We start from the raw sequence: 57,671 nt of genomic DNA on the forward strand, positions 1-57,671 counted from the left end.
GACCACTGCTTTGTCCTAAAACCTCAAAATTATTAAAAAGACAAATGAGATAACATACTAAAGCTAGCTTAATAGACGTTCTGATCATATACTTATCAATCTGATACCATAACAATAAATACTTACACGATTTATATAAATCAAATCGTTAATTGTAACCCATGTTATGTACCTAATATCAATTTTTAATCACGCCTGTAATAATTAATATAGTACTCTTATTCTATAAGTTATATTTAACTGACTATAAGTATATTAAAATTTTAACTGCTTACAAATTTCAATTATCATATGTGATTTTTAACACAAAATTTTAACTATTTAAATATTACATTTCCCTACTTATTGCAATCGTACATGTAANACTATTTAAATATTACATTTCCCTACTTATTGCAATCGTACATGTAAGAAAAAAATAAGGCTGGCGAAAATATATCGCCAGCCTTTCTAGTTGTTCCACAAAGTATTTTTTTGAGTGAATACAACCTCAAAAAAGGTAGTATTTAAAGACTACAATACCAACCAGCTAATGCTCTTACCTCCTACTCCCGTTGTTGGTGTTTTCACCAAAAACCAAAGCAACATAAGACCAATCCTGACAATTTAAGAACTAATTATTACCTTGAAAAAATGTATCAAGAATTAAAAGATGAGCACAACCACCTCCATTTGCTGTGGAAAATAAACCCAGAGCACTCTTTAGAAAATGTACAAAGGGATTTTATGAAATACACAGGCCAGATGATAAAATTCGACCTGCAAAAAAATCACACACAGTTATTGGAACATTTCCAGGTAAATTTGAAAGACAGAATCTACCAGTTCTGGCAACGCAATTCATTAAACAAATTGCTAAAATCAAGAAAGGTTATTGAGCAAAAACTGGATTACATACATAACAACCCGGTTAGAGGCAAATGGATGTTAGCGGATAACCCTCTGAAATATCACTTTTCTTCTGTCAGATTCTATAAGGAAGATAACCGAGAATTCAATTTTTTAACACATTATATGCAACATTTTGAATAGCTTGTTGGTGAAAACACCAACAAGGTGAGAGTGCTGTCTATACTATAATTGACAGCTCTTTTTTATTAAATCATAGGCTCTCGCTTCCATGCTGCAAACACAAGTCTAAAACAGACTTGCGCTAGATGTTTTTTTCAGTCGATGGCTCAATGCCCTATTCCCTCTCTCCGATCCGCGCTATCTTCTCAAGGCAAATTTCTTCAGTCAATTGCTTTAGCTCCTCCACCCTGGCCGCTAAATACTCTAAATCTCTTTTCGTGATGTGGTACTCCTTCATTTTATAGCGGGCATCTATATATGCTCTTTTCAGCAACTCAAACAACCGCTTGCTTTCGTTTGTGGACTTCGGGAATACATCAAATCTTTTATCACACATCTCCGCTTTTATACCCAGAGTTTCCAGATTATGGTCTTTGGGACGGTAGTCGGTAAATACCAGCAAGATGGTGGTGTAGTAGCGTTCAACAACTTGATGGAGTAAGAATGCTGCCTGATGCAGTTTATTTCGACTTAAATCAAAATTGAAAGTTTCATAGAAATCATTCGCACTTTCAAACCACTGGTCATAGTACTCCTGTGCCTTCTCCTGATATTGCTTTGCAGTGAGCTTTTTGGGTGAGGTCAGTTTGTGCTTGCCTGAGTCGTAGAGTACTATGCCTTCTTCTTTAATATCTTTAAAAAAGTAGTTACCGATACTTAGCGCCTGGTTGAAGTGCTTTATACCATGAAATATCATGCTTACCGGGGTAGATACCTCTCCGGTTTCTATGAGCTGGCTTTTTACCTGCTCTTCTATCTTAGCTTTGAATGAGAAGTTTTCATGCCTGAGCACTACCAGCAAATCAAAATCGCTCCGGTATTCGTAAATAGTGTCATTTTCTATGTAGCTATCCTCAACCCAATCCCCTTTGGCATAGCTTCCAAAGAGTATCAGCATCTCTACTTTGTCTATACCCGAAATAAGCTCAGTAAGCTTTTTTAATTCCTCTCTCTTGTTCTCCGGGATATTTTCTACCGTATTGCTCAAATGTCTGGATTTATTTAAGTCTGAAAGTTAATAATTATTATAGTTCTTTTTTGCTGTTTTTTGTGGCTTTGGGTAATGAGGTTATGCTGAAAGGCTGTGGGGGAAATGGAGCAATATTAATGTTCCTGCTATAAAGCTTGGGAACAGTTTGATTAGTTAGGCCCCACTTTACAACCAGTGCCAAGGCATTATTTTCTATTTTAAATTACTCCAAACCACTTCATTATTCTTTAAGGTGAATCTAGGTAGGAAGTTGAAAATAGAGACAACATCAAATTCAGGTTCCAGAACAATCCACCATTCGAGATTTTCTTTCTTCAAATCAATAGCAAACAGGTGATTTTCGTTTTTGGCTCGTATTATTAAATGGCAGTGGTTACTCATCACAACCCACACATATATTTCAAGGCCTTTTACCTTTTGACAATGCTTTAAACTGGCCAACAAAATACCTACATACTCAGGACGTGTAAATACATCTACCCACTGATGCACTGTAAATGTCACATAATGTACAGCCCCCTGATCTCGAACTACATATGCATATCCCATACTGCTAATTTAGCGTGCCACGTTGAAAACCCTACTAATCATTTTTTTATTATGTATGTGTGTCGCGTTGCAAACGCTACGATAAGGCTTCGACATTACAAATGTCGAAGAGCTAGGAGAGCTAGGGTGACAGTCACACCTTACCTATAAGAGATCCTGAATCTCCGCTGCGTTCAGGATGACGCTGTAATTTTAGAATGGGCATAAAACAAAAAAACCGATCATTTCTGATTGGTTTTTGTAGCCCCGACAGGAATCGAACCTGTATCTAAAGTTTAGGAAACTTCTATTCTATCCATTGAACTACGGGGCCATGGTTTTGGGGATGCAAATATAGATAAAAATCGAAAACACAAATAATATTTCCTGATCTTATACGTCTTTATTGTGCTCTTGACCAAGATAAAACTCGTCCTTCAGATAATTTGGAAATATCTGATAATGCCGCTTCTTTACTTTTTTAAAGATGAGTTCTCTTAGTCCATTAATATTTATCTTTTCTTGAGCAGATACAAAAACCTTTTCATCATCTTCCTCCATGTGCATGGAGTGCATTTTTTCTACCGGTTCCTCATCTTCATTTTCCAGCAAGTCAATTTTGTTAAACACATAAATCGTTGGCTTGTCAGATGCGCCTATATCTCGAAGCGTTTCTTTCACTACTCTGATGTGATCCTCATAAGCTGGATGCGAAACATCCACCACATGCAACAAAATATCCGCCTCACGCACCTCTGCCAAGGTAGACTTAAAAGATTCTATTAGGTGATGAGGCAGTTTTCTTATAAAACCAACTGTATCAGAAAGCAAGAACGGTATAGCTTGGATCACCACTTTTCGTACGGTTGAATCCACCGTAGCAAAGAGCTTATCTTCTGCCTTTACATCACTCTTAGAAAGCAATCGCATCAGAGTCGATTTGCCCACATTGGTATACCCCACCAACGCCACTCTCACAATATTGCTACGAGACTTGCGCTGTACAGCATTTTGTTTCTCAATCTTCTCCAATTTTTTCTTAAGTACCGATATCTGGTTTCTTATCATCCTTCTATCCGTTTCAATCTCCTTTTCACCGGCACCACCACGGGTTCCCGTACCACCACGCTGTCGTTCCAGGTGAGTCCACATTCTGGTCAATCTGGGCATCAGGTATTGATACCTGGCCAACTCCACCTGGGTTTTGGCCTGGGCAGTCTGAGCTCGGTTTAGAAAAATATCAAGGATTAGCAAACTTCGGTCATAAATCTGGCACTTCAGATCCTTCTCCAGGTTCCTCAATTGGGATGGAGAAAGGTCATCATCAAAAATTACCAAATCTATGTTATTGGCAACTACAAAAGCATGAACCTCCTCCAGTTTACCCTTACCAATAAAGGTACGCTTATCCGGTTGCTCCAGCTTTTGTGTAAAAATTTTTTCAGTAGTTATATCAGCAGTCAGAGCCAGAAAAGCCAGTTCGTCAAGGTGTTCCTCCACAACCCTGTCATCCTCGCCTTTTTTGGCTACACTTACCAGTACGCCTTTATTGCTTTTATCGTTCATAAAGCTTATATTAATATATATTCAGAACTTTTCATATTTAATCCAATGTCTATCCGGCAAAAACATAATGTAAAGTTCATATGACAACATGCCAAATTTATGGTTACATTTGTATGTTTATGCAGAATAAATATTTGAAAAATAATGATAACTAAGCAAAGCTATGAAATACCAGTAGCATTACTTATTATCAGAGGCAAGAATAATAGTTGGCAGTTATGAAAGTGGCAATAGTTTTAAACACTTCCTGGAATGTATATAATTTCAGAATGGGCTTAATTAAGGCCCTCCGTGAAAATAACCATGAGGTGATCGTTATAGCTCCTGAAGATGAATATTCCAAAAGAATAATAGATACAGGTTGTGACTTCCATAAAGTCAAAATGGATAGTCGCGGGGCCAATCCTATTAAAGATTTCGCTCTGATATTTGAACTTTACGGCATCTATAAAAAGACCAGACCAGATGTTATCCTGCATTACACCATTAAACCGAATATTTATGGCACCTTGGCAGCCAGTCTGTTAAAAATCCCTACAATAAACAATGTATGCGGCTTAGGAACAGTTTTTTTACAGAAAGGAATGGTTTCTAAAATAGCCCTTTTTATGTATAAAGTAGCTTTCCGCTTCCCCAAAAAGGTATTCTTTCAAAACAACCATGATTATGAACTTTTCATCAGGGAAAGATTGGTAAGAAAGCGCATAAGTGATATTCTTCCCGGTTCAGGGATCGATGTTTCGCATTTCCCGGCATTGCCATTCAAAAGGAATAAGCGTTTTACATTCCTGCTTATCTCCAGGCTCATCCATGACAAAGGTGTAATTGAATACATAGATGCCATCAAGCAGCTTAAATCTCAGGGAGTTGATGCTCAATTTCAGATTTTAGGAGCCAAAGACCCCAAGCACAAGAGAGGCATTAAGTTGGAGATTATTGACGAATGGATCAATAGCAATATTATTGAGTACCTCGGCACCACTGATGATGTAAGGCAATTCATCAATAAAGCTGATTGTGTTGTTTTACCATCTTACCGTGAAGGCACACCCAGAACGCTGCTTGAAGCCGCCAGTTCTGCCAAACCAATTGTAGCTACCGATGTTCCTGGCTGTAATAATGTGGTACAGGACAACTTCAATGGCTTCTTATGCAGGCTAAAGAGTTCCGAAGACCTCGCTGAAAAAATGCTGGCTATGATGAGCCTTGATGATCAGAAGATAGAACTCTTTGGCAAAAACAGCCGCACAAAAGTAGAAAAAGAGTTCAGCGAGGATATTGTTATCTCCCGTTACCTTGATTCATTAAAAGAATTAAACATATAAAAACTTTATTTCGTTAGCTGAGAGTCTTACTTTAGCGCTAAAAAGAAATTTCTATATGACTATCAAGGAGACTGGTTTTCAAGGACTGGTTGAAATCTTCCCTAGAGTATTCGAAGACGACCGTGGATTTTTTTTCGAAGTTTACAACAAACAGGTCTTTAAAGAGCACGGAATAAATTACGATTTTGTTCAGGATAACCAATCTTTTTCTCAAAAAGGTGTAATAAGAGGTTTGCACATGCAGTTACCTCCATTTGCCCAAGCTAAATTCGTGAAAGTGATTACGGGGAAAGTAATGGACGTAGTAGTAGATATGAGGCCTGAATCTGACACTTATGGGAAGATCTATTATTGTACGCTGGACAGCAAACTCAATAATAGCCTTATAATTCCTGAAGGGTTTGCTCATGGCTTTGTTGCATTGGAAGATTCTGTATTTAGTTATAAATGCAGCAACCTTTACAATAAAGATTCAGAAACTGGTATATTGTACAATGATGAAACTTTAAACATCGATTGGGGTATAGAAAACCCTATAGTATCTGAGAAGGATCTTCAACTGCCTACTTTCAAGGAATTTGTAGCCAGAAATGAAACCGTTCATTAAGTACCTAAGCCCAATTGAGTCTACTTCATAAGTGCTCAAAACTGTTCATTAACTTGCAAACTTTGAAAAATAATTATCTATATCTCGTAATCGTATGCCTGTTCTTCTCCGCCTGTAGTTCATACAAGCAAAACATCATGTTTAAAAAGGGGGATAGCTCGAATATATCAAAAATAGAACAGGAAAAGCAGCAGGCAGAAAGTAACTACATTATCAATATCAATGACTACCTGGAGTTGCAAGTATTCACAAAAAGTGGTGAAAAACTAATAGACCCGGAGTTTGCCCTTTCTACAGGAGAAGCACGGCTCAATGAGCAAAACGCAAGACCAAAACTCAATTACCTGGTAAAACAGGATGGTTTCGTAAAGTTACCTATGATCGGTGAGGCCAAATTACAGGGAATGACGATCAAGGAGGCTGAAGAAATACTGCAAGAGAAATATGCAACTTTTTATAAGGATCCATTTGTTAGTCTCAGGTACCTCAATAAGCGGGTGATCGTATTGGGAGCAATCGGGGGGCATGTTATTCCTCTGGAGAATGAAAATATAAAGGTAACTGAAGTACTGGCACTCTCGGAAGGGATAGACAATAACTCTAAGGTGCAAAATATCAGATTACTCAGGGGCGATGAGGCTTATTTCATTGACCTAAGCACTATAGAAGGCTACAGACAATCAAATATGATTGTAAGGTCAGGAGATATAATTTATGTAGAGCCCATAAGACGGCCATTCACTGAATTTATGAGGGAAAATGGCCCTGTAATATCAGTTTTAAGCAGTATGGCATCGCTTATTGCTGTTTTAATAAGTATACAATAGGTTGGAAAACAAGACTTTAAATCACTCTGAAATCAATAAACCCACGGAGGGAGTAGACTTCGAGAAGGCACTAACCGTGCTCAGAAAAAGTATACCCTGGGTTCTGATTATTTTTATAATAACAAACCTCGGTTCCTACCTCTACATAAGATGGACCAAACCACTTTATGAGTCCGAGTCGGAGCTCAAACTCGATGTAAAGTCTGATGCCACAGAGTTAGGACTCACTGGCCTTACCGAAAACAAGAACCTGAATATTATATCAGGGGAAATAGAGCTTCTCAAGTCAAAGCTATTTTTCAACAAAGTGATCGAAACTGTAGACCTTAGCATTAGCTACTACACTGCCGGCAAGGTCTTAAACGATGAAAAATTTGAAACATCACCTTTCATTGTCGATTATACGCTAAAGAACCCTTCCCTGCTAGATCGTCAGATCTTTATTACTATTCTCAGCAACAGTGAATATTCCATCAGTTTTTCTGATAATGCCAACTCCAAAGCTCAAACCCACAAGTTTGGAGAACCAGTTACTACCCCTGACATGGAGTTTATCATATACCTGACTGAGTATTTTGCACCTCAGGGTGATAGAAATTTCTTCTTTATCATCAATAGTGAGAGGTCACAGATAAATTACTTAAGCAGAAATTTGACTGTTGAACCCCTTAATCTGAATGCAAACACAATACGCATTGCCTTCAAAGACCATAACCCGCTAAAGGCGCGAGATCTTGTAAATGCCATTGACACCCTCTACCTGAACTATACTGAGGAAGAGAAAAATCTGGAGAATAAGCAGAAAATTGAATGGCTCAATAGTGAATTGAAACAAATTGAGCACCAACTTGAAGGCTATGAAGATTATTTTGAAAATTTCACCATAAAAAACAGGACCAACGATCTGGATGAAGACCTTCGAAAAACCATCATTGCCATCAATGCGATTGACTCCCAGAGGTATGAGCTAACAAAAAAGATTAAAGCCACCGAACAAATACAAAATGAAATAAAAATAGGGGGACTCGACACTTTGAAATATTCGCTAGGAGTATACCCTAAGTTCATATCAGATATGCTTACTGAGCTAACCGAGCTCCTTAATGAAAGAGAACATCTGAAACTTTCATACAACGAGTCTACTTACGCCTTTAAAAAGAAGGATCAGGAAATAGGAAACCTCATAAATAACCTTCAGACCCAACTTAAAACTTTAACAGAAAGGTATACATCTGAAATTCAAGACTTAATGATCAGGAAACGAAAACTGGAAAGCAGTTTTATAGAGTTGCCTGGAAAAAGTACTGAATACAATAAAAATCAAAGGTTCTTTAAACTGTATGAGGAGTTTTACCTTTCTCTTATGCAAAGCAAGGCTCAATTTCAGATTGCAGAGGCTGGCACTACTACTGATTTTAAAATACTGTCATCAGCAACCCTTCCTCAGGAGCCTATCTCTCCCAAGATAATTATAATATATGGCATAGGATTAGTTGCAGGTTTTTTTATGAGTCTTGTTTTTGTGAGCATACGCTACCTGCTGCACAACAAAATAAGTGCTATTCACGAAATCGAAAGATTGTCCAACGCACCTATTCTGGGCTCAATTCCCAGCACTTCAGACAAAATTGGAATGACCCAGTTGGTCATAGATAAAAAGCCAAAATCAGCAGTAAGTGAAGCCCTGAGATCTATACGTACTAACATTGAGTTTATGGTACCTGGAGGAAAAGACCGTGTCATTTCCATCACTTCTACCATTGGCGGTGAGGGGAAAACATTTGTTGCGGTAAACCTTGGCGCCATAATCGCTCTTTCCAAAAAGAAAGTACTCTTACTGGATCTGGACATGAGAAAACCAAGAGTACACCTGGCATTCCAGGATAAATACATAGGAAAAGGCATCAGCACTATACTGATCAACAAACACAGCGTAGAAGAATGTATACAAAAAACAGCGGTAGAAAATCTTGATTATATACCTGCCGGCCCTACTCCTCCAAACCCTTCCGAATTGTTATTAAACGGCGAGTATGACAGTCTCATCAATAAGCTGAAGCATGACTATGACATCATCATACTGGACACTCCGCCCGTCGGGCTGGTAACCGACGGAATTTTGGCCATGAAAAAGGCTAATCTCGCAATTTATGTTGTACGGGCGCACTACTCAAGAAAAATATTCTTAAACACGCTAAATAGGCTCATCAGTGTAAATCAATTCAAAAATATTGCTGTTATTTTAAATGCTACGTCTAATATTGGGGCAAACAGCTATGGTTATGGTTATTATGAAGAAAAACCTGAAACCGGTAATAATTTTATAAAAAGACTATTAGGCAAACGTGTTTAATTTTTTCAAAAAGAAATCAACAAAACCTGTTGACCGCTTACGTACCGATGTTCACTCGCACCTTCTTCCCAACCTTGATGATGGTGTAGAAAGCTATGAAGAAGCACTGAAGATCGTAAAAGGGTTTAGTGAGCTGGGTTATCAAAAGCTCATCACCACGCCTCATATCATGAGTGACTTTTATAATAACAGTGAAGATGACATCAAGCTTAAAATCATTGAACTAAACTCGTTGATCAACCAACAAGGGCTAAACATAGAAGTGGTACCTGGTGCTGAATACTATCTGGATGAAAAGCTTCTTGAAAACATAAGAGACAACAACAAAGAGTTCCTCACTTTTGGAGACAATTACCTCCTTTTCGAGACCTCATTTATGAATGAACCCTTTTATCTCAAGGAGTTTGTTTTTGAAGCCAAATCCAGGGGAATCAATCCAATAATGGCACATCCTGAAAGATATACTTATATTCACGGTAATTTTGATATTGCTACTGATCTTATGGATAGAGGTGTACTTTTTCAAATTAATATCAATTCCTTTGTTGGTTACTACTCTAAAGAAGTAAAGAAGACAGCAGAAAAGCTGGTAGATGCCGGGTATGTTCATCTGTTGGGTAGCGACTGCCATAATATGAAGCACTTTAACGTTCTGCAAAAGTCAAGAACTGAAAAATATTATTATAAAGCCTTACAATTACCTTTAATCAACTATACACTCTAATATGATCTTGGTTACCGGAGCTAATGGATTTCTGGGCAGTTACATTTGCAGGAAATTGCTAAAAGAGCAATTTCCTTTTATTGCCATGGTCCGTCCATCCAGTGATCTTAGTCTGCTGGAGGATATATTAGAAAATATAACTATACATGAAGGTGATATTCTCGACACAGAAAGCTTCACTACTGTATTAGAAGAGGTGGATGATATTATTCATTGCGCAGCGATCGTATCATACAATGCGAAAGACCGACAAAAAATGAATGAGGTCAATATAGCTGGTACGCGTAACATAGTTAACCTGGCACTGACAAACCCAAACAAGTACTTTATCCATGTTAGCTCTGTTGCTGCATTGGGGCGGAATAAACATTCTGGCCGGGTAGATGAAAATAACAAATGGGAAAACTCTAAATGGAACACCAGCTATGGGGAATCCAAGTACCTGGCTGAGTTGGAAGTATGGAGGGCAATTATGGAAGGACTTAATGCTGTCATCATTAATCCATCAGTAATTTTAGGACCGGGGAACTGGGATAAAAGCAGTGCGAAGCTATTCAAATATGTATGGAATGAGAAACCCTTTTACACATCTGGCGTATTGAACTATGTAGATGTTCGTGATGTTGCAGATATTGTATTTAAGCTATTGAACAAAAGGGTTTCCGGAGAGCGGTATATTATTAATGCAGACAACATCCCAATTAAGGATTTTTTCGAAAAGATAGCGTCCGCATTTAATAAAAAAGCTCCTCGAATAAAGGCCAATGGCTTTTTATTGAAACTTGCTCGTATGTCACAAAGTATCAAGTCATTATTTACGGGTTCTTCTCCAACTATAACGCGTGAAACAGCCCGGGTAGGTGATAGCAAAATTTACTTTGATAATAGTAAGATCAAGAGCGAACTAAATCATAACTTTGTTACTCTTTCAAATACTATTAACTGGACTTGTGAGTTCTACTTAAAGAAAAACCTTACTAAAAATTAAGTAGCTTTCTTATTTAACTTTAGGGTTAAATTAACTAAATTGTTTAAACTGTTGAGGTGATTGAATGGCTGAGAATTTTAAGAGAAAAGAAGAAAACGAACTGATTAAGAGGTTCGAAGATCACATAAAAAATAAGGCAAGTTACTTTTTTGAACTTGATAGTTTCGAGCAGATTATTGGCTTTTATATTGACCGAGGACAGTATAAGCGTGCTCTGAATGCTACCAACATGGCTATGGAACAATACCCATTCTCCATAGAGCTAATTGTAACAAAAGCCCAGATACTTAGTAACCTTGAGGAATATGAAGAAGCTCTAAAGCTTCTTCAAAAAGCCGAATCTTTTCAACCCAATGACTCCGAAATACACTTACTAAAAGGATCCATTTATTCTCTTCAGGCTAATTACCTGGCTGCCATCGATACTTACATTACTACGCTTCCGTTTGCAGAAGAAAAAGATGAAGTCTACTATAGCATAGGCCTGGCTTACCAAAGCATGGAAGACTATGACAAGGCCATTGAATCCTACAAAAACGCCATTGCTGAGAATATTTTTCACGATGGCGCCTTGTACGAATTGGCATACTGCCTCGACATTACCGGCGAACTTGAAAGCAGCATTTCTTATTACAATCAGTTTATTGATGCGGACCCTTACTCACAAGCCGCATGGTATAACCTCGGAATCGTTTACAATAAGCTAGGTCGCTATGAAGAAGCTATTAAAGCCTATGATTACGCCACAGTAATTGAAGAAAATTTTTCATCCGCATACTTTAATATGGGCAACACTTATGCCCAACTAGAGCAATATTCTGAAGCTCTAAATGCATACAAAAAAACCATAGATATTGAAGGTCCCAGCCCTGAAGTCTATTGCCAGATGGCGTCAGTCTATGAAAGAATGCAACAGTATGAATTAGGCCTCAAATATTTCCAAAAAGCCACTAAGCTCGACAACTTGTATGACGAGGCATGGTATGGGGCCGGCAAGTGCCTGAACATGCAGCAAAAATGGTATCAGTCTCTCCATTTCTACAACAAAGCTTTAAAACTGGACCATGAAAATCCTGACTATTGGAAAGCTGTTGCAGAAACAGAATATAAGATTGGCAACATAGTTTCTAGTATAGATGCTTATGAAGAGGCCAGTATGCTTACCCCAGAAGATAAGGAAATCTGGTTAAACTGGTCATACATATATTATGAACAAGGAGAATACGAAAAAGCTATAGACCTGATTATAAGCGGATTAACAGACAATCCTGACGACGCCGACTTCTTCTACAGACTTACCGTTTACCTCATTAGTGCAGGCAAATACAAAGAAGCCTTTAATTATTTAGAAAATGCATTAATTTTGGACTTCGATAAACATGAAGTCCTGTTTGAGTTTTTTCCACAGCTTGAAACTCAGAAGGCTCTATACAAAATTATTGATCAATTTAGAAAAGAAAATTCCTAATGAATTATACTTTAAACAACATTCCTGAGCGAACTACAAAGCCCAGGCAATATGGCTTTACTATGGCTATGGACAAAGGTCTCAGCATTCGTGAAGTTGAAGATTTTTTAAGCATTTGTGAAGGTCACGTTGACATCGTCAAGCTAGGCTGGGCTACTTCCTACGTTACGCCCAACTTAAAAGACAAAATAAAAGTATATCATGATGCAGGTATTCCGGTTTATTTCGGAGGTACCTTATTCGAATCATTTATAGTCAGAGGTCAGTTTGACGACTATAGAAAAGTATTAGATAAGTATAACCTACAGTATGCAGAGGTTTCTGATGGGTCAATTGAAATGGACCATGACAAGAAATGTGACTTTATTAGCAAATTATCCCAACAGGTAACAGTTTTATCTGAAGTAGGTTCAAAAGACGAAGAAAAGATTATACCTCCGTATCAATGGATAAAACTAATGCAGGCTGAACTTGACGCAGGTGCCTGGAAGGTAATTGGTGAAGCGCGTGAAGGCGGTAACGTTGGCCTCTTCCGTTCTACGGGAGAAGTAAGATCAGGTCTTGTTCAAGAGATCTTAACCAAGATTCCTTTCGAAAAAATTATTTGGGAAGCTCCTCAAAAAGCACAGCAAGTTTGGTTTATCAAGCTTTTGGGGGCTAACGTTAATTTGGGTAATATCGCTCCCAATGAAGTTATTCCTCTGGAAACAATACGCTTAGGATTAAGAGGCGATACTTTTAATCATTTTCTTTCGTTAAACGAAAAAAGCTGAGCGTACTAAATGAATAAACTGAAAGAAACCCTGCTCACCTACCTAAAAGGGGTGGGCATGGGTGGCGCCGATGTTGTACCAGGCGTATCCGGAGGAACAATTGCTTTCATCACCGGCATATATGAACAACTGCTAGATTCAATTAAAGCTTTCGATCTGGAAGCATTCAAGCTGCTGCTCACTTTTCAGGTTATTCCATTTTGGACAAAGGTTAATGGAAGATTCCTGCTACCACTGTTCTTAGGAATCATCACGAGCTTTCTTACCCTTGCCAAACTTATCATTTACTTATTGGCAAATCATCCTATACCATTGTGGTCATTCTTTTTTGGCCTCATTATTATTTCAGCTATTCTGGTACTCAGAGCCATCAATCGATGGACCATCGGAGTTACCTTGGCCATACTGGCGGGCATTGCCATTGCCTATTTTATAACGGTAACCAGCCCAGCCGAAACACCTAACGAACCTTGGTTTGTGTTTATATCCGGGGCTATTGCCGTTTGCGCCATGATATTACCCGGTATTTCCGGCTCATTTATACTACTCATACTTGGTAAGTATGAATATATGATGACTGCACTAAGCACCCTGGACATATTAACTGTGGCTATTTTTGCCCTTGGTTGTGTAGTTGGACTATTGTCATTTGTACGGGTTATTTCATGGCTGCTTAAAAACTACCACAACCTGGCCATTGGCCTTCTTTCAGGCTTCATGATTGGTAGTTTAAATAAAGTATGGCCCTGGAAAATTCCGATTAAGTTTAGAGTCAACAGCCATGGGGAGCAAGTAGCATATATCACAAGAAATGTTTTCCCTGCTGAGTACTACGAAAGATTAGGGGAGTTCCCTCAAGTTTTAGTAGCCATTTTGTTTATGGCACTCGGAATCTTTATTGTTGTTGCAATTGAAAAAATAGCCAATTACAAGTCAAAATCACCAAGATAAATGAGCGTATATGGTTTAATAGGGAAAAAACTTGCTCACTCCTTCTCAAAAAAATACTTTACAGAAAAATTTGAGACGGAGAAGCTTAGCTCTTGTAGCTATGAACTATTTGAACTGCCCACTATAGATAAGCTTACACAATTGGTACGCACATTACCAGGCTTGGCTGGTCTCAATGTAACTATTCCCTATAAGGAAGAAGTTATACCAATGTTAGATGAAGTTCACGACAAAGCTCGTGAAATAGGAGCAGTAAATGTAATAAAAGTATGTAATGGCAAATTAACCGGATACAACTCTGATTACTTTGGTTTCAAGAAATCCTTAATTAATTGGCTAGACGAACCTGGCAAAATAAGGGCCCTAATCCTAGGTACAGGAGGAGCTTCCAAAGCTGTAATTGCGGCACTGAAGGACTTATCCATATCATATCAGTTAGTATCACGCAATCCGGAAAAAGGAAATCTAAGTTATGTCTCACTAAAGAAGACTCCTGAAATTATTAAGAGTCATCACCTTATTATAAATACCACTCCTCTGGGAATGTATCCCCAAATGGATTCTGCACCAGACCTGGATTATTCTCTCATTTCAGATAAGCATTACCTTTATGACCTGGTCTACAATCCCGAGATCACTCGATTCCTTGAGACAGGACTTAATTCCGGAGCAAAGGTCAAAAACGGCTCTGAAATGCTACATTTACAAGCTGAAAAGTCATGGAAAATCTGGAACCAGAGATAAGTTCTTGTAAGTTTTTACCTTAAAAAGTCATTACCAGCACCAGTAATAGTATACAAAAAATAAAGTCACCTCTTTCATCCCCTTCAATTTACACACCCTATTATACCAATACACTAAAAACCAAAACCTTATCAATTAAACGATATCCAACCCAGATCTTTTTTTATCATTTACATGATAAAAGTCACGAAGTAATGTATTGAATTAAACCCCAATGGAGAAATCACTATTTAGACACTATCTTTGGGGGATTTATAGAAGCTAAAACTAATAAAGAATGAAAGAACTACTTAAATTAACTAAAAACGGATCTAAAGTACCGTACTTGACTTTTTCTCTTGCAGAGAATAAAACCTTAATGTTTAACTGGAATGGTTTTTTGGATGTGGAGAATATCATTAAGTCTCACGAACAATCTCTAGACCTGATCAAAAAACATAATGTAACAAAACTTGTTGAAGATGTTAGAAAATTTTCAGGGCCATTTTCAAAAGCTAATGATTGGTTCATTAAAACATATGCTCCAGCAGTCGTCAAAATGGGAGTTACTAAAACTGCAGTAATATTAAATGATAACGTGTTTACTCAATTGTCAGTAAATGACCTAAAGGAGAACCCTGAGTTTAAAGCAATAGGTCTTTTATATAAGGTATTTAATTCAGAAGAAGACGCTAATGAGTGGCTTCATGAAACTTCAACGCAATCCGTTTAACAAAAACTTCTCGTTCTCTCTGTGACATTTAGGTGTTTAAACGTGTTTCACAGAGAGAACTTATAATTCCTCCAAAAAACTTACATTTCATATTTAGCTGATATTATGACATTTATCACATGCTATATACTTTAAGCTCATTATATCCAGAAAAATGAAATATTAATATTTTTTAAAATAACAAATTATTACCTATGTAGTTGAATACTAATTATTTCGTTTCAGTTGTACTGCTATCTTTCTAAATTTCTTCAAAAAAACTATGATAGGTGCAAATGTAAACGGTATAAAAGTCGAAGATCTCTTCCAATGTTACGACAAGTACAACTTCCTTTATCAGGAGAAAAAGGAGAAAATGCGGTATCTCTACCCAATGATCAAAGCCAACTGGAGCATAGCTATGGATATGCCTTGGGAAAATTTTCTGTTATTAACCTATAACCGTCCTGAAAAAGATTTGTTCGCTTCAGTTTCTGCATGGAGAAGTACTTTCAGAAGTTACCTCATCCAGCATATGGTTTCTAACCATGCAGAAAACACCAGGCTTATTTTACTCCACTTTCTAGAATTACTCAAAGAAGACATAGTGGAGAATAATGCCATTCAGGTGTATTACCAACCTAAAACTAAGTTTGCTCATAATATGTTTTCACACCTGGAAAGCGTAGCAGGTCCTTCGCATAGCCACCTGCGCACATACAGGTTCCTCAGCTACCCACTCAAGCCAATACACCTAAACTCCTCCTCCATATATGCAGAAGAGCTAAACTCAAATAATAAGGAGGACATCCTGCAGTTTGTGACCCAAGAACGTGGTCAGTTCTACACATGGGTTCAAGACCTTGATTCTGATGACTTTAATCTTTCAGAGCTGGATGCTAATTATAAAAAATATGGGTTATCAAGGACCAGAAAGGTTGTTGCCTATAAGGACAGTAAAAATAATATTCTTGGTATAACCTTAATCAATAAGGCTTCTGCAGGCTTGAATTTCAGCTTATTGGAAAATTCAACAGAAATCATTCTTAACTCAAAGCAGCCTATATGGGTGATCAATGAAGTACTAAACAATATACTCTACCATTTGCCCAGTGATTATATTAAATCTGACATTAACCAGATTCCTCTACTGATAGACCCTCAATACGAAGATTTGGTTAATGCCTATGGTGGAACTACCATGAGAACGTACAACTACTTTACGTGTGACAGCACCGTTCAAGACAAATGGAGCCTCTACCTCGTGAACGAGCTAAAATCAGTTCACGAACATTTGCTAGTTAAAAATGAACAATCCAAGGTTTCCTAATCAAAAGCAGGTTACCCCATAAACCAACATATATATGAATACTACTAATGTAAAACAATCAAAATATTTTATGGATGATCCGCGTGAAGCTGGGCGGTTAGACGCCAAAGTGAATACGGATGAATTCATTGAAAACTTTATTTTACCATACTTAAAAGAAGAAACAACCGCAAAAATGGTGGACATAGGATGTGGCGCTGGTGCCATAACCTCTGCTCTAGCCAAAAAATTTACAAATGCGTCCATTAAAGGTGTGGACCTGAGCGCAGACCGGCTTGCTAACGCTCGCGAAAAATGCGCTTATATTGGCAATGCAGAATTCGTTCAGGGAAGCATTTATGAAATCCCTCTTAAAGACAATTCAGCAGACTTTCTATATACCAGATTTTTGCTGGAATACCTGAAAGACCCTGTAAGTGGTATTAAAGAAATGCATCGCGTTTGTAAGAAAAATGGTCTTGTGATGCTGCAGGACCTTGACGGTCAACTGCTATTTCATTACCCTGAAACGATAGAAAACCTTGACAAGGTACTGAATGGACTATCGAAAACCGGCTTCGATCCGATGATTGGAAGAAAACTTCTGCACTACGGGCTCCTTGCAGGCTTTGAGTTAGAGCACATCGACATTCGCCCATATCATTTCATTGTGGGAAAAATCGACGAAAAGAATGACCACCTATGGGACTTAAAAATGGAAATTGCCTTACCCAAATTTGAAGACATACTGGGAAGTATGGAAAAGGCTAAAAAATTCAAAGATGATTTCATGGCATTTTTGAGAGATCCACAAACCATGATGTATTCCAACTTATGCACCATTTATTTAAAAAAATAACCCGCTAACCTCCATTACAATACGCCCGGCACTCTCAGTACCGGGCGTATTTTTTATTATCCAATCTACTATATTCAAACTCCCGCCTTTTCTCCGAACCCTTATACTTTTCTATTCGTTAATCTCTAGATTTGGATAGCATCACACAAACTTATTATGAAATTTGAGATAAGCAGTGAATATTCTCCCACTGGAGATCAACCAAAAGCAATTAACGAATTAACTGTTGGTATTGAGTCTGGTGAAAGATTCCAGACCCTATTAGGGGCAACCGGTACGGGTAAAACGTTTACAATGGCCAATGTAATTGCCAATGTAAACAAGCCTACTATAGTACTATGCCACAACAAAACCCTGGCAGCTCAATTATATGGTGAATTCAAAAGGTTTTTCCCTAATAATGCCGTAGAGTATTTTATTTCATACTATGATTATTACCAGCCGGAGGCATTTATTCCGTCATCAAATCTTTATATTGAAAAGGACCTTTCCATCAATGAAGAAATTGAAAAATTGCGCCTGAGTGCTACCTCTTCTTTGCTCACGGGGCGACGTGACATAATTGTAATAGCCTCTGTTTCATGTATTTATGGTATAGGTAATCCAGAAGAATTTGGAAGAAACGTCATCACACTAAAAGTAGGCGAAGCTATTGCCAGAAACAAGCTACTTTTTTCACTGGTAGATATCCTGTATAGCAGGACCGAGGCTGAGTTTAAAAGAGGTAACTTCAGGGTAAAAGGAGATACTGTAGATATATTCATTGCTTACGGAGATTTTGCTTACCGTATAATATTCTGGGGCGACGAAATCGAATCAATCCAAAGAATAGATCCAGAATCAGGAAAGACAATTTCTGAAGAATCCGTCATATCCATCTTCCCCGCCAACCTTTTCGTAACAGGTAAAGACCTGCTGCACAGCGCTATCCATGAAATTCAGGACGACTTGGTAGCCCAGGTAAATCACTTTGAGACAGAACGTAGACACCTGGAAGCCAAACGCGTAAAAGAACGTACCGAATTTGACATTGAAATGATGCGCGAACTAGGCTATTGTTCCGGTATTGAAAATTACTCACGCTACTTTGACCGCAGGGAACCCGGTGCCAGACCATTCTGCCTTCTTGATTATTTTCCTGATGACTACTTGATGATTATTGATGAAAGCCACGTAACAGTACCCCAGGTACGCGCTATGTGGGGTGGCGACCGTTCACGAAAAGTAAATCTAGTCGATTTTGGTTTCAGGCTACCTGCAGCCCTAGACAACAGGCCATTGACATTCAACGAATTTGAAGCCATGCTCAACCAGGTAGTTTATGTCAGCGCAACACCGTCAGAGTATGAACTAAGGAAATCAGAAGGGGTTGTTGTGGAGCAGATCATCAGGCCTACCGGCCTACTTGATCCCATCATAGACGTTAGGCCAAGCCTTAATCAAATAGACGATTTACTGGAAGAAATTGACGAAAGGGTAAAGAAGGAGGAGCGGATATTGGTGACAACGCTCACCAAGCGAATGGCAGAAGAATTGACAAAATTTCTAGAGCGTGCCGGGGTTAAGTGTCGATACATCCATAGCGAAGTTGATACATTAGACAGAGTCGAAATTCTAAGAGAGCTCCGACTGGGAGTATTTGACGTTCTCGTTGGGGTAAACCTACTGAGAGAAGGGCTTGACCTGCCTGAGGTATCCCTCGTGGCCATACTGGATGCTGACAAAGAAGGCTTCCTGCGTAATCAACGTTCATTGATCCAGACGATAGGCAGAGCCGCTCGAAATGCAAATGGTATGGTGATCATGTATGCTGATAGCGTTACAGAGTCCATGAGAGCCTCTATCGATGAAACCAACAGAAGAAGGAGCATACAAATGGCCTATAATAAGAAGCATGGTATCACTCCTACGACCATACTGCGCTCAAAAGAGTCAATACTCCAACAAACAGGCGTAGCGGATAACAAAAAAAGCGGTAAAAAGTACTATACAGGGGAAGAGCCAGCATCAGTTGCAGCAGACCCAGTTGTTGCCTATATGGGTAAAAATGACCTGGAGAAGTTGATTAATAAAACTCAAAAGGCTATGGAAAAGGCTGCCAAGGAACTTAATTTCATGGAAGCAGCAAAGTTACGTGATGAAATGATCGAACTCAAAAAACTATTCGAGGAAAAGCAAGAGTAACATAAATGAATTCTTTACATTACAAAACTGAAAGCAGCGGATTATCGTTATTACAAAAACATTTTTAGCAAATACATATGAGTAAGCGACAGTTCTTTTTCGGTATTTTTCTTTCGTCGGTGTTTGGCGCATTGATTTCCAGTGTCATCATATTCACCTACTTATCTGGCAACAATATAAACTACCAATCATACAAATCCATTACAGAACGACAGCAAAGAGTATCTAAAGCAAGCCTGACCTCTGACAGCGCCATTATCGTACCCGAAGGACTCAATTTCATTCATGCAGCTAATAAAGTAGTTCCCGGGGTTGTACATATCAGAGCCCTGTATGCTTCCGGTCAGTACAGTATTAACCCTCTTGAAGGAGTATTCAGAGGCCCATCCCAATCTTCTGGTTCTGGTGTAATTATTTCAGACGATGGCTACTTAGCCACTAATAACCATGTGATCGAAAATGCCAGCCAAATAGAGGTTGTACTTAATGATAACAGGACCTATGCCGCAAAAGTGATTGGCACTGACCCAACTACAGACCTTGCTCTACTAAAAATTAGTGAAACAGGATTGAACTATGTAGAGTACGGAAATTCAGACCATATACTTCCCGGAGAATGGGTGCTTGCAATTGGAAACCCCTTTGATTTGAATTCAACAGTTACCGCTGGCATTGTTAGTGCTAAAGCACGCAATATTGGTATTCTTCGGGATAAGAATAACCTACAGATAGAATCATTTATACAAACTGATGCAGCGGTCAACCCAGGTAACAGTGGCGGTGCATTAGTCAACCTCAACGGAGAATTGATAGGTATAAACACAGCTATTGCTACACCTACCGGAAGCTATTCGGGTTACTCCTTTGCGGTACCCGTAACCCTTGTAAAGAAAGTAATGGACGATCTTCTAGAATATGGAACCGTGCAAAGAGGACTTCTGGGTATCCGAATTGGAGATATGAATTCGGCTATAGCAGATGCTGAAGGTCTTGATGTAGTTAGCGGCGTATTTATTAGCTATGTCAATAAAAACAGTTCAGCAGAAGATGCAGGGTTGCAACCCGGCGATGTTATTACAGCAATAAATGAAACAGAGGTTTCCAATGTCTCCGAGTTACAGGAATTAGTAGCCAGAAACAGGCCAGGAGACAAAATACGGGTAACCTATATTCGAGGCGGCTTAAAAGATAAAGTAGATGCCATCCTGAAAAACACCGAAGGCAGTACTGAATTAGTAGCTGATCGCTATGAGCATGAGTTAGAAGGAGCCATACTGGAAAACCTTAGCATTGAAGAGTTAAGTCAGTATGACCTAAATGGCGGTGTGCGCCTGAAGGCCATCAAAAAAGGTAAATGGAAAGAAGCCGGTTTTGACGAAGACTTCATCATTACTAAAGTTGATAAAGTGGAAGTTGGTGACATTAGGGATCTTAACATGATCATGGAAAACAAAAGTGGTGGAATTCTTATAGAAGGCATCTATCCCAACGGTGAAAAGGGTGTATTTGGAGTCGATTGGTAGTCCAATTCCTTTATTTGCTCAGTATGGAATGCAATAGCAATACCCTCGAATTTTATCATCTCAAACGATTGTTTTTTCGTTGAGGTGGGCTTATCCTTCCCTACATTTCTTTAGCTTTGCAAAGCAAATAATAAAATTAAATCATGAGTAACGATAACTTTGGTATAAGTGAAGCGCTAAAGGCGTTAGAAATTAAAGCAGAAAACTCAGGTTCTTCAACTGGTACGAAGTGGTTGGGTTCAGAAGGTGAACTTATTGAGTCTTATTCTCCCGTAGATGGAAATTTAATAGGAAAAGTTAGCACCACCACAGAAGATCAATATGAAGAAATAATAAAAAAGGCTGAAGAAGCTTTTAAAGCGTGGAGGCTAATGCCTGCACCTAAAAGAGGTGAAGTAGTAAGACAGATAGGTGAAGAGCTTCGCAAACACAAAGAATCACTAGGAAAACTGGTATCCTATGAAATGGGAAAATCATACCAGGAAGGACTTGGTGAAGTTCAAGAAATGATCGATATCTGTGATTTCGCTGTAGGTCTATCTCGTCAACTTCATGGTCTAACTATGCATTCAGAAAGACCAAGCCACCGCATGTATGAGCAGTACCACCCCCTCGGTATCGTTGGTATCATCTCCGCCTTCAACTTTCCCGTAGCAGTATGGTCATGGAACACCATGCTTGCCTGGGTTTGCGGTGATGTTTGCATCTGGAAGCCCTCTGAAAAAACTCCACTGTGTAGCATTGCCTGCCAGAATATCATAGCTAGAGTATTTGAAGCTAATGACGTGCCTGAAGGTGTATCCTGCATTGTAAACGGTGATTATAAAATTGGACAGCTTATTTCTAATGATAAAAGAATACCTTTGGTTTCAGCTACAGGCTCAATAAGGATGGGTAAAAAGGTAGGAGAAGCTGTTGGAGCACGATTAGGCAAGTCTCTTCTCGAATTAGGTGGTAATAATGCTATCATTATAACTGAGAATGCTGACCTGGAAATAGCTATTACCGGAGCACTTTTCGGTGCAGTGGGTACTTGCGGCCAACGTTGTACCTCAACACGTAGGCTTATCATCCATGATAGCATTTACGAAGACGTAAAAAATAAACTAACGAATGCTTACAAGCAACTAAAGATAGGCAACCCTCTGGATGAGAAGAACCATGTAGGCCCTCTTATCGATAAAGATGCCGTTAAAATGTATGAAGAAGCTCTTGAAGCGGTAAAAGCTCAAGGCGGTAGTATATTATTGGAAGGCGGTGTGCTTACAGGAGAAGGGTACGAATCCGGTTGCTATGTAAAACCTGTAATTGCAGAAGCTTCTAACGAATTGCAAATTGTTCAGGAAGAAACTTTTGCACCTATCTTATATCTCATGAAGTATAGCTCTATAGAAGAAGCTATTGATATACAAAACGGTGTTGTCCAGGGACTATCATCAGCTATCATGACTACCAATATGAGAGAGGCAGAAAGATTCCTTTCTCACCAAGGTTCAGATTGTGGTATTGCCAATGTAAATATTGGTACCTCAGGAGCTGAAATTGGTGGTGCTTTTGGTGGTGAAAAAGAAACTGGGGGTGGACGTGAGTCTGGATCAGATGCATGGAAAGTTTACATGAGAAGACAGACTAACACTATCAACTACGGAACAGAACTGCCTCTTGCTCAAGGGATCAAGTTCGATTTCTAATATTTAATTATACTCACCTCATTTCTGATAAATGAGGTGAGTATACCTACTCTCAACGCGACAAGGCTTCCTCCATAGCCTTTTTAAGTGTTCAAAATAATTTTGTAATTACTCGCTTATAGTTTATATTTAGCTTAGATAATCGCTAAAACATATGTCAGACAGCCAAAAGAAATATATTTCTGTAATGTTAATTGATGATAATGAGATAGATAACCTCATTAATCAAAAGATGATTGAAGCCGCAGATATATCAAAGTACATTTATACACATACCGGTGCTAAAAGTGCTATAGAATTTCTTAAAAATATAGAAAAGGTTGAAGAGATATCTGACAAGGTTTTACCGGATGTTATTTTTCTTGACATCGACATGCCGCTGATGGATGGTTTTCAGTTTTTGGATGAATTCGAAAAGCTTTCGGAGAACACAAGAAACAAGTGTAAAATTGTAATGTTAACCTCCTCCATCAATCCTCAAGACGTTAACAAATCAAAAAAGTATAGCTACGTAAAGCAATACATCAACAAGCCTCTTTCTCAGGAAAACCTGGAGAAGCTTAGCATCTAAGGCTCTTATTTTAAACATTTACAGTCCATTGGCTCTAAAAAGATCAATGGACTTTATATTCTAGCTCTTCCAAACAGAAGAAGGGGCTTTAGTATGCAGCTCTAACTCCAACACCTTCCAGTCATTTCCCTAACGAAGCTTCTCATTACTCTATAGAATGTCCCCAAAAGGGGATCACACACCATCAAGGATTAATGAATCAATATTTATTTATAACACGCAGCAAGACGGCCGCCTGGAAGCTACCTCCTAACCTATCCTTAATCCTCTTAACAGCATGAATAATAATGAAAAAACATGACGCAATCAGAAATCGAACCTTTCTGATTTGCACTCTTTTATGAGTTGCTAGTTATATCAAATAAGTATAAAATAGAAGCAAGTGCACTGTTTTGAATTGGAAATATATTAAGTTACTTACAAACGCTGTACACTCTCACTTAGATTAGATAGCCCTATCATAAGGCGAAACAACAGAAGAGATTATTATGCACAAGCCCCTCACCTGCATTTACAGCCCAACCCATAGGCCAGAACAGGGTATCTCAGGCCTAATATGGGCTTACGATTTGGAAGTCAGCCGCTCGACAAACTCTTCATCGAGCTTTAGCATCAAAGTTGGTGAGAAATAACTGGTCTCTACTTTTTTGATCTTAGCCACCATACCCCTGATCTTTTCTGCTTTATTCTTTTTAATATCACTGATAGACACTTTAAGTATCTTCGAAAGCAGCAGAATATGCTCGCAACTCTCCTTACCCAAAAGTCTTATCTGCCTCTGAATACTGTTGATCAATTGATTAAACAGGTCAAAATCATTAAGCAGACAGTACTGAAGGGCTAGCAGGATCTTAATTTCCAACTGCATGTGTGGAAGCTTCTTCAGACTCACTTCATTAAGCAGCGTATTGATCCACTTACTGGCTTCATCATATTTATTAACATAGTAGCACGACAGCGCTCTATACATAGCATAGGTAACATAAGTAGGAACATCCAGCTTATCTATTTCAAAATCATGAAAAAGTCCTTCATTTTCCTCATATATCTCCCTGGTGGTATTCATCCTGATATGACGCTGCATCTTGGTAACCAAGAACTGCGCAGGGTAAGTATAAAGGGTATAACTGGTTAACAGGTTGCTAGCAGCATCGTTGACCTCTTCGTAGTATTTCTCTGCCTTCCTAAATACTTTGTAATGATTATAATACTCAAGCTTTAAAAACTCAAAAACCAGGTTAAGGTGGTAATATATTGAGTCCATCTGATACTGACTGAAAACCTTCTGAACATTATCAAGAATATCCTCTATTGGCTCCAGATCATCATCCATCGTATCTTCCTGATCCACGAACAACCTATGGAAGATAGCCATACAACTATAATATACATACAGGCGATGTGACTCATATAATGCACTTACATTATAAGTCTCCTTGAGCAAAAGTGTGAGCCCTAGCTTATCCGTTTCATCACCAGACAATGTGTAATGTCCATACTTCTTGAAGTATTCTGCAAGCAGATCCTCTGCCTTATCTACAGCAAGCATATAAGCGACATGCCTGTTATAAAGCTGAGAATAATTAAAATAATCCGGTGAGTTAAGGTGTAGTTTCTTTAAAGACTTATAGACAATTGTCAATTCATTTGACAGATCGTAATCCAATAGTTCTTTTTCCAGCTTCTTCAGTGTGGCTATAGCAATGGCTTTCTTCTTCGTAAAAATAATCTCATTGATATTTGCAACTTTCTTCAGAATGTCTGTCCGTGGACTTTCCATTTGCTGAATCAAGTATTCTTCAATTTTCTGATTTAATCTGGAACGAAGGGTGTAGTATGCATTGGTGTTAACATCCAGCTCCTGCATGATTTTGGTATCAGAAAGCTGTCTTTCCCTCATTGCTTTTATAAGATAAGCTGATTTATCCGCGTTACTCTCTAATAATGAATCATGTATTGCTTGAAAATCCCTGTTGGATAATTGCTTGATAATATTTTTCAGCTTAGCCATATACTGTAGTTACTCCGAAGTTTTAAAAATTGATGAAAATTGCTCTTAAAAAGTAAAAGGCCATTGTCAAAGTAGCCTCACGACCGGAAAAGATACTAAATATATCCTATAGATTCACACTAAAGCACAAATTATTTCGCTTCCTAATTGGCGTTCAAGGCACGATTACACATGACAATCAGATAGTTGTGAAATAAATTTATAGAAATTTTAATATAATCAACTTCTTCGATCCAAGGCAGTTTTCATGGTTTTAATTCGTTAATTATCCATTTTTACTGCCTATAAGCATCTGTTAAAGATAAAAACAAAATCTTTATTACAAAAGGAAGTATGCATGAAGAGCGTTCTACTTAAATACCATATTTTCCTCTTTTGTCGTAATCCACCCCACCTTTCGGTATTAACACCAAACTTGGTTTACCTGGACCATAAAAGTAGCAATACCACTACTCTAAAATATTGAGTTAGTCAACCAGACCACGAACATGAAATAGTCAACGCCAACATGACATACTAATGCTCAATTGGATGGCCTGCCCCAGATCGGTTGTCAATATTTAAAATAAAAAAAGCTGCATTTTATGCAGCTTTCGATTTATTTGAAACTTTAGTTCTTATCTCAGGTCTATAATCTCAACACCTGGGTATTTGGTTGCATCAAAGGCAAATGTGCCATCCTTTGGGGATATACTGCCATTAAAGTTCTTAATAGTGTACTTATACTTGTTTCCTGACTTATCAAACATTGTCCAACTCTTCAGGCTATGATCTTTTTTAGCAATGAAGAGTCTGATTTTAAAGAACTGAGCATCTTTATCGTTCGGCACAAGATCTACCACAGATACTGCTATACCGTTATCAGTTTCATTACCTACATATAAATATTTATAACCTTTTTTATAGGCATCATATATTTTAGAGGGTGAAATTTCATCCTCATCCGGGTCATAGGTATCAATATTAACCTCATTTACATCAGGCAGATATGTCCACACAGTAGTACCATTATTGATCACTATCTGATCATCCATTTCAAGTTTATACATTTCACCTTTTACAGTGATTTTTCCTCCAAATTCCTCGTTGATTCCATCAACCTCATTAATGAGTGAAGAAGTAATATCGGCACTATACGCAGGGATTTTTTTATATTTGGCGCTCATCGCATCCAAAATTTCTTTTGCCTGCGGATCATTCTGTGCAAAAGTTACAAGCCCTCCCAGCCAAAACATCATTAAAAAAGTAATCTTTTTCATTCGATTTTTATTTACTCTATTCAAAATATAGTTTGCAAAGTTAGTTAATTCAGTTCACTCAATAATTGTTCCAAACTATATTCGTCAGGAATCAATACTTCTCTTGCCTTGCTTCCCTCAAACGGTCCAACGATACCAGCAGCTTCCAATTGATCTATAAGTCTGCCCGCACGATTATATCCTAATTTCAATTTTCTCTGGATTAATGACGTGCTTCCCTGCTGATGCATAACGATAAGCCTTGCTGCGTCATCGAACAGCGCATCACGCTCCGAAAGGTCGACTTCCCCAACACCTGAACTATCATCATCACCTTCAAATTCAGGCAGCATATAAGCAGACTCATAACCTCTCTGCCCACCTATATACTCACAAATGCTCTCCACCTCATGAGTATCTACAAATGCGCACTGTAAACGGATAATATCAGATCCCTGAGAAAGTAGCATATCTCCTTGCCCGATAAGCTGGTCCGCCCCTCCTGTATCAAGAATTGTTCTTGAATCTATTTTTGATGTAACCCTAAAAGATAATCTTGCAGGGAAGTTGGCCTTTATTATACCTGTAATCACGTTTACTGAAGGTCTCTGTGTCGCCACTACCAAGTGAATACCTATCGCCCTGGCCAGCTGCGCAAGCCTGGCAATAGGGGTCTCAACCTCCTTGCCCGCTGTCATCATCAAATCAGCCAACTCATCAATTACTAAAACAATATAAGGAAGAAAACGGTGTCCTTTTTCAGGGTTCAATTTTCGGCTTAAAAATTTCGCATTATATTCCTTAAGGTTTCTGGCTCCCCCGTCTTTTAATAAGTCGTACCGGTTATCCATCTCTATACATAAAGAGTTTAATGTATGTACCACCTTTTTAGTGTCGGTTATAATAGCTTCCGCACTGTTAGGCAACATAGCCAGAAAATGTCGCTCAATCTTGTTAAAAAGCGTCAGTTCCACTTTTTTAGGATCAACAAGAACAAACTTAAGCTGGGAAGGGTGTTTTTTATACAGCAATGAAGTCAACAACACGTTGAGACCTACAGACTTACCCTGCCCTGTAGCACCTGCCATGAGCAAGTGAGGCATTTTAGCCAGGTCAATAACATGTACTTCATTAGAGATGGTTTTACCTAAAGCAACCGGAAGTTCCTTATCACTTCGCATAAATTTTTCAGTCGAAAGTACGGACTTAATGCCGACCATCTCTCTGTTTTTATTAGGCACTTCGATACCAATAGTTCCCTTGCCTGGAATAGGTGCTATGATCCTGATCCCGAGGGCGGCAAGACTAAGTGCAATATCATCCTCAAGATTTTTGATTTTGGAAATCTTCACGCCGGCCTCCGGCACTATTTCATAGAGTGTAACCGTAGGTCCGATGGTCGCCTTAATACTTGAGATACCAATCTTAAAATTAACCAGCGTTTCAATGATCTTATCTTTGTTTTGCTCAAGCTCCTCTTTCGTAACCTGCACTTTCCCTGAATCAAAGTCATCAAGCAAGTCAATTGTAGGATATTTATATGAGCTTAGATCAAGCGTAGGATCATAGTTTTGTTGAATAGAAGCCTTTTCTTCTTGAGTATCCTGCTCAACGGAAAACAACGGTTCATCAGACGTCTCTTCTTTCTCCGGTATGGTTACATCAAGTTCAAATTCAGGTTTCTTAACCTCTTCTCTAGGTTTCTGTTCTAATACAATCTCTTTTTTCCTGCTATTATTTTCTTTTGGAGCCAATACAACCTCAGGCTCATTCAATGGCCAGTTATCTTTTTCATCTACATACCCTTCCGCACTCCCCTCTTTGCTTTCATCTTCGGACAATGCGCTTTTAGCCTCGGCAACTTCCTTTTCAAAACCTTCCACCCCTTCCTTGACTTTACCTTTGAAATCAAGGATAGTTGTAACATTGAAGAAGTATATAATAAAGGCCAACAGCGAAAAAATTAGTAGAAGAAGTGTTCCCCAGCCAATCAGTCCTTCAAGTATTATCGAAAGTTGATAACCTATGCCTCCGCTAAGGAACCCCCATTCGGAGACGCCTTCTGAACTAAACACAAGGTACCCTAACAGAATACTTAGCCAAAGCGTAAAAAAGAGGCAAAAGGCAAACGTAGAGTATATAGATATGATCTCCTTTTTAAAAACAATTTTATAACCCATTAAAAACAGTAATGGTGGCGTAAAGAAAGCCGCCAGACCAAACCACCTAAAAATAAAATAATGAGATATAAATGCACCATATAGCCCCAGCCAGTTATCAGCCTCACGCCCTGACTGTATAATACCTGTTTCTCCAATAGCCTCAACTACACTCTGATCTGCCTTACCAGTGAACAGGTATGAAATGAACGCTGTAACAAGAAACAATGAGCTAATTAAAAGAAAAAAACCAAATGTAAGCTGAAACCGCTTATCCTTAAAAAAGCCAAAGTTGATCTTCAGCTTCTTCTTGCTCTTCTCCTTTTTGGATTGCTTAAAAGTATTTGATTTATATGTATTCTTGGCCATGTTTTAAAAAAGACAAATCTAACAAAAAAATAGCGCCCCGACCAATGCAAAAAATGTATTCGGAGCACCTGATTTTTAACAACAAAATAGTGCTGAAACTATAGATTATATTATTAAAATTAACAAAATCCGGAATATTTGAACGACCGGATCAAGGAATTATTTGGAACAGACTTCCTTTTGTTTCTCAGCTCATTACTCCTGACGGCTCCCTTGTTTTAACAAAGCTTTACTGATCTTTTTTATGAGTCCCGGACCTTCGTAAATAAATCCTGTATAGACCTGAATAAGGGAAGCCCCTGCCTGCAACTTCTCAATAGCATCATCGGCAGACATAATACCACCGACTGAGATGATAGGAAAGTCATTGCCCAGCCTGCCTCTCAAGAACCTTAAGATCTGAGTGGATCTTTCCCGTAAAGGTCTACCACTTAAACCTCCAGCTCCTATGGCCTCTATTTTTTCCCTTGAAGTGTTGAGGCCTGCCCGCGAAATAGTAGTATTTGTAGCTATCAACCCATCAAGTTGAACATCTTTAACAATGTCCACAATGTCTTGTAGTTGGTTATCAGACAAATCAGGGGCAATTTTCAGCAAAATAGGTTTTCTCTTCTCCTTCTTACTATTCAACTCCATCAACCCGCTCAAAAGCTTTGTAAGTGGCTCTTTGTCCTGAAGCGCTCTAAGATTAGGAGTATTTGGAGAACTCACGTTAACTACAAAATAATCAACTTCCGGAAAAAGCTTTTCAAAGCAATATTGGTAATCATCAAAGGCATGCTCATTTGGTGTGACTTTGTTCTTACCAATATTCCCTCCAATGATTATAGAAGACTTTCTATTTTTCAATCTTTCCAAGGCCTCCTCTACCCCATCATTGTTAAATCCCATCCTGTTTATAATGGCCTGATCATCAGGAAGCCTGAATAGCCGCGGCTTATCATTCCCAGGTTGAGCTTTCGGAGTAACCGTTCCTATCTCAATAAACCCAAAACCAAAGCAATCCAACTCATCAATTAATTTGGCATCCTTATCAAAACCTGCCGCAAGGCCTACCGGGTTCTTAAAAGTGAGCCCAAAATATTGTCTCTCAAGTGATTTATCTTCGTAATTATATAATTTACGCCATAGCGATTTCATACCGGGTACATTACCAGCAGATTTAAGTATATCAAAAGTAAAATGATGGATATTTTCAGGATCAAACCTAAAAAGCACCGGACGTAGAAGAGATTTATACACGATAGATTGACTGATTGAAAAAACTTGCCGCAAAGATATAAGTTTTTATGCTTTAGGTCTATAAAGTACTTTCAACCTTTTGGGCACTAAGAAATTATAAGTACCTTATTAATTAACATATTAGCTATACCATGGCAAAAGATAAAACCAGTAAAAGGAAGAAAATTGCTTCCATCGATAAGTTATCAACGGAAGTCAATAGCAATAGCAGTCCTGTCTGCTTTGCTAATTCAAATGAGATAAGAAATGAGTTTAAGGACTACGGCCATAAAGGCTAAAATATCCCTGTTTTAAGAAAAACGGTTCAAACGTACATCCAACCTATTGATTATATAGTCTTTCTCAGTGGCAGTAAGATCTTTAGCTCTCTCTTTCACCAGTGCATTTACTTCAGCCATCACCTCAACTTGCTGTACATCAAAGCCGTGTTCTTCAATTTTTAGCAAATTATCGTATGGTCCTCGGTTAGAAATAAGTTTAACAAAAATAGGTGCTGTTTCAACCGCAATAAATAAAAGTATAACAAACAGATTAGCCCAATATATTGCTTCACTCTGACTTGTAAGACGATCAAGAGCCTCCATTCGTGCAGCAGGTCCATCAAGAACCTGCCTCTCCATGCCAGACATCTCCCCCTTTAAAGTCTCATCTATTTTTCTCAGTTGATCCAGCTTCTGCTCGATCAAAGCATTATTTCTTTCTTTAAGGTCGCTCAGTTCAGCTTCTACCCTGTCGGCATTTTCCTTCTTTATTTTATATATTGGTCCAGGATTTCTTTTCCCTGTACCTCCGGTACCATCGGCTTCTTGCTGTGCAATTCTCCTGAGTTCATCTCTCTTTTCAGTCTTATTGACTATCTCTGCTTTCAGTACAGCTATTTCATCAGACAGTTGTTCTCCTTCAGCCTCAAACCTGCTTTTCACCTCACCTTCCTGTCGTGAAAACAACTGCTGTTCCATCACTGTCAACTCACTCTTAATTTCATTTTCAAAAATCTTCATCTCCAATGGCTTGGCAATCACCAAAGAAATAAGTAGAGCTAGCAATATTCGCGGTGTAGCCATCAATAATTCCTTCCACCAACGCCCTTCTTTACGCATACTAGACACAATGTATCTATCCAAATTAAAAATCATTAACCCCCAAATCACACCAAAAAGCACCGCCCACCAAACATCATTCATCACCGTATACAAGGCATAACCCCCTGCAAGAGCCGCAAAAATGCCTGTAAAAAATATGGTAGCTCCTATACCCACATATTTAGTAGAATCCGTAGGGCACTTTTTAAGTAATGTGAGGTTAGCCCCGGAGCACCGCCAGAAAAATACTTTGAGTTTTTCCATGAAAACAAAACGCTGTTGAAAGTATATTATTTCGAAGTGATTCAACATATATGCCATAAAGCCAAAACGCCTCTATATGACACAAAACACATTCCAAACAACTTAGAGTGTACTATTCCGAACATTAAAAGTGTACGGTTACGGGCTTAAAACATATCGTAGCGATAACGGAGAAATACTTGATTACAGGAATTCTCTTACTCAACTTCTCGGATGAAATTCCTGTATTACCTGCCTCAGATAATCACGATCCAGATGAGTATATATTTCAGTTGTAGTAATAGATTCATGCCCCAACATTTCCTGAACAGCACGCAAGTCCGCTCCACCTTCAATTAAGTGTGTAGCGAAAGAGTGCCTAAATGTATGAGGACTCACGGTTTTATTCATACCAACCTTCTTTACCAAATTCTTTATAATGGTAAAAACCATGACTCGCGTGAGCTTCTTTCCTCTCCTGTTAAGAAAGGCATAGTTTTCATGCCCTGGGGCTATATTAATATGAACCCTAACCTCTTCTATGTATATATTTAAATACTTCAGAGCATCTCTTCCAACCGGCACAAGCCGTTCTTTATTCCCTTTCCCTATGATCCTTAAAAAACCAATATCGGTATAGATATTTGACAACCTTAGATCTATCAGCTCTGAAACACGCAAGCCTGAGCTATAAAGCACTTCTAACATAGCCCTGTTTCTCTGCCCCTCAGGTGTAGAGTGATCAATGGCCTCAAAAAGTTGCTCTATTTCATGATAACTCAAAGTATCAGGTAATTTCCTTCCCAGCTTTGGTCCTTCTATTAAAGTTGTTGGATCACTATCAATTAGTTCATCAAACATCAGATACTTGTAAAAGGCTTTAATACCAGAAAGCACCCTGGCCTGAGTATGCGCTGACATGCCCAATTCATTGAAGTACTCCAGGAAGTTTTGTAAGTGTGTAGCTCTGATACTTAAGGGACCAACTTCCAAATTGGACAAGTCCACAAACTGTTTTAGCTTTGCGATATCATGAACATAGGCCTCGATGGAATTGTCAGAAAGTGACCTTTCCAGCTTGAGATAGTTCTTAAATTGGTTGATATAGGTGTCCCAGTTCATGATGCAATTTCAACATAAAGGTGCATTATTTTTTTGAAATTGAGCATAAGCTTTATAAATCCTGCTCCTAAATATCAGTAAAAACAGCTTTTGCCTATTTAAAAATTTAGGAGCAAATAGAGTAAGCTAATTATACCCAATGAAAATCATCATTATCAACGGTCCAAACCTCAACTTGTTAGGCAAAAGGGAGCCTGAAGTTTATGGCAATCAAAGCTTTGAGGGATTTTTTAACCAATTAAAGTCAAACTTCAGTGACATCGACATAGAGTATTTTCAATCCAATATAGAAGGGGAGATTGTCGAAAAAATTCAGAAAACAGGCTTTGGATATCAAGGAATTATCCTTAATGCAGGTGCTTATACGCACACCTCAGTAGCTATCTCTGACGCTATAGCCGCGGTGCCTGCCCCCGTCATAGAGGTGCATATCTCAAACATTTATGCTCGAGAAAAGTTTAGGCATAAAAGTATTATCAGCAAGGAATGCATAGGCATGATCTCAGGTCTTGGACTTGAAGGCTATCTGCTGGCGCTGACTTACCTCATTAATAAAAAAAGTAGCAATGATTAGTTTTTATCCCGGACCTTCCCGTGTAGATGAAAATATACCGGAATATGTACGAGAGGCTTATGAGCAAGGAATTTTAAGTCTAAACCACCGAAGCAAAGCTTTTATGCAAATTTGCGAGCGAACCATTGGCTTGCTTAAGTCTAAGCTTCATATTCCTGAAGACTATACCGTGTTCTTTACATCCTCCGCTACTGAATGCTGGGAGATCATTGCTCAATCATTAATAGAGGTTAACAGTTATCATTTTTACAATGGTGCCTTCGGCAAAAAATGGTTTGACTATACCAGAAAATTAAAATATCAGGCTATCGGCTATCAGTTTGACCCTGAACAGGAGTTAAAGATAGGAGAGATGGACCTCTCTTCAGAAACTGGCGTAATATGTATCACCCAAAACGAAACCTCAAATGGCACTCAGGTCAATCTGTCCCGCATTGTGAAGCTAAGAAAAAAATACCCTGATCACCTAATTGCAGTTGATGCCACCTCTTCCATGGCTGGCATGCATTTAGATTTTAGCCAAGCAGATGTTTGGTATTCTTCTGTTCAGAAATGCTTTGGTCTACCTGCCGGACTTGCGGTAATGATATGCTCCCCAACTGCTATTAAACACTCCCGAAAGCTGCAAGAGAACCGTCACTACAACAGTTTCAACTTCATTGTTGAAAATATAGAAAAATTTCAAACCCCATACACACCTAATGTATTAGGCATTTACCTGCTTATGCGTGTTATGGAAAACAGAAAGCCAATAGGTAAAGTAGAAAAAAAGCTTAGAAAAAGGCTTAGAAACTATGAAGCCATTTTTTCTGAAAGTGACCAATTTTCCTTGCTGATATGTAACAAAAACGTAAGATCGGAAACTGTAATCGTTCTGGAAGGAAACCCAGAAAATATTGAGGCTCTTAAAAAGAAGGCAGAAAAAGAAGGTATTACCCTGGGCAACGGATACGGTGAATTAAAAAGCTCAACTTTCAGAATTGCCAACTTCCCCAGTCTGAAAAAAGAAGAGGTGAAAGCCTTACATAAATTTTTAAAAAAGAATATATTACAATAAGTATTACCTGTTCATACATCTATTTATTATAGCTTTGTAACATGTTTAATTTCAAGGATATATTTTCCGTTACACTTATACTTTTCTCAGTGATAGACATTCTGGGATCAGTGCCTTTTGTAATTAACCTTCGTAAAAAGGAGGGTAAAATACATTCTGGTAAAGCCACCATAATCTCAGGCATGCTTATGGTAGCTTTCTTGTTTCTAGGACAGTCAATTCTCAGACTTTTCGGACTTGATGTAGGCTCATTTGCTGTTGCAGGAGCTATTGTCATGTTTATTCTGGCTATGGAAATGATTCTGGGCGTCACATTATTTCGTGATGAAGGTGGTAGCAATGGAGCTGGGTCTATTGTACCGCTTGCCTTCCCGCTTATAGCTGGAGCAGGTACACTCACTACTATTCTATCTCTTAGAGCTGTTTATGAAACACCCAACATTCTGGTTGGAATAATTATCAACCTCATTTTTGTCTTTATCGTATTGAAATCAACCAACTGGTTGGAAAAGAAGCTGGGAAAGTCGGGTTTTGCAATCCTAAGACGTGTTTTTGGCATAATATTGTTGGCTATAGCTGTTAAAATTTTCAAAGAAAACATACTTATTTAATGATCACCATCTACACAGACGGTGCTGCTAAAGGCAACCCCGGACCGGGGGGCTATGGTACTGTGTTAATGGCCAAAGTCGATGGCAAAGCCTATCGTAAAGAGCTGTCAGAAGGATTTAGAAAAACCACCAATAACAGAATGGAGCTATTGGCCGTCATCAAAGGCCTGGAGGCTTTGAAAAAAAACGGGACTACCGTTACCATATACTCCGATTCAAAATACGTAGTAGATGCGGTTGAAAAAGGATGGATATGGGGATGGCAGAAGAAGGGCTTTAAAAACAAAGCCAACGTAGATCTCTGGCAACGGTTTATACCGATATTCAAAAAACATAAAGTTAAGTTTATCTGGGTCAAAGGTCATGCTGGCAATATAGAAAATGAAAGATGTGATGAACTGGCCGTTTGCGCAGCGGAAGGAGCAAACCTTAAAATTGATACAGGATATGAAAACCAGTAGATGCATACCTGCATCACCTAACAACTAAACCTGATCATACCAGAGCAATTACAAAGTAATAAGTCATAACCAGGCAGACGCAAAGCTTTAAGAATGTTCCTAACAAAAAACCAACAAAGGAACCCATAGCCGCTTTGAATGCCTGCTTTGAACTTTTTCCTGCAATCAATTCTCCAATTAGTGCCCCTAGTAGAGGCCCTAATACAAGACCAAATGGAGCAAAAAACAATCCCACGATCAGTCCTATAAATGTCCCCAAAACACCAAACTTACTTCCCCCGAAACGCTTGGTACCATAAGCAGGAATAAAATAATCAATAAGCACCACACCAATGGTAATAACTGTCCATATCAAAAGAAAATTGGTAGTAAATGGAGCTTCTTGCTGAAACTGAAGAAAAAGCATGCCTATTAAACTTAGTGGTGGGCCGGGAAGAACAGGTAAGATAGAGCCAATAATCCCCATCAGCATGAATACTACACCTATAATAATAAAAACTACATCCATTGAACAGATAAATTAACTCAAAAAGATGGTAACATAAAAATCTGTCTTAAGTGAATACTCAAAAATCAAATCAAACCCTTTTGAGTAGTATTATTGCAGGTCTATCTTAGCGACAAAATAAGAAGGTAAAATGGCAAGAATTAAACTCAATTTCCCCAACAAAGTGCAATTCACAACGGAACTAACCATTAGAGTGAATGACTTAAACTATGGGGGGCACGTTGGCAATGACAGTATTTTAACCCTCATGCACGAAGCCCGCTTCCAATTTTTAAGATCGCTGGGTTATAAAGATGAACTAACACTAGGTGGAGACATCGGTATAATTGTGAGTGATGTAGCCATTGTCTATAAGTCTGAGTCATTTTACGGTGATCATATTACCATTGAAGTGGCAATCGATGACTTCAATAAATATGGTTTTGACATGTACTACAGTATTAAAAACAAACAAACAGGCAAAGAGGTGGCTACCGGAAAAACCGGAATTATATGCATAAACTATAGTGAAAGAAAAATTGCCCATGTTCCCAAAGACTTATTAGCTGCCTTACAAGTATAACCCCTTTTGTCAGTCACATTTTACTTATCTTTGCATTTATGATAGAGCAAGTGGAGAAAAGAGATATTCGGCAACTTAGCCTTGAACAGCTAACAGAATACTTTACTCAAATTGGCGACAAAGCTTTTAGGGCCAAGCAAGTATACGAATGGCTATGGAAAAAGTCTGCAAAGGATTTTGACCAGATGACCAACATATCTCTTACAACGAGGGAGAAATTAAAATCAGAGTTCATTATCAATCACATTGCTGTTGACCAGATGCAACGCAGCAATGATGGCACCATAAAAAATGCTGTAAAGCTTTATGACGGCATGATTGTGGAATCGGTATTAATTCCAACAGAAAAACGAATAACCGCATGTATTTCATCGCAGGTAGGGTGTAGCCTTGACTGTAATTTCTGCGCTACGGCCAGGCTAAAGCGCATGCGCAATCTTAATGCGGATGAGATTTATGACCAGGTTGTGGCTATTAAAGATCAAAGTGAGCAGTTCTTTAACAAGCCTCTTACCAATATCGTGTTTATGGGTATGGGTGAGCCCCTTTTGAACTATGCCAATGTGTTAGAGTCAATAGAAAAGATTACCAAGCCTGAAGGGCTGGGCATGTCACCGAAACGAATAACTTTATCAACCGTGGGCATTCCTAAAATGATCAAAAAGCTGGCTGACGAAGAAGTGAAATTCAACCTTGCCGTTTCGTTGCACTCTGCAATCAACGAAACACGTACTGCCGTAATGCCTATCAACGAAAAAAGCCCATTAGAAGAGCTTGGCGATGCTCTCAAATACTGGTACTATAAAACCAAAAGCAAAGTGACTTATGAATATGTGGTATGGAGAGGCATCAACGATAAGGAAAAGGACGTAGACGCGTTAGTAAAGTTTTGCAAAATCATCCCTTCAAAGGTAAACCTGATTGAATATAACCCTATTGATGATGGCGAATTTCAACAGGCCTCGGAAGACTCCCTAAACCTGTACGTAAACAAACTGGAAGCTGCCGGAATTGTAGCCAAGGTTAGAAGAAGTCGTGGAAAAGATATAGATGCCGCCTGTGGACAACTGGCAAATAAGAGTTAACTGATCATCATTACTCGGCAATTAGCTGCCTGTAAATGGTAAAACCACCTACTTCTTACTAGCATTAAAAAGCTTCTGTTTTTCCTCTTTGGTTAGGCTATCATACCCTTTCTCAGAAATCTTATCCAGTATTTCATCTATTTCATCTTGTGATGTTTTAGATGAAGACTGACGTGTTGACGACGAGCTTTGTTTAGACTTTGAAGAAGAGCTTTTCTTATAGCTTACTTTTATATTGGATTGTCTAACAAAAAAACTTTTAACGAAGGTGATTACCCTTATTATCCAACCTCCCCAGTCATTACCTTTCTGAAGTTGCTTGATAAATACAAATCCCATCAATGCCCCGCCCAGGTGAGCAATATTACCTCCGGCATTACTACCAACGGAACCCAAAAATGATAAAACAATATAAAAACCAGCGATATATTTTATTCTAACGGGTCCCAGAAACAATAAGAAGAAAGTGTAATTGGGTACTAATGTAGCTGCTGCCACCGCTACAGCATATACAGCTGCAGAAGCTCCAACCATACCACTCACCAAGTGAGCCTGATTGGCATAAAACGGCACCAAATTATAAACCAGAAGGTAAGCTACCCCTCCGGCAAGCGCTCCCAAAACATATATACTTATTACTTTATCACTGCCCAGATACTCAATTACCAGCTTAGCAAACCAGTAGAATACGAGCATATTAAACAGAATGTGAAATATACCACTCAAGCTATGGGAAAACGCATACGTAATGATGGTCCAGGGCCTGGTAATAAATTCAGATAAAACAGGGGGTATACTGAACTGATTATATACAAACCCAAACACAGACTCAAAGCCCAATACCGACGAAAACACATTAAATATTGCCAAGAACAAGAATACAACAACATTGATAATAATCAGTTGTGTATGTGCACTGTTTGGCCTACTAAAGGCATTCTTAAAATCATTTAAAAATCCACCACCATTCATAACTACTAATAAAATTTATCGCGGCTTTGCTGCCAGATCTTAATCATAATAAAGGCGAATATCATACCTCCCAAGTGAGCAAAATGTGCTACGTTATCACCACTTCCTCTGTTCAAACCCGAATATAATGCTATCCCCCCTAAAATCAATACGAGATATTTGGCTTTAATAGGGACCGGAGGTATCAGTAGCATAAGCTGAGTATTTGGAAAAAGCAACCCAAAAGCCATCAATATTCCATAGATAGCACCAGATGCCCCTAACATACTACTTCCTTTGAGCAGGCTCTGGTATGTACCCTTAACAATTTCTTTACTTTGATTTATGTAGTATGGGTCTTCAGGGTTCTTAGAATAATCATTGGCAAAATCATAGACCTTGCTATTAAAGTACCTCCCATGCTCATCCGCAAATTTTGAGAAATGATCTGGTGTTGGTTCTATAATATAAGCAGTAACATCGCTTTCCAATTGACTGGTTCTCCAATATTCTATACCACTATATAGCACCCCTGCTCCAATACCTGTGACAATATAAAAAATTAAAAACTTTTTAGGTCCCCAAAATTGCTCTAACAACGGCCCCAAAAAGACCAATCCGAGCATATTAAATAATATATGCCCAAACCCTCCATGCGCAAACATGTAGGTAAAATATTGATACGGCTTAAAGTTATCAGATTCAATAATCCATAGGGATATAAGGCCGGTAAAATCCATTCCCTGCAACGTATATTGCAGTATAAACACCACAATATTAATGATCAGAAGATTTTTAACAACCGGAGTCAATCTTAACATAGTTACTTATTAAAAAAGTTGTCTATTTTATTCAGTTCTAAAATATAAAAAGTCATCTGACCATTAGGAGCATAATTAGGGCTATCGCAAGCAAAGAGTTGATCAATCAAACCTGACATCTCTTCCTCACTTAATCTCACCCCATTTTTTAAGGCCGTGCGTTTTGCTAAAGCTCTTGCAAGATTCTCCTTTCGAGGGATAGATAATTCTGATTTATTTCTCTTAAACTGCTCTATAAGCCCTTCAAATATTTCCTTTTCATTAGCCGCACCTATTTCAGCTGGCAGACCTTTTATAATAATATCATTTTTACCAAAAGGTTCTACAAGAAAGCCTAATGCTCTCAGTTCCTCTTCCATTTCCATTACGAGTGAGTGGTCTCCAGGGTTTAGTGAAATTGTCTGAGGAAATAAAGTTTGTTGCGAGGCCCCCTTACTACTTTTCAGGCAGCCCATGTATTTTTCAAAGAGAATGCGCTCATGTGCAGCTTGCTGATCAACGATCATCATACCAGATTTCACTTGGGTGATAATATACCTTTGATGTAGCTGAAAAATTGATTTTTTATGCTCCACCGCCATAATCTCACTCTCGCTACCTGTATTGAGATTGCTTTCAAAAGTCAGGGTCATACTACCCTCAGGTTCCTCACGTTCTATCTCTTGAGGGAGACTGCCTTTTCCGGGATGCTCATTAAACAATTTTTCCCAATGCTCCTGATTTGATTTTTGCAAATTGCTGCTACCTGAACTACGAAACTGACCATAATTCTTATCTTTTATTGTTTCTCTACTAAAGTCCATCTTCGAACCCAGATTGATATCCGCAGAAAAATCAAGGGCCGGAGTGATATTATGTGTAGCTAAGGCCTGCCTTGCAGCGGCTCTTACAATAGCATATACAGTACGCTCATCGTCAAACTTAATTTCTGTCTTGGTCGGATGCACATTAACATCTACATGAACAGGGTCTATATCTATAAAAAGCACATAAAAAGGGTAGCTTCCCTCAGGCAGTAACCCTTCAAAGGCATTCATAACAGCATGGTTAAGGTAGTTACTCCTTACAAACCGCTTATTCACAAAAAAGAACTGCTCCCCACGAGTTTTTTTAGCAAACTCAGGCTTACCTATATAACCGAGGATAGATATTTCAGCAGTCTCTTCCTGACACGAAGCAAGCTGCTCCTTATAGTTCTTTCCAAAGAGGTTAACAATCCGCTGGCTGAGTTTTCCGGCTGGTAAATTGTAAGTCTCCAGATCATTCTGATAGAGAGAAAAACCAACCTCAGGATTGGCAAGAGCAACCCTCTGAAACTCTTCAGTGATATGCTTCATTTCAACACCGTTGGATTTCAGGAAATTCCTACGTGCTGGCACATTATAAAACAGATTCTTTATAGAAATTGATGTACCTGGTTCGCACGCAACCGGCTCCTGCTTCTTAAGTTCAGACCCTTCAATATAAAGTAAAGTACCTAATTCTGATTGAGGCTGACGGGTCCTCACCTCCATTTGCGAGACGGCAGCCATAGATGCCAGCGCCTCCCCACGGAAACCCATCGTTCTGATCGAAAAAAGGTCTTCGGTCTTGCTTATTTTTGAAGTAGCATGGCGCTCCAAACTCATCCGTGCATCGGTCTCGGACATTCCCTTGCCATTATCCATAACCTGCATCAGGGTTTTGCCTGCTTCTTTAATAATTACTTTTATATCAGTAGCACCCGCATCAATAGAATTTTCCAGAAGCTCCTTGATGGCAGACGCCGGACGTTGTACTACCTCACCCGCTGCGATCTGGTTTGCTAAGGAATCAGGAAGTAAACGGATAATATCTGGCATGTACGGCTTTGGCTTATATGATGTGTTTTACTTTAAGATACAATAATACGGAAGAAACAAGAAGAAAGATATACAATGCAAGATTTCCGAAATACAAATACCCGGCACCTCCACCTACAAGGAGCATAACAATTACGGCTTGTGTCATTCCTACAGTACTTTTTGTCTTACTTCTACCGTGCCTGAAGGAACCGACAATTCTCGAACTTGAAATATTTTCATCCCAAACATCATCCCCCTCACCTATCGTAAGTTCTTTTTTGATCCTTGATGTTCTCTGCTCAATCTCTTCTTTTACAGGATCATAGTACCTTGGTGTAATATTAAATCTTTGATTTCTAGGTGTCTTAAAAAGCGAGGGAATTTTCATATCGATATTTTATTTTAAACCATAACCCGTAATTACAGAATGGACACACGATTGTGGTTTATTTTTTTATCTTAGTAGGGCACAAAATTAATTTTTTATTCGTTGGTATCATAAAGGTAACGGCTGCATGATTAAAAAAGTTTTTAGCGCCACTTTATTCATTTTTTCAACTTTAACATACTCATTTTCACAAAACCAGGAGCAAGAACGGTGGGTGGATAGTGTGTTTAATGCTTTGAACCTGGAACAGCAGATCGGACAACTGTTCATGATACCGGTATATTCCGGAGGCAATGAAAAACACTTTCAGGTTGTTGAGCGGCTAGTCGAAAAAAATCATATCGGGGGACTCATTTTCATGCAGGGCAGTCCGACCCGACAGATAAATCTTACCAATAGGTTTCAGACCTCTTCTACTGTACCCCTGTTAATTGCTATGGATATGGAGTGGGGAACTGGTATGCAGCTGGATAGCACAATTCATTTTCCCAAGCAACTGGCACTAGGCGCTATTGAAAATGATAGTCTGATATACGCCATGGGGGCCGAGATAGCCCGAGAAATGAAAATACTTGGGGTACATATGAATTTTGCCCCTGTTGCTGACATTAATACTAACCCCGAAAACCCAGTCATTGGAGTGCGGTCTTTCGGAAGCAATAAACAGCATGTATCAAATAAAGCCATAGCATACATGAGAGGCCTCCAGGAAAATGGTGTATTATCATGCGCCAAGCACTTCCCTGGACATGGAGATACCCGGCAGGACTCACACTTGGCACTCCCTCGAATTGACCATAACAAAAAAAGACTGGACACTCTGGAGCTATACCCGTTTAAAAAACTTATTTACGCAGGTTCCTCAGCTATCATGGCTACCCACATTCACGTAACTGCCATTGATGGGAAGAAAAATATTCCTGCATCTTTATCACCAAAAGTGATAAATGACATCCTAAGAGAGGAATTAAAATATGACGGCCTTGTCATAACGGATGCACTCAACATAAGAGCTATTACTGATCACTATAAAAACGGAGAAGCAGAATTATTAGCATTACAAGCTGGCAATGATATTTTAATATACTCCGAAAATGTCCCGGAAGCCATAGCACTGATAAAAAAGAACTTATCAAAAAAGAAACTCTCAAAATCACAATTTGAAGCAAGCGTAAAACGGGTACTGCGAGCAAAGTTCAAAGCAGGTTTAAACAAATGGGATCGGCTGAACACTGAGAACATCAAACTCAAATTAAACAAACCCGACATCGAGCTACTCAAACATGAATTGATTGAAAAATCAATAACCGTTGTCAATAATACTGATAGCTTATTACCTGTACGTACGCTGGATAATAAAACTTTCGCTTCCCTTAGCATTGGTCCATCCGGAGAATTCCCCAAATACCTTGACAAATACACCTTTTTCAGTCACTATAAAAAGGGGGGAAAGGAAAAGGACAACGACATACTTTACAAACAGTTGAGAAACTACGATGTAGTAGTAGTCGGGCTATTCGATCTCGACAAGAGTCAGGGCATTAATGGCGTAACTCAGGAAATGCTTCATCTTTTCGACAAACTCAATGATGAAACCGAACTGATATTTTGCTTGTTTGACAGCCCCTATAGCCTTAAAGCTCTTGACAATTACGACCACCTTATTTGCACTTTTGACAACAATGAACAACTTCAGAAGCTTATACCCTCAGCCATTTTCGGAGGGATATCTACCAGTGGCCGTATGCCTGTAAATATTTCAAAGGCCATTAAGTTCGGACAAGGAGTTGACACACAACCTTTAAACAGGCTTTCTTTTTCAACCCCTGAAAGTGTATCCATGGACAGCCAGGTACTACAAAAAATAGACGATATTGCACACGAAGCCATTCAGGACAGGGCCACACCAGGTTGCCAAGTACTTGTAGCCAGAAATGGGAAAATAGTATTCGAAAAATCTTATGGTTACTACACCTATGACAGCTTAAAAGCTGTTGACGATTACACCATTTACGACATTGCTTCTATCACCAAGGTGCTCTCAACTATGCAAGCCTTAATGTTTTTGGAGGAAAGAGGCCTTATAGATTTGGATAAAAAAATATCCGTATACCTCCCTGAGTTAAGAGGCACCAACAAAGAGCATATGATCATCAGGGATATTCTCACTCATCAGGCTGGCCTATGGCCTTACCTTCCCTTCTGGAAAAGAACTTTAGAAGCCTCATTTCTTACCAATGGGCTTTACAAAGCATACCCGGAGAATGGCTTTGAATATCAGGTTTCAGAAGGTTTGTTCACCACGGAAGCAATGCAGGATAGTGTATGGAGATGGGTTAAGCAATCAAAATTGAGAGATAAAGTAGCTAAAAAGCCCTTTGATTATAAGTATAGTGACATGGGCTACTATCTACTCAAAAAGATGATCGAGGAGATAATTAACCAACCCATTGATGAATTTTTGCAACAAAACTACTATGACCCAATGGGGTTAACCTCCTTAGGCTATTTGCCTTTATGTCACTTCCCTCTTTCTCGTATTGCCCCAACTGAAAAAGATGAATACTTCAGAAACACCCTCGTTTATGGCATGGTACATGACCAGGGGGCTGCCCTCTGTGGTGGGATAGCAGGCCATGCCGGTCTGTTTAGTAGCGCTTTGGATCTGGCAAAAATGATGCAGATGCACCTACAGGACGGAACCTATGGAAATGTAAAATTTTTCCAACCAGGAACTATAGGAAGATTTACGCAACAGCAATATGAAACTAACCGCAGAGGAATAGGGTGGGACAAGCCTGCGGTAGGAGAATGGAATGGCCCCACATCTGAATTCGCCTCTCCTAAAACATTTGGGCATACAGGTTTTACAGGCACAGCAGTTTGGGCTGATCCTGAATTTAACCTGATATATGTATTCTTGTCTAATAGAATTCACCCAAACGCAAATAATTCCAAACTAATCAAAAACAATATTCGTACAAGGATACAGGATGTGATTTATGAGTCAATATGGAGCTACGAGCAGCGATTCGACTCATATTAAACCGATAAAATGATGAAAATAGGAATAGTGTGCTACCCAACTTTCGGGGGTAGCGGTGTGGTAGCCACCGAACTGGGAAAAGCCTTGGCCAAAGCGGATCATAAAATCCACTTCATTACATATTCTCAGCCTACAAGACTTGATTTTTTTAATGAAAACCTTTTTTACCACGAAGTAGATATACGTTCGTATCCACTTTTTGAATACCCACCTTACGAACTGGCTCTGGCCAGTAAAATGGTGGATGTTGTGAAGTATGAAAAGCTGGATTTGCTGCATGTGCATTATGCAATACCTCATGCTTCAGCGGCCTATATGGCTAAACAAATATTAAAAACAGAAGGAATAAATATACCCATAGTAACAACACTGCACGGCACAGACATTACCCTGGTAGGCAAAGATCCTTCTTACGCCCCCGTAGTAACCTTCAGCATCAATGAGTCGGATGGAGTAACTGCCGTTTCTGACGACCTGAAAAAAGACACCTACCAACACTTCAAGATACTTAAAGATATAGCTGTTATCCCTAACTTTATTGATCTGGAGCGCTTCAAAAAACAGAAGAAAGAACACTTCAAAAAAGCTATATGCCCTAACAATGAAAAGTTGATTGTACACACCTCCAACTTCCGTAAAGTGAAGAGAGTGGATGATGTGGTCAGAATATTTAACAAAATGAGACAGCATGTTCCTGCGAAACTTCTGCTGGTGGGTGATGGGCCGGAACGAAGTAATATCGAGGCCCTATGCCGTGAACTTGGTACATGTGATGACATCAGGTTCTTAGGTAAGCTAGAGGCAGTGGAAGAAGTACTGTCGGTTGCCGACCTGTTTATCATGCCTTCCGAAAAAGAAAGCTTTGGCCTTGCGGCTCTTGAGGCCATGGCTTGTGAAGTCCCTGTAATTTCAACCAATGCAGGTGGTTTACCAGAACTGAACATAAATGGAAAAACAGGGTTTCTTAGTAAGGTAGGTGATATTGATGATATGACAAAAAATGCTCTACATATTTTAAACGATAGTAATTTACATACCTTTAAGCACAATGCACTTGCAAGAGCTAAAGAGTTTGATATAACGAATATTATGCCTATGTACGAAGATTTTTATCGTGATATTCTCAAAGCACAAAAAGAACCGCAGACCATATGAGATTACAGACTACGTTACAAATTACATTACAAACTCTATTAAAAAAGATTTCAATAATTTAATTTTGACCAAAATTTTAGATCTTAAACAGATGTCTCAACCAGCAACTAAAAATAAACCAAGTAACAAGGGTACCACTACTTTATTTAAGAACCCCATCATCGAGAAGTTGTCCAGGACACACATATCTATACCCATCACTTTGTTTACACTATACTCGGGTGGGCTGCTTTATTGGAGTGTAGTCAATACGGACCTATCTGCGGGAGTAACCGTACTCTTATTTTTAATAGGGCTACTGACATTCACACTGGTTGAATACCTCATGCACCGCTATTTATTCCACATGGCCACCTACACCAAGCTAAGGGAAAAAATACAGTATAACTTTCATGGTGTTCACCACGATTTCCCCAGAGATAAAGACAGGCTGGCAATGCCTCCATTGGTAAGCATTACGATTGCGACTATATTACTATTTGTCTTTCGACTTATCATGGGTGATTTTGTTTTCGGTTTCTTACCCGGATTTTTGATCGGATATGCTTCATACTTATTTGTTCACTATATAGTACATGCATACCAACCTCCTAAAAATATCTTCAAAACATTATGGGTGCATCACGGTATACATCACTACAAAGACCCTGAAAGAGCATTTGGAGTATCTTCACCACTTTGGGATTACATCTTCCATACTATGCCTTTGAAGAGTAAATAGTAATACTTAAAAAATTAAAAAGCGGCTTCAATATATATTGAAGCCGCTTTTTAATTTTCCCGAGCTTTTCAAATACCTAATTCAACAAACGCTTTCTTATATATTTATCTATAACATAAATCCCATAAGCAGGTGAATAAATAGACGTATTCGGAACGGAAATATTATATTCTTTCTTCAGCTATTTCACTGCTTTTTTCCTTTTCCAGAGCCTTTGTATAGGTAGGGCAGGTTAAACTTGAACACGCTGAAGATAATAAGCCGGACACCATAATAAGTACTAAACATTTTTTCATATAAATTCCTTTTAATCAGTTAATCCCTTCTTTCACAAGTATAAAATAATTTTACAAAAATTGCGCTAAAGAATCCTTACCTAATTTTCTTCGTTAGACGTAAAAGAAGTATTTCAAATAAAAAAACAGGTGTTGAAACAGAACTGACACTATATTGGTTTTAATCCTGAGGTTTATTAATTATTTTCCCACTACTAATGTTAGGACATCGATTTACAGAATACATTCCCAACCCGAAACAAGAAGGGTCAGATTTCGACAAACTGCTGGACATATTTTTGCAGTTGGTCGTCATTACAGCGGGAGATGTCTCTGAAGCCCTTGCCTGGCTTAACAACCTTATCAATCAATATAATCTATCGAGCGGAGGCTATGGCATGGGGGATTTCATAGAAGACCTGAAAGGCAAGGGTTATATCAGTGACCAAACCCCTGATGGTAAATTTGAAATCACGGCAAAAAGCGAGCAACAAATACGAACCAGCGCGCTGGAAGAGATTTTCGGAAAGCTAAAAAAGTCTCGGAAGGGGGACCACCGTACCAACTTTGGCGGACTTGGAGACGAACCAACCACAGATAAGCGTGAATATCAGTTTGGGGATACCCTGGAACAACTATCCATGACAGACTCATTGCGGAACGCCCAGATCAACCATGGACTGGACAATTTTATGATGACAGAGCATGATCTAGAAGTCGTTGAAAATGAATACAAAACCCAAACATCGACGGTTTTAATGATTGACATCTCCCACTCAATGATACTTTATGGAGAAGATAGAATCACTCCCGCTAAAAAAGTGGCTATGGCACTGGCTGAGCTGATTACAAAGAAATACCCTAAAGACACGCTTGATATTATAGTTTTTGGTAACGATGCATGGCAAATAGAGATCAAGGACCTCCCCTACTTGCAGGTTGGCCCATATCATACCAATACAGTAGCTGGACTTGAACTTTCCATGGACTTACTGAGAAGACGAAAAAATGCCAATAAGCAAATTTTTATGATCACTGATGGCAAACCAACATGTCTGAAACAGGGAATAAAATACTATAAAAATAGTTTTGGATTAGACCCTAAAATCATTAACAAAACATTAAATCTCGCCAAGCAGTGTCATAAACTAAAAATTCCAGTCACCACTTTTATGATCGCTTCTGATCCTTATTTAAAACAATTTGTAAGAGAGTTCACCCAAGTCAATCATGGTAATGCGTATTATAGCAGCCTTAAAGGGCTTGGTGATCTGGTATTTGAAGACTACCGAAGAAATAGAAGAAAGAAATTTTAACACGTTATAGCAGACTGATAAAATGACTCAACCCAATGAAATTAAAACACTTGGAGCATTAAAAAGCTCCGGGTATCAAAGTCGCTCCGTAAAACAGGAGCTACGTGATAATCTCATTAAAAAAATAAAAACGAAGGAAAACGTATTCTCGGGTATTTGGGGTTACGAAGAAACAGTCATCCCTGACCTTGAGCGTGCCATTCTGTCTATGCACGACATCAACCTCCTGGGCCTTAGAGGTCAGGCAAAAACCAGAATGGCCAGAATGATGATCAACCTGCTGGATGAATATATCCCTGTAATTTCCGGTTCTGAGCTAAATGATGATCCTTTCCACCCTATTTCCCGGTATGGCATCGACATCATTGAAGAAAAGAGGGATGACACACCAATATCCTGGTTACATCGTAATGAAAGGTACTCAGAAAAGCTGGCAACACCCGATGTATCCATTGCCGATCTGATAGGAGATGTTGATCCCATCAAAGCGGCTACTTTAAAGCTGCCCTACTCCGATGAACGCGTTATACATTTTGGGTTGATCCCAAGATCTCACAGAGGTATCTTTGTGATCAACGAACTTCCAGATTTACAAGCGCGGATACAAGTAGCCCTTTTCAATATTCTTCAGGAAGGAGACATCCAGATTAGAGGTTTTAAAGTACGCCTTCCTCTGGATATACAGTTTGTATTCACCGCCAACCCAGAAGATTATACTAATCGTGGAAGCATTGTAACTCCTCTCAAGGATAGGATTGACAGCCAGATCATCACACACTACCCTAAAGACCTGAAGATATCCAGAAAGATAACTGAACAAGAGGCTAGTATAAAAAGTGAACAAAAAGAAACAGTATATATAAATGATATTGCCAAAGACCTTATAGAACAAATTGCTTTCGAAGCTAGAAACAGTGAGTATGTAGATGCAAAAAGTGGTGTATCAGCCCGACTAACTATATCTGCCTACGAAAACCTAATGAGTGCTGCTGAAAGGCGAGCATTATATAATGGAGGAACAACCAGTGTCAGGGTTTCTGATCTCTATGGGGTAATACCTTCCATAACGGGAAAAGTAGAACTGGTATACGAAGGTGAGCAGGAAGGTCCTGGTATAGTGGCTCACAACCTGGTAGGCAAAGCTATCCGCACCCAGTTCGCACACTTCTTCCCTAATCCCGAAAAAATCAGAAAACAGAAAGAAGCCAATCCATACAAAGAGATTACAGACTGGTTTGGAGATGAGCACACACTAGACCTTTTGAATGACTTTAGCAATGAAGAGTACAACAAAACGCTAAGCGCAGTCCCTGGATTAAAAAAACTGATTGATACGTTCCATAAAGATGCAGACAGCAATTCAAAGCTTTTCCTGATGGAATTTGCCCTACATGGTCTTGCCGAATATAGTATGTTAAGCAAGCACCAGCTTACCCAAGGATTGCAGTTCAAAGACTTGCTCAGCGGTATGTTTACAATGTCAGAACCAGATAATGATGATTCTGCTTCAGATGATCAATATTAACATGAATGGAATTTAGTGATATAAAGAGGTTGGTAGCCGGTGGCGAAACAGAAACCGTTGAATTTAAAAGGAAAGCGGCTCACCCTGAAAAGATTGTAAAAGAGCTGGTTGCATTTGCTAACACAAGAGGTGGGTATCTGCTTATTGGGGTAAATGATGATAGTACTATCCCAGGACTAAAATTCCCTGAAGATGATGCCTATGCGCTTGATGAAGCTATAAAAAAATATTGCAAGCCTTCCCTGAAAGTAAGGAAAGAGATCGTACCTATATCCGAAAAGCGTTCCGTTGTTTTATATCATGTCCCTTCAGGTAAAAAAAAGCCCTACTATGTAATTACAGACTTTAAAACAAAATGGGGGCAGGCTTTTGTACGAATAGATGATAAAAGTATAAAAGCCAGCAAGGAGGTTCGCGAAATTTTAAAAAGAAGCAATAAAAACAAAGGAGTAAAATTTAACTATGGGGAAAAAGAAAGGATACTAATAGATTACCTTGACAAGAACAAAAGTATTACATTAGATCAGTTTAAGAAGCTTGCGCAGCTTAACACATACAAAGCTTCCAAAACATTGGTTTTGCTTGTGCTGGCTAATGTCTTATCCATCAAACCCAGCGACAAAGACGATTTATACAGCTTAAAACCCGCGTAAGATTAATACTAAAATAATAGGAAAAGATGAGATATAATTTACCTTTATAATCAACTAAAAACTTTTTAAAAATCTTCTTCCCGGTAAGTAAAAGTTCGCTATTTTTAATAAGTATGGTTCTTTAAATTTCTTTGGTGTATGGCTCAAGCGCAGAAAAATGAAAAGAAAATTTTTGTCCTGGATACCTCGGTAATTATTTTCGAACATAACTCAATTATGAACTTCGCAGAACATGACGTGGGCATACCTATCACTGTTCTGGAAGAGCTCGATCAATTTAAAAAGGGTAATGATACCAAAAACTTCGAAGCCCGAGAATTCATCAGGCTAATAGATAACCTGGCCCAAGGTCAAATGCTCCAAAACTGGAACCCTCTTAATGGGAAGACCAAGGGAAAGTTTAAAGTATTGATGCACGCCAAGAGTAAGATTGATGCCAACGAAGTATTCGATGAAGAAAAGGCCGATCACCGGATATTAAACTCCGCTCTTCAGCTTCAACAGGAAGCAAAAGGAAAAAAGGTCATACTGGTATCGAAAGATATTAACCTAAGGTTAAAGGCCAAATCCCTCGGTTTACCTGCAGAGGATTACAATACAGGAAAAGTAAAAAATGTAAGCTCTCTGTACACAGGTAAAATGGTCTATGACCGGGTCAACCCAGAAAAAATCAATGAGCTTTATGAAAAAGGGAGTTGCAATGCCAGCGAGATATTGGGCACTAAAAAGGTGCACAAAAACGGATACTACATCCTAAAAAGTGGAAAAAAATCTATACTATCATATTACAACCCGATTCATGATTGCATCGAGCATGTCGAAAAAAGATCCGCTTATGGTATAAAACCACGCAATGCAGAACAAACCTTTGCTATTCACGCTATTCTTAACCCCCACATTAAACTGGTAACCATGCAGGGTGTGGCAGGGACTGGTAAAACGCTGATAGCACTGGCAGCGGCACTTGAACAAAAGCGCGATTTTAAGCAGATATATCTTGCACGCCCAATTGTACCGTTAAGCAACAAAGACATCGGTTATCTGCCTGGCGATATTAAGTCAAAGCTAAACCCCTATATGGAACCACTTTGGGACAACCTCAAGTTTATCCAAAATCAATATCACGAATCAGATAAGGAATACTCAAAACTAACTGAGATGGTGAACCTGGAAAAACTTGTTATCACTCCGCTGGCATACATCAGGGGGCGAAGCTTATCCAACATTTGTTTTATTGTTGATGAAGCTCAAAACCTTACCCCACATGAAGTTAAGACTATTATAACACGAGCAGGTGAAAATACCAAGATCATATTTACAGGTGATATATATCAAATAGATACACCATACCTGGACTCTCAAAGTAATGGTTTATCATACCTCATTGATAGGGTTAAGAACCATGATCTTTATGCTCATATAGCCCTGGAAAAAGGAGAAAGGTCTGAACTTGCCAACCTTGCCAATGAGCTTTTATAAAGTACTATAAAATAATATCATATGGTTTTACAAGTAAGCCTTCGGGCTTACTTTATTATTTTATATCTTCCATGCAAAAATGAGCACTGCTCAATTTATAAGCCCCGACCTGTAAAGTAAAATCAGTAAAATACAATCTTCTAATTCATGAAAACTACTCACCTGCTTCCTCTACTATTATTGGCTATAACATTAACAAACTGTGACATCAAAACCACCCAAGAAACCTTGGGTACTGAAGCTACAGATACCGTAACAGAAAGAGCATCATTATATTATGAATTCACATCTTTTATAAAAAAATACGGAGATTGCAAAACAGATACGTCGGTACATTGCACTCGAATCAATTTAAATTATCCCATATTTAAATCAGAACAGCGTCCAGAACTCACTAACCGAATCAACAATGAAACCCAAGAGGCCGTTTTGCAATTGGTTTTCCCTGATACCGCAGAGAATAAAAGCCTTGAACTGTTTGCTGATAGGTTCATAAGTGACTACAAAGAAATTAAAGAGGCCTTTGGGGAAGCCTTCGGCTGGTATGCCAACCTGGATGGCAAAGTTTTGAGAAATGACAGCCTGATAGTATCATTAGAACTAGCTGCTGACATGTATACCGGCGGTGCTCATGGCAGCTATTATCTACAATACCTCAACTTCGACGTAAAAACTGGTAACAAATTAGCTTTTGAATCATTATTCGTCCCCAATTTTGGAGATAAGCTTAATGACATAGTAGAGCTCGAATTCAGAAAAAAGTATGACATAAAACCGAATCAGGACCTTAGTGATGAAGGTTTTCAATTCGAAAATGGCAAGTATTACAACGACAACAACTTTGCCTTGCTACCCGAAGGCATTAAATTTTACTATAACAGTTATGAAATAGCTCCATACTCCAAAGGTCCTTCTGAGATATTAGTGAAGTATACCGATCTGAAAGGACTGTTAAAAGAAAACCTGATGGTTATGTAAACCCTGAAACCTGGACATGACGGAGAGTTTGAAACTATTTCAGATTGAAAATAAAAAAAGCCAGAAGTAGTTCCGGCTTTTCATTTATGGTATAATATCTAATTACTTATTCAGGGCTTTCAACATGGTTTCTCCAATATCTGCAGGCGACTCAACCACATGAATACCACATTCGCTCATAATCTTCATTTTCGCAGCAGCAGTATCATCTGCTCCTCCAATAATTGCACCGGCGTGGCCCATTCTCTTTCCTTTAGGAGCAGTTTGCCCGGCAATGAAACCTACCACAGGCTTAGGATTACCTTGCTCTTTAATCCATCTGGCAGCTTCAGCCTCATAGTTACCACCAATTTCACCAATCATAACAATGGCTTCCGTATCAGGATCATTCATAAGCATTTCAACAGCCTGCTTGGTAGATGTACCGATAATTGGGTCACCACCAATACCAATAGCCGTAGAGATACCTAACCCTGCTTTTACTACCTGGTCAGCAGCCTCATAAGTTAATGTACCTGACTTTGATACTACGCCTACCTTACCTGACTTAAATACGAAGCCAGGCATGATACCGACCTTCGCTTCCCCTGGAGTAATAACTCCTGGACAGTTAGGTCCTACAAGCACAACATCTTTATCCTTGATGTATTCTTTTGCCATCATCATATCTTTGGTTGGAATACCTTCTGTAATGGCAATGATAACTTTAATACCTGCGTCAGCTGCTTCCATAATTGCATCGGCTGCAAAAGCCGGTGGCACGAATATGATAGACACATCAGCACCTGCCTTTTCAACTGCCTCTTTTACGGTGTTGAAAACCGGTTTATCTAGGTGAGTCTGTCCTCCTTTACCCGGAGTAACACCACCTACTACATTTGTGCCGTACTCTATCATTTGCCCGGCATGAAAAGTACCTTCAGAGCCCGTAAAACCCTGAACTATTACTTTTGAATCTTTATTTACTAGAACGCTCATGAATCGTGGATTAAAATTTGTGCAAAAATATAATATTATATGGCTTTACCAAAGTTAAAGCCGCACGCAACACGCAATTAACATCCAATAAAGAGTGCAAGATCGTACGCATAGTGTACGCTTTCGTAACACATCTGGAAGCTATACAGTCTCAAACCTCTAAAAACAAAGCATTTAATCATTTGGCACAACTATTGGAACAATGAAATCAAAGGTCAAAGCCTGTCGTATGAACATCATAGGACAGGCGCTCAAAATAAAGCAACAATAGTTTTTTAGTTTTCAAGTTAATGTAATAAAAAAGGAGCCACCTCAATTAGAAGTGGCTCCTTTTTAACTCTTAAGCAGATCCTTACTTAGCGCTGGCGTATCTTTTTGATACCTCATCCCAGTTTATTACGTTCCAGAAAGCTGCGATATAATCAGGTCTTTTGTTTTGATAGTTCAGGTAGTAAGCATGTTCCCAAACATCAAGCCCTAAAATAGGCGTGCCTCCACAGCCAACAGATGGCATCAGCGGGTTATCCTGGTTAGGTGAAGAGCAAACCTCTACTTTACCACCTTCAAGCACACATAGCCATGCCCACCCAGAACCAAATCTGGTAGCAGCAGCATTAGAAAACTCCTCTTTAAATTTATCAAATGAACCATAAGCAGCATCGATAGCCTCAGCCAGTTCTCCAGAAGGTTTACCTCCACCATTTGGAGACATAACAGTCCAGAAAAGGTTGTGATTGTAGTAACCTCCACCATTATTTCTAACTGCAGTATTATCTGCATGGTTAGCCAATATATCCTCTATGGACTTACCTTCCATGTCAGTACCTTTGATAGCATCGTTTAACTTGCTAGTATAGGCTGCATGGTGCTTTCCATGATGGATTTCCATGGTACGAGCATCAATATGTGGTTCTAATGCATCGTGTGCATAGGGTAAATCAGGTAATTCGAAAGCCATAATTTTATTAGGTTTTTAGTTAAACATTTCTTTTTACTTGGTCTTATGACCAAAGATACACAGCACGGGTTAACTACAAAATCGAATCAGTTAACTTATGTTTATCGCCATATTTAATTTATCTATCATTGCCTTAATCCCTTAAAGAAATCAGTCACCAACAAGGCCGCCTCTTCAGCAAAAGGCCCTCTGCTAACTTTAGTTTTGGGATGGATCATGGCCGGATTTATCACCGTGTAACCTCTTTTTTCATCAGCTGCAGCATAAATCAGTTTACCCAACTGAGCCCAATACAACGCCCCGGCGCACATACCACAAGGCTCCAAAGTAACATAAAGCGAACAATCAGAAAGGTATTTTGTTCCAAGGTAATTACCTGCAGCAGTTAAAGCTAGCATTTCCGCGTGTGCTGTAGAGTCACTCAGTCTTTCAGTCTGATTGTAAGCTCTGGCAATGATACGATTATCAGCCACTACTACTGCTCCAACAGGAATCTCCCCTTCTTCTTTCGCAATCATGGCCTGCTTAAGAGCCTCTTTCATAAAATGCTCATCACTATGGATAGAAAGCACCATCAAACTCCTCCTTTAACTTTAACGCTGTTCATAATTTCAGGAGCTACCGGTTGCCATTTGTCTTTAAGCTGAATAGGACAACTGAAACTAAATACAATGGTTTTACCTTTTACAATAAGGTACTGAATATAAGTATAAGTCCTTACCGGATTTTTTTTGTCCAGTGAATACTGATCACCGTTAATCCTTGATTCAAACTCAAAAACAATATACTGCCTTTTGTTAATTGTTTTGATATCCTCCTGTATTAGGTTGACTTTATCATACAGATTAAAGAGGCTCGATTTAAAAAAACCTTTGGCCATTTCAATATCCTGCTCTCTCCATCGGGTTGCTGATATATTAACACTTAGATCAACTAGTCTGGCACTATTAGTATATGCACCGATAGGGCTCCGAACCGAAGGGTAACGTTGCGCAATATCTTCAGGCGACATAGCATAAAAATCTTGGGGTAGCTTCAAACTAATATTATCTGTAACATTAGTTTTAACCATTTTATCCTGCACTGGCCCCACCCATAGCATCAAAGACAAAAATATCATCAGTTTTGACATAACTCTTTATTGAAATTTATACCGTATCGTTTTCACTCAAAATTAATACCATTAACTTTGCGCCTCAAAATTAAAACAATTTAGCATGCTTCGAACACATACCTGCGGTGAATTAAGAATAAATGATGTCAACAATGAAGTTGTACTCTGCGGATGGGTACAACGTGTAAGGGACAAGGGCAGTGTGCTTTGGGTCGACCTCAGAGACAAATATGGTATTACCCAGCTTATTTTTGAAGAAGGAAAAACTACTGATGAGGTTTTCAAAACCGCCACCTCACTAGGACGCGAATTCGTTGTTAAAGCTACAGGAACTGTAGTTGAGCGTCTTTCGAAAAATGACAAGATCACAACCGGAGATATTGAAGTAAAAGTTTCTAACCTGGAAATTCTTAACAAATCCAAGACACCTCCATTTACCATTGAAGATGACACTGACGGAGGTGAAGATCTGCGAATGAAATATCGCTATCTGGACTTGAGAAGAAATGTGGTTAGAAACAATATGCTATTGCGTCACCGCATGATGCAGGAAACCAGAGCTTATCTAGATGGACAGAACTTTACGGAGGTAGAAACTCCAGTATTAATAAAATCAACACCAGAAGGTGCACGTGATTTCGTGGTTCCATCAAGAATGAACCAGGGAGAGTTTTATGCCCTACCTCAGTCACCACAAACGTTTAAGCAGCTTTTGATGGTATCAGGGTTCGATCGTTATTTCCAGATCGTGAAATGCTTCAGAGATGAAGACCTTAGAGCTGACCGCCAACCTGAGTTCACTCAAATAGACTGCGAAATGTCTTTTGTGGAGAGAGAAGATATTCTAAGTACCTTTGAAGGCCTCGTAAGGCACCTATTCAAAAGCGTAAAAGATATAGAAATCGGCGAAATAGATCGCATGAGCTATGATGACGCCATGAGACTGTATGGTTCAGACAAGCCTGACACTCGATTTGACATGCAGTTTGTAGGGCTCAACGAACTGGCTCAAAACAAAGGATTCAATGTATTTGATAGTGCAGAATTGGTAGTAGGCATTTGTGCCAAAGGATGTGCCGAATATACCAGAAAGCAGCTTGACGCCCTGACTGACTATGTGAAAAGACCTCAGATTGGTGCTAAAGGGCTTGTTTATGTAAAATGTAATGCTGATGGTAGCTTTAAATCATCTGTAGATAAATTTTACGGGCAGGATGACTTACAGGAGTGGGCTAACAAAATGAGTGCTTCACCTGGCGACCTGATGTTGGTATTAAGTGGAGAGACTGACCATACAAGAAAGGCCCTTAACGAATTGCGTCTGCATATGGGCAATGAGCTTGGCTTGCGCAACAAAAACGAATACAAAGTACTTTGGGTACTCAACTTCCCATTACTTGAATGGGATGAAGAAACTCAGCG

The 57,671-nt window shown here is 38.9% G+C and carries 52 protein-coding genes and 1 tRNA gene (1 of these 53 running past the window's edge); 34 read left to right on the forward strand and 19 right to left on the reverse strand.

Annotation, left to right across the window (positions count from 1 at the left end; translation table 11 throughout):
• The first annotated feature begins 633 nt into the window (after positions 1-633).
• Positions 634-1,032: a transposase gene (locus JMN32_RS00795; protein ID WP_202854371.1), complete on the forward strand. Its 399-nt coding sequence runs from the start codon at positions 634-636 to the stop codon at positions 1,030-1,032.
• A 154-nt stretch (positions 1,033-1,186) separates the two neighbouring features.
• On the opposite strand, the gene JMN32_RS00800 is transcribed toward JMN32_RS00795, so the two are convergent.
• From JMN32_RS00800 to hflX, 4 genes are all read right to left on the reverse strand, one after another.
• Positions 1,187-2,059, reverse strand: a complete 873-nt coding sequence (locus JMN32_RS00800) for a HEPN domain-containing protein (RefSeq protein ID WP_202854372.1) — start codon at positions 2,057-2,059, stop codon at positions 1,187-1,189.
• Positions 2,060-2,254: 195 nt separating this feature from the next.
• Complete coding sequence (locus JMN32_RS27210) at positions 2,255-2,611, reverse strand: hypothetical protein (RefSeq protein ID WP_238354298.1); 357 nt, start codon at positions 2,609-2,611, stop codon at positions 2,255-2,257.
• Positions 2,612-2,852: 241 nt separating this feature from the next.
• Positions 2,853-2,924, reverse strand: a tRNA-Arg gene (locus tag JMN32_RS00810).
• Positions 2,925-2,983: 59 nt separating this feature from the next.
• Entirely contained in the window at positions 2,984-4,156 is a 1,173-nt protein-coding gene (hflX, locus tag JMN32_RS00815; RefSeq protein WP_202854373.1) for a GTPase HflX, read from the reverse strand.
• Positions 4,157-4,374: 218 nt separating this feature from the next.
• Between hflX and JMN32_RS00820 the strand changes: the two genes are divergently transcribed.
• From JMN32_RS00820 to JMN32_RS00900, 17 genes are all read left to right on the forward strand, one after another.
• Positions 4,375-5,481, forward strand: a complete 1,107-nt coding sequence (locus JMN32_RS00820; RefSeq protein WP_202854374.1) for a glycosyltransferase family 4 protein — start codon at positions 4,375-4,377, stop codon at positions 5,479-5,481.
• A gap of 55 nt (positions 5,482-5,536) precedes the next feature.
• Positions 5,537-6,088 carry a dTDP-4-dehydrorhamnose 3,5-epimerase gene (gene rfbC, locus JMN32_RS00825; RefSeq protein ID WP_202854375.1) on the forward strand — a complete coding sequence of 184 codons (552 nt, stop codon included), beginning with the start codon at positions 5,537-5,539 and terminating at the stop codon, positions 6,086-6,088.
• 62 nt (positions 6,089-6,150) lie between these two features.
• Positions 6,151-6,915, forward strand: a complete 765-nt coding sequence (locus JMN32_RS00830; protein ID WP_202854376.1) for a polysaccharide biosynthesis/export family protein — start codon at positions 6,151-6,153, stop codon at positions 6,913-6,915.
• Position 6,916: 1 nt separating this feature from the next.
• The gene (locus JMN32_RS00835; RefSeq protein WP_202854377.1) at positions 6,917-9,268 is read left to right on the forward strand and encodes a GumC family protein; all 2,352 of its coding nucleotides are present in this window, start codon (positions 6,917-6,919) and stop codon (positions 9,266-9,268) included.
• Entirely contained in the window at positions 9,261-9,992 is a 732-nt protein-coding gene (locus JMN32_RS00840; protein ID WP_202854378.1) for a tyrosine-protein phosphatase, read from the forward strand. The genes JMN32_RS00835 and JMN32_RS00840 overlap by 8 nt, the downstream gene beginning before the upstream one ends.
• A gap of 1 nt (position 9,993) precedes the next feature.
• On the forward strand, positions 9,994-10,980 hold the full coding sequence (locus JMN32_RS00845) for an NAD-dependent epimerase/dehydratase family protein (protein WP_202854379.1): 987 nt from the start codon (positions 9,994-9,996) through the stop codon (positions 10,978-10,980).
• Positions 10,981-11,044: 64 nt separating this feature from the next.
• Positions 11,045-12,448 carry a tetratricopeptide repeat protein gene (locus JMN32_RS00850; RefSeq protein ID WP_202854380.1) on the forward strand — a complete coding sequence of 468 codons (1,404 nt, stop codon included), beginning with the start codon at positions 11,045-11,047 and terminating at the stop codon, positions 12,446-12,448.
• Positions 12,448-13,221, forward strand: a complete 774-nt coding sequence (locus tag JMN32_RS00855) for a phosphosulfolactate synthase (protein WP_202854381.1) — start codon at positions 12,448-12,450, stop codon at positions 13,219-13,221. The genes JMN32_RS00850 and JMN32_RS00855 overlap by 1 nt, the downstream gene beginning before the upstream one ends.
• A 9-nt stretch (positions 13,222-13,230) precedes the next feature.
• A complete protein-coding gene (locus JMN32_RS00860; protein WP_202854382.1) occupies positions 13,231-14,172 on the forward strand; it encodes a DUF368 domain-containing protein in 942 nt (313 codons plus the stop codon).
• On the forward strand, positions 14,173-14,916 hold the full coding sequence (locus JMN32_RS00865; RefSeq protein ID WP_202854383.1) for a shikimate dehydrogenase family protein: 744 nt from the start codon (positions 14,173-14,175) through the stop codon (positions 14,914-14,916).
• A gap of 277 nt (positions 14,917-15,193) precedes the next feature.
• Entirely contained in the window at positions 15,194-15,628 is a 435-nt protein-coding gene (locus JMN32_RS00870; RefSeq protein WP_202854384.1) for a hypothetical protein, read from the forward strand.
• A gap of 262 nt (positions 15,629-15,890) precedes the next feature.
• Positions 15,891-16,937, forward strand: coding sequence for a hypothetical protein (locus tag JMN32_RS00875; protein WP_202854385.1), 1,047 nt, complete (start codon positions 15,891-15,893; stop codon positions 16,935-16,937).
• Positions 16,938-16,971: 34 nt separating this feature from the next.
• Positions 16,972-17,775 (forward strand): class I SAM-dependent methyltransferase, encoded by an 804-nt coding sequence (locus JMN32_RS00880; protein WP_202854386.1) that lies wholly within the window; start codon positions 16,972-16,974, stop codon positions 17,773-17,775.
• A gap of 156 nt (positions 17,776-17,931) precedes the next feature.
• The gene (gene uvrB / locus JMN32_RS00885) at positions 17,932-19,959 is read left to right on the forward strand and encodes an excinuclease ABC subunit UvrB (RefSeq protein WP_202854387.1); all 2,028 of its coding nucleotides are present in this window, start codon (positions 17,932-17,934) and stop codon (positions 19,957-19,959) included.
• Between the two features lie 77 nt (positions 19,960-20,036).
• Positions 20,037-21,482: a S1C family serine protease gene (locus JMN32_RS00890; protein WP_202854388.1), complete on the forward strand. Its 1,446-nt coding sequence runs from the start codon at positions 20,037-20,039 to the stop codon at positions 21,480-21,482.
• 143 nt (positions 21,483-21,625) lie between these two features.
• Positions 21,626-23,173 (forward strand): L-piperidine-6-carboxylate dehydrogenase, encoded by a 1,548-nt coding sequence (gene amaB, locus JMN32_RS00895; protein WP_202854389.1) that lies wholly within the window; start codon positions 21,626-21,628, stop codon positions 23,171-23,173.
• 154 nt (positions 23,174-23,327) lie between these two features.
• Positions 23,328-23,744, forward strand: coding sequence for a response regulator (locus JMN32_RS00900; RefSeq protein WP_202854390.1), 417 nt, complete (start codon positions 23,328-23,330; stop codon positions 23,742-23,744).
• Between the two features lie 562 nt (positions 23,745-24,306).
• Here the strand turns inward: JMN32_RS00900 and JMN32_RS00905 are convergent.
• The 4 genes from JMN32_RS00905 to JMN32_RS00920 form a co-directional block, all read right to left on the reverse strand.
• Positions 24,307-25,755 carry a hypothetical protein gene (locus JMN32_RS00905; protein ID WP_202854391.1) on the reverse strand — a complete coding sequence of 483 codons (1,449 nt, stop codon included), beginning with the start codon at positions 25,753-25,755 and terminating at the stop codon, positions 24,307-24,309.
• A 617-nt stretch (positions 25,756-26,372) separates the two neighbouring features.
• Positions 26,373-27,014, reverse strand: coding sequence for a LolA family protein (locus tag JMN32_RS00910; RefSeq protein WP_238354299.1), 642 nt, complete (start codon positions 27,012-27,014; stop codon positions 26,373-26,375).
• Between the two features lie 44 nt (positions 27,015-27,058).
• Positions 27,059-29,521: an FtsK/SpoIIIE family DNA translocase gene (locus JMN32_RS00915; protein WP_202854392.1), complete on the reverse strand. Its 2,463-nt coding sequence runs from the start codon at positions 29,519-29,521 to the stop codon at positions 27,059-27,061.
• A gap of 195 nt (positions 29,522-29,716) precedes the next feature.
• The gene (locus JMN32_RS00920) at positions 29,717-30,763 is read right to left on the reverse strand and encodes a quinone-dependent dihydroorotate dehydrogenase (RefSeq protein ID WP_202854468.1); all 1,047 of its coding nucleotides are present in this window, start codon (positions 30,761-30,763) and stop codon (positions 29,717-29,719) included.
• A gap of 131 nt (positions 30,764-30,894) precedes the next feature.
• Here JMN32_RS00920 and JMN32_RS00925 point away from each other — a divergent pair, with 131 nt between their 5' ends.
• Complete coding sequence (locus JMN32_RS00925) at positions 30,895-31,041, forward strand: hypothetical protein (protein WP_202854393.1); 147 nt, start codon at positions 30,895-30,897, stop codon at positions 31,039-31,041.
• 12 nt (positions 31,042-31,053) lie between these two features.
• Here the strand turns inward: JMN32_RS00925 and JMN32_RS00930 are convergent, their stop codons facing one another.
• On the reverse strand, positions 31,054-32,109 hold the full coding sequence (locus JMN32_RS00930; RefSeq protein WP_202854394.1) for a DUF4407 domain-containing protein: 1,056 nt from the start codon (positions 32,107-32,109) through the stop codon (positions 31,054-31,056).
• A 201-nt stretch (positions 32,110-32,310) separates the two neighbouring features.
• Entirely contained in the window at positions 32,311-33,210 is a 900-nt protein-coding gene (gene xerD / locus JMN32_RS00935; RefSeq protein WP_202854395.1) for a site-specific tyrosine recombinase XerD, read from the reverse strand.
• 139 nt (positions 33,211-33,349) lie between these two features.
• Between xerD and aroQ the strand changes: the two genes are divergently transcribed.
• Genes aroQ through rnhA form a run of 4 tightly spaced genes read left to right on the forward strand, consistent with a single transcriptional unit; the run spans position 33,350 to position 35,913 of the window.
• The gene (gene aroQ / locus JMN32_RS00940) at positions 33,350-33,784 is read left to right on the forward strand and encodes a type II 3-dehydroquinate dehydratase (RefSeq protein ID WP_202854396.1); all 435 of its coding nucleotides are present in this window, start codon (positions 33,350-33,352) and stop codon (positions 33,782-33,784) included.
• Entirely contained in the window at positions 33,777-34,841 is a 1,065-nt protein-coding gene (locus JMN32_RS00945) for an aminotransferase class V-fold PLP-dependent enzyme (protein WP_202854397.1), read from the forward strand. Before aroQ ends, JMN32_RS00945 begins: the two co-directional genes overlap by 8 nt.
• A 41-nt stretch (positions 34,842-34,882) precedes the next feature.
• Entirely contained in the window at positions 34,883-35,452 is a 570-nt protein-coding gene (locus tag JMN32_RS00950; protein ID WP_202854398.1) for a MarC family protein, read from the forward strand.
• On the forward strand, positions 35,452-35,913 hold the full coding sequence (gene rnhA / locus JMN32_RS00955; protein WP_202854400.1) for a ribonuclease HI: 462 nt from the start codon (positions 35,452-35,454) through the stop codon (positions 35,911-35,913). Before JMN32_RS00950 ends, rnhA begins: the two co-directional genes overlap by 1 nt.
• Positions 35,914-35,947: 34 nt before the next feature.
• On the opposite strand, the gene JMN32_RS00960 is transcribed toward rnhA, so the two are convergent.
• The gene (locus JMN32_RS00960) at positions 35,948-36,421 is read right to left on the reverse strand and encodes a DUF456 domain-containing protein (protein ID WP_202854401.1); all 474 of its coding nucleotides are present in this window, start codon (positions 36,419-36,421) and stop codon (positions 35,948-35,950) included.
• Between the two features lie 130 nt (positions 36,422-36,551).
• Between JMN32_RS00960 and JMN32_RS00965 the strand changes: the two genes are divergently transcribed.
• Entirely contained in the window at positions 36,552-36,983 is a 432-nt protein-coding gene (locus tag JMN32_RS00965) for an acyl-CoA thioesterase (RefSeq protein ID WP_202854402.1), read from the forward strand.
• Positions 36,984-37,021: 38 nt separating this feature from the next.
• Positions 37,022-38,068: a 23S rRNA (adenine(2503)-C(2))-methyltransferase RlmN gene (gene rlmN, locus JMN32_RS00970; RefSeq protein WP_238354300.1), complete on the forward strand. Its 1,047-nt coding sequence runs from the start codon at positions 37,022-37,024 to the stop codon at positions 38,066-38,068.
• Between the two features lie 48 nt (positions 38,069-38,116).
• On the opposite strand, the gene JMN32_RS00975 is transcribed toward rlmN, so the two are convergent.
• From JMN32_RS00975 to JMN32_RS00990, 4 genes are read right to left on the reverse strand one after another with little or no spacing between them, the layout of a single operon-like run.
• Entirely contained in the window at positions 38,117-39,040 is a 924-nt protein-coding gene (locus JMN32_RS00975; protein WP_202854403.1) for a rhomboid family intramembrane serine protease, read from the reverse strand.
• Positions 39,041-39,045: 5 nt separating this feature from the next.
• On the reverse strand, positions 39,046-39,840 hold the full coding sequence (locus JMN32_RS00980) for a rhomboid family intramembrane serine protease (protein WP_202854404.1): 795 nt from the start codon (positions 39,838-39,840) through the stop codon (positions 39,046-39,048).
• Between the two features lie 2 nt (positions 39,841-39,842).
• Positions 39,843-41,681: a DNA mismatch repair endonuclease MutL gene (mutL, locus tag JMN32_RS00985; RefSeq protein ID WP_202854405.1), complete on the reverse strand. Its 1,839-nt coding sequence runs from the start codon at positions 41,679-41,681 to the stop codon at positions 39,843-39,845.
• 13 nt (positions 41,682-41,694) lie between these two features.
• The gene (locus JMN32_RS00990) at positions 41,695-42,051 is read right to left on the reverse strand and encodes a hypothetical protein (protein WP_202854406.1); all 357 of its coding nucleotides are present in this window, start codon (positions 42,049-42,051) and stop codon (positions 41,695-41,697) included.
• 127 nt (positions 42,052-42,178) lie between these two features.
• Here JMN32_RS00990 and JMN32_RS00995 point away from each other — a divergent pair, with 127 nt between their 5' ends.
• The 8 genes from JMN32_RS00995 to JMN32_RS01030 all read left to right on the forward strand — a co-directional run bounded on the left by JMN32_RS00995 (position 42,179) and on the right by JMN32_RS01030 (position 53,199).
• Entirely contained in the window at positions 42,179-45,097 is a 2,919-nt protein-coding gene (locus tag JMN32_RS00995; RefSeq protein ID WP_202854407.1) for a glycoside hydrolase family 3 N-terminal domain-containing protein, read from the forward strand.
• Positions 45,098-45,109: 12 nt separating this feature from the next.
• Positions 45,110-46,252, forward strand: a complete 1,143-nt coding sequence (gene bshA / locus JMN32_RS01000; protein ID WP_202854470.1) for an N-acetyl-alpha-D-glucosaminyl L-malate synthase BshA — start codon at positions 45,110-45,112, stop codon at positions 46,250-46,252.
• 91 nt (positions 46,253-46,343) lie between these two features.
• The gene (locus JMN32_RS01005) at positions 46,344-46,973 is read left to right on the forward strand and encodes a sterol desaturase family protein (protein ID WP_202854408.1); all 630 of its coding nucleotides are present in this window, start codon (positions 46,344-46,346) and stop codon (positions 46,971-46,973) included.
• Positions 46,974-47,466: 493 nt separating this feature from the next.
• Positions 47,467-48,564 carry a vWA domain-containing protein gene (locus JMN32_RS01010; RefSeq protein WP_202854409.1) on the forward strand — a complete coding sequence of 366 codons (1,098 nt, stop codon included), beginning with the start codon at positions 47,467-47,469 and terminating at the stop codon, positions 48,562-48,564.
• Between the two features lie 22 nt (positions 48,565-48,586).
• Entirely contained in the window at positions 48,587-50,089 is a 1,503-nt protein-coding gene (locus JMN32_RS01015) for a sigma 54-interacting transcriptional regulator (protein WP_202854410.1), read from the forward strand.
• A 5-nt stretch (positions 50,090-50,094) separates the two neighbouring features.
• On the forward strand, positions 50,095-50,742 hold the full coding sequence (locus JMN32_RS01020; protein WP_202854411.1) for an AlbA family DNA-binding domain-containing protein: 648 nt from the start codon (positions 50,095-50,097) through the stop codon (positions 50,740-50,742).
• A gap of 138 nt (positions 50,743-50,880) precedes the next feature.
• Positions 50,881-52,221 carry a PhoH family protein gene (locus tag JMN32_RS01025; RefSeq protein ID WP_202854412.1) on the forward strand — a complete coding sequence of 447 codons (1,341 nt, stop codon included), beginning with the start codon at positions 50,881-50,883 and terminating at the stop codon, positions 52,219-52,221.
• 147 nt (positions 52,222-52,368) lie between these two features.
• Entirely contained in the window at positions 52,369-53,199 is an 831-nt protein-coding gene (locus tag JMN32_RS01030) for a DUF3298 and DUF4163 domain-containing protein (protein ID WP_202854413.1), read from the forward strand.
• Positions 53,200-53,301: 102 nt separating this feature from the next.
• Here JMN32_RS01030 and sucD read toward each other — a convergent pair whose 3' ends face one another.
• From sucD to JMN32_RS01050, 4 genes are all read right to left on the reverse strand, one after another.
• Positions 53,302-54,177 (reverse strand): succinate--CoA ligase subunit alpha, encoded by an 876-nt coding sequence (gene sucD / locus JMN32_RS01035; RefSeq protein ID WP_202854414.1) that lies wholly within the window; start codon positions 54,175-54,177, stop codon positions 53,302-53,304.
• 352 nt (positions 54,178-54,529) lie between these two features.
• Positions 54,530-55,135: a superoxide dismutase gene (locus JMN32_RS01040; protein WP_238354301.1), complete on the reverse strand. Its 606-nt coding sequence runs from the start codon at positions 55,133-55,135 to the stop codon at positions 54,530-54,532.
• Positions 55,136-55,260: 125 nt separating this feature from the next.
• Positions 55,261-55,710: a nucleoside deaminase gene (locus tag JMN32_RS01045; protein ID WP_202854415.1), complete on the reverse strand. Its 450-nt coding sequence runs from the start codon at positions 55,708-55,710 to the stop codon at positions 55,261-55,263.
• Positions 55,710-56,267, reverse strand: a complete 558-nt coding sequence (locus JMN32_RS01050) for a hypothetical protein (RefSeq protein WP_202854416.1) — start codon at positions 56,265-56,267, stop codon at positions 55,710-55,712. The genes JMN32_RS01045 and JMN32_RS01050 overlap by 1 nt, the downstream gene beginning before the upstream one ends.
• A gap of 85 nt (positions 56,268-56,352) precedes the next feature.
• Between JMN32_RS01050 and aspS the strand changes: the two genes are divergently transcribed.
• Positions 56,353-57,671: the 5' portion of an aspartate--tRNA ligase gene (gene aspS, locus JMN32_RS01055; RefSeq protein WP_202854417.1), read on the forward strand. The gene runs 427 nt beyond the window's last position; the window shows 1,319 of its 1,746 coding nt (coding positions 1-1,319); it begins with the start codon at positions 56,353-56,355; its stop codon lies beyond the right edge, outside the window.

It is taken from the genome of Fulvivirga marina, from assembly GCF_016775155.1.
In the GTDB taxonomy this organism is placed as follows: Bacteria; Bacteroidota; Bacteroidia; order Cytophagales; family Cyclobacteriaceae; genus Fulvivirga; species Fulvivirga marina.

Coding starts and splice junctions, on each gene's coding strand:
- JMN32_RS01020 (WP_202854411.1), top strand. CDS start 50,095: ATGGAATTTAGTGATATAAAGAGGTTGGTAGCCGGTGGCGAAACAGAA.
- amaB (WP_202854389.1), top strand. CDS start 21,626: ATGAGTAACGATAACTTTGGTATAAGTGAAGCGCTAAAGGCGTTAGAA.
- JMN32_RS00855 (WP_202854381.1), top strand. CDS start 12,448: ATGAATTATACTTTAAACAACATTCCTGAGCGAACTACAAAGCCCAGG.
- JMN32_RS00915 (WP_202854392.1), bottom strand. CDS start 29,521: ATGGCCAAGAATACATATAAATCAAATACTTTTAAGCAATCCAAAAAG.
- aroQ (WP_202854396.1), top strand. CDS start 33,350: ATGAAAATCATCATTATCAACGGTCCAAACCTCAACTTGTTAGGCAAA.
- hflX (WP_202854373.1), bottom strand. CDS start 4,156: ATGAACGATAAAAGCAATAAAGGCGTACTGGTAAGTGTAGCCAAAAAA.
- JMN32_RS00975 (WP_202854403.1), bottom strand. CDS start 39,040: ATGAATGGTGGTGGATTTTTAAATGATTTTAAGAATGCCTTTAGTAGG.
- JMN32_RS00960 (WP_202854401.1), bottom strand. CDS start 36,421: ATGGATGTAGTTTTTATTATTATAGGTGTAGTATTCATGCTGATGGGG.
- JMN32_RS01040 (WP_238354301.1), bottom strand. CDS start 55,135: ATGGCTTTCGAATTACCTGATTTACCCTATGCACACGATGCATTAGAA.
- JMN32_RS00880 (WP_202854386.1), top strand. CDS start 16,972: ATGAATACTACTAATGTAAAACAATCAAAATATTTTATGGATGATCCG.
- bshA (WP_202854470.1), top strand. CDS start 45,110: ATGAAAATAGGAATAGTGTGCTACCCAACTTTCGGGGGTAGCGGTGTG.
- JMN32_RS00870 (WP_202854384.1), top strand. CDS start 15,194: ATGAAAGAACTACTTAAATTAACTAAAAACGGATCTAAAGTACCGTAC.
- rlmN (WP_238354300.1), top strand. CDS start 37,022: ATGATAGAGCAAGTGGAGAAAAGAGATATTCGGCAACTTAGCCTTGAA.
- JMN32_RS00850 (WP_202854380.1), top strand. CDS start 11,045: ATGGCTGAGAATTTTAAGAGAAAAGAAGAAAACGAACTGATTAAGAGG.
- JMN32_RS00860 (WP_202854382.1), top strand. CDS start 13,231: ATGAATAAACTGAAAGAAACCCTGCTCACCTACCTAAAAGGGGTGGGC.
- JMN32_RS00995 (WP_202854407.1), top strand. CDS start 42,179: ATGATTAAAAAAGTTTTTAGCGCCACTTTATTCATTTTTTCAACTTTA.
- JMN32_RS00905 (WP_202854391.1), bottom strand. CDS start 25,755: ATGGCTAAGCTGAAAAATATTATCAAGCAATTATCCAACAGGGATTTT.
- JMN32_RS00930 (WP_202854394.1), bottom strand. CDS start 32,109: ATGGAAAAACTCAAAGTATTTTTCTGGCGGTGCTCCGGGGCTAACCTC.
- sucD (WP_202854414.1), bottom strand. CDS start 54,177: ATGAGCGTTCTAGTAAATAAAGATTCAAAAGTAATAGTTCAGGGTTTT.
- JMN32_RS00925 (WP_202854393.1), top strand. CDS start 30,895: ATGGCAAAAGATAAAACCAGTAAAAGGAAGAAAATTGCTTCCATCGAT.
- JMN32_RS00965 (WP_202854402.1), top strand. CDS start 36,552: ATGGCAAGAATTAAACTCAATTTCCCCAACAAAGTGCAATTCACAACG.
- JMN32_RS00865 (WP_202854383.1), top strand. CDS start 14,173: ATGAGCGTATATGGTTTAATAGGGAAAAAACTTGCTCACTCCTTCTCA.
- JMN32_RS00900 (WP_202854390.1), top strand. CDS start 23,328: ATGTCAGACAGCCAAAAGAAATATATTTCTGTAATGTTAATTGATGAT.
- JMN32_RS00980 (WP_202854404.1), bottom strand. CDS start 39,840: ATGTTAAGATTGACTCCGGTTGTTAAAAATCTTCTGATCATTAATATT.
- JMN32_RS00950 (WP_202854398.1), top strand. CDS start 34,883: ATGTTTAATTTCAAGGATATATTTTCCGTTACACTTATACTTTTCTCA.
- JMN32_RS01045 (WP_202854415.1), bottom strand. CDS start 55,710: ATGGTGCTTTCTATCCATAGTGATGAGCATTTTATGAAAGAGGCTCTT.
- JMN32_RS01050 (WP_202854416.1), bottom strand. CDS start 56,267: ATGTCAAAACTGATGATATTTTTGTCTTTGATGCTATGGGTGGGGCCA.
- JMN32_RS00945 (WP_202854397.1), top strand. CDS start 33,777: ATGATTAGTTTTTATCCCGGACCTTCCCGTGTAGATGAAAATATACCG.
- JMN32_RS00910 (WP_238354299.1), bottom strand. CDS start 27,014: ATGAAAAAGATTACTTTTTTAATGATGTTTTGGCTGGGAGGGCTTGTA.
- JMN32_RS01030 (WP_202854413.1), top strand. CDS start 52,369: ATGAAAACTACTCACCTGCTTCCTCTACTATTATTGGCTATAACATTA.
- JMN32_RS00795 (WP_202854371.1), top strand. CDS start 634: ATGTATCAAGAATTAAAAGATGAGCACAACCACCTCCATTTGCTGTGG.
- JMN32_RS00890 (WP_202854388.1), top strand. CDS start 20,037: ATGAGTAAGCGACAGTTCTTTTTCGGTATTTTTCTTTCGTCGGTGTTT.
- mutL (WP_202854405.1), bottom strand. CDS start 41,681: ATGCCAGATATTATCCGTTTACTTCCTGATTCCTTAGCAAACCAGATC.
- xerD (WP_202854395.1), bottom strand. CDS start 33,210: ATGAACTGGGACACCTATATCAACCAATTTAAGAACTATCTCAAGCTG.
- JMN32_RS01025 (WP_202854412.1), top strand. CDS start 50,881: ATGGCTCAAGCGCAGAAAAATGAAAAGAAAATTTTTGTCCTGGATACC.
- JMN32_RS27210 (WP_238354298.1), bottom strand. CDS start 2,611: ATGGGATATGCATATGTAGTTCGAGATCAGGGGGCTGTACATTATGTG.
- JMN32_RS00820 (WP_202854374.1), top strand. CDS start 4,375: ATGAAAGTGGCAATAGTTTTAAACACTTCCTGGAATGTATATAATTTC.
- JMN32_RS00990 (WP_202854406.1), bottom strand. CDS start 42,051: ATGAAAATTCCCTCGCTTTTTAAGACACCTAGAAATCAAAGATTTAAT.
- JMN32_RS00845 (WP_202854379.1), top strand. CDS start 9,994: ATGATCTTGGTTACCGGAGCTAATGGATTTCTGGGCAGTTACATTTGC.
- rnhA (WP_202854400.1), top strand. CDS start 35,452: ATGATCACCATCTACACAGACGGTGCTGCTAAAGGCAACCCCGGACCG.
- JMN32_RS01015 (WP_202854410.1), top strand. CDS start 48,587: ATGACTCAACCCAATGAAATTAAAACACTTGGAGCATTAAAAAGCTCC.
- rfbC (WP_202854375.1), top strand. CDS start 5,537: ATGACTATCAAGGAGACTGGTTTTCAAGGACTGGTTGAAATCTTCCCT.
- JMN32_RS01010 (WP_202854409.1), top strand. CDS start 47,467: ATGTTAGGACATCGATTTACAGAATACATTCCCAACCCGAAACAAGAA.
- uvrB (WP_202854387.1), top strand. CDS start 17,932: ATGAAATTTGAGATAAGCAGTGAATATTCTCCCACTGGAGATCAACCA.
- JMN32_RS00875 (WP_202854385.1), top strand. CDS start 15,891: ATGATAGGTGCAAATGTAAACGGTATAAAAGTCGAAGATCTCTTCCAA.
- JMN32_RS01005 (WP_202854408.1), top strand. CDS start 46,344: ATGTCTCAACCAGCAACTAAAAATAAACCAAGTAACAAGGGTACCACT.